The sequence below is a fragment of the Pseudosulfitobacter sp. DSM 107133 genome, from assembly GCF_022788695.1.
GTDB lineage: Bacteria > Pseudomonadota > Alphaproteobacteria > Rhodobacterales > Rhodobacteraceae > Pseudosulfitobacter.
On sequence record NZ_CP085156.1, the window covers coordinates 1 to 56,247 of the forward strand.

Consider the following 56,247-nt stretch of genomic DNA (forward strand, 5'->3'; position numbering starts at 1 on the left):
TTAATCCTCGGGCGCCATCTCGTCCCAGAACGCGACGATGGCGGTGTAGTTCAGCGCCGACATCCAGCCATGCCGCTCGAAATCATCCCGCGCCGCCGCACTTTCCAGTTGCGTCAGGAACAGCCGCTTGTCCGCATCGCGCTGCGTCGGCGTGCGCGCCGCCGCCAGATCGCGCACCCGCGCCAGCTTGGCGCCGCGTTCGCTGGTCACAGGACGCGGCGCATCTGCCGGTTTGTAATCATCGCGCAGGGCTGCCGTCAGATAGCCGACCGGATTCTGGACAGCGCCCTGCCCCACCACATAGGCCAGCTTCTGGCTGACATGTTCGGCCCCGTGTTCACTGACCCATTGCCGCGCCAACCGGTCACTGACCCCCAGATCGCGCAGCCGCCCGTACACCGGCGTGTTGCGCAGCCCCTCGCCGTCGTCCAGATCAAGGATCGCCAGTTGCGGGTTCTCGGCAATATGAAACCGGATCTCCACCACCTCGCGCCCGCGCTTGCGCACTTCGGGCGTCACCACGATGTTTGATGTCTTGTTTACCTCGGCCACGCTGGGTTTGATGACTTTGGCGTTCAGATGTTTGTAGCTTTGGTAATAGGGGCTGTCGTCCACCCCCATCAGACGGCGGAACAGGTCCAGCGACCACCAGCCGGTGCTTTTGGTGCGCACAAAACGATAGCAATTCTCGTACAGCGCCAGCGCGTGGCCACTGGTGAACCGCCGCTGGATGTTCAGATTGATCAGCGCAAAGACCTTGGGATCGTTCAGCTTGGCCGCCAGTGCGGGCGAATAGGCATATTCGCACACGCCCGCCTTCAGCTTGGCATAGCTCAACAGGCTGGACACGCCCCATTCCTGCTGGCCCTTGTCGTCCAGCATGTCCCATTCGGCCACAGTCTCTGCAAGGCCGCGCAGAGACTGTTTCAGCGTGTCCATATCGTTTGAATTATACCCGATCATCATGCACAGGGTGCGCGCATCAATCAGATGGGTCTGCTGGTCGGTCAGCGTGTCATAGGCGTTCAGCAACAGCACATTCGACAGCTTGCGCTGCAACAATGTCAATTTGCCCGACACATGGATCGCCGCCACATGTTTTTTCACCGCCCCGCGCCGCAAGGCACCGGTCAGCTGGTCGCGTGGAATATCTTCTGTTCTGCCTGTGCCTATGGCCAAAGGTTTGATTCCTTCTTGTGCCGCCTGCCCCACTATCGCGTGTTCCAGTACCCGTCGACAAGCATTTTCTGGATACCTTTGACAGACAGGCTTTCCACGGGCGCGCGTGATCTATAGGTACCCGTTTACAGGCTTGGCTGACTCTGCTGGCAGGACGATCTGGTGGAATGTGACCCTAAACAGCCCAATACCGTGGTCGGACACCCCAAAACCCGCGAATCGCACCCCTTTATCCTGTATCTGGGTCCCCCTGGGCCTGTTTCCGGGCGCCTTTGAACCTGTATTCAGGCACCCATGTTTGCGTAAATCTTTGACTTCCTGTCTGAAATTAGGCGCAAAGATTCTAAATATCTAAAAGATTCTACAACTATCTGTGTCGTTTTCTCTGATATGAACAAGGAGAAGGGGCCGGAACAAAGTTGCGATTCACTTCGTACTCCTGATGTGCGATGATATGGGCAACATCGCGCAAACTTGCATACATCCGAGGGTTCATGACAACTTCAGGCAAACCAACCCCACCCCCCTATTTCAACATTGATCCGGCCACCGCCGCATCGCATCTGTCCGACCCTATCGACACGTTGCGATTCGCAAAAGCCGCGACCTTTGCCGCCAAGGGCCGCGACGATCTGGCCAAGCGTGGCTATTCCCCCGACGGGCGCAAACGTCTGCGCAAGTTTTCGACATGGGAAGTCTGCCGCTATCTGCTCGACATCGCCCCCGCCCACCTGCGCCGCGTGCTCAAGGCACACGAGGATCTGCCGCAGGGCACGGGTGAGGGCAACTCCAAATGGTTCACATTGGAAGAGGTGCTGGCGCTGCGCGAACATTTCGCCACCGAAGGGTCCGCCGCCAAGCAATACAAATCCTTCCGCCCCAAGGGGCAACCGGCCAAGGTCATCGCCGTTGCCAACTTCAAGGGCGGCGTTGGCAAGACTTCGACAGCGGCGCATCTGGCGATGTCCGCCGCTCTCGACGGCTACCGCGTTCTGGTGATCGACCTCGACAGCCAGGGCTCCATGACCTCGATCATGGGCGGCAAGGTCGAGGACGAATGGCAAACCGCCTTTCCCCTGCTGGCGCGCGACTATGCCCGCCATGTGCAGGCCGAGAATGCCAACCGACGCCTTGCGGGCACCACCGAACTGCCGCTTGACGAAACCTTAACCGAAAGCCTTGAGGTTTCGCCGCGAAACCTGATCCAGCCAACGCACTGGCCCAACATTGATCTGATCGGCGCGCAGCTGAACCTGTACTGGGCCGAATTCCAGGTGCCGGTCTGGCGGATGCAGGCGCGGTCATGGCCGCTGTGGGACGCGCTGACCAACGCCCTGCAATCGGACCAGATACTAGAGGACTATGACATCATCCTGCTCGATACGCCCCCTGCCCTTGGCTACCTGACGATCAACGCCCTGTCGGCGGCTGACATCCTGCTGGTGCCTTTGGGCGCGTCCTTCCTGGAGTTCGATTCGACGGGCCGGTTTTTTGACATGCTCTATTCCACCTTTGCCAGCATCGAAGAGGGCGAAAACCGTCTGCGCCGTCAGGACGGGATGCCGGAAATGAAATTCGAATGGGACGCCGTGCGCGCCCTGATCACCCGTTTTGACGCCGCCCAGCAGACCGATCTGGCCAATGTGATTCAGGCCTATTTTGGCGACTTCATGACCACCTACCGGCAGGAACTGACCGCCATGGTCGGGCAGGCGGGCGAGCAGGTGAACGGCATTTACGAGGCGGATTACCGCGAGTTCAACCGCGATACCTATGTGCGGGGTCGCGAGACTTTTGACCGCACCTGGGCCGAGATCAAGGAGATCCTGTTGGGCACATGGTGGCGCGATATGCAGATGGAGGCACATGAGAATGGCAAAGCGTAGACGGCTGGAGGCACCCAGCACCGACGACCTGAGCAGGATCGAAGAAGAGTTTCGCCGCGAAACCTCACCCCGCAAAACCGGCGGCGCGCCCATCGCACAGGTCGCCGCAGAAAGCACCGAGGCGATGGTTGCAGGCGCACAGGCCCGCGATTCCTCTGACGCCAAAGCCATGCGCGAGGCGCGGGAAAAGGGGCTGGTGATCCTTGAAATTCCGCTGGACCAGATCCAGCCCGACGCGATGATCCGCGACCGCACGGTGCTGATCGCGGAAGAGATGACCGAGCTTCAGGACTCGATCGCGCTAAACGGTCTGCGCCTGCCGATCGAGGTATTTGCCCTGCCAGATGCCCGGCCCGACGGTCCGCGCTATGGTGTGCTGTCCGGCTATCGCCGCATGAAGGCGGTGCAGCATCTTTTTGACCTGACCGAGCAGGAAAAATACGCCACCATCCGCGCCATCCTGCGCGACCCTGACCAGATGGGCGGCGCCTTTGCCGCGATGATCGAAGAGAACGAAATTCGTGCCTCGCTCAGCCATTTTGAACGGGGGCGGATCGTGGTGATCGCGGTGCATCAGGGATCGTTCGTCAACGTCGAAGAGGCGGTAAACGTGCTGTTCCCCTCGGCGTCCAAGGCCAAACGCAGCAAGATCCGGTCTTTTGCGCTGATCTTTGAAGAGCTGGGGGACATGCTGAAATTTCCCGAGACGCTGAAAGAGAAGGAAGGTCTGCGGCTGGCGCAGGCCTTGCGTCAGGGCGGCGAGGCGCGGTTGCGCGAGGTGCTGGCTTCGGATGAACCCGACACGCCGGCCGAGGAAGCCGCGTTGTTGGCGCTGGCGCTGAGTGCCTTTGATGACGTGCCAAAGGACAGCCGAAAGGGCGGGCGGCCGGTGGCAAAGCTGCCGGTGCCGGGCTGGCAGGATGCGCGGACGCTGACCTTGTCCAGCGGCATCACCTTGCACCGCGCGTCGGATTCGCAGGGCTATCTGATCCGGTTTACGGGCAGGGGGCTAAGCTCTGATTTGATGGATTCGGTGATGGTCGAGTTGCAAAACCTGCTGGAGAAACCCTGAGGTTTCGCGGCGAAACCCAAAGCGCGCAGCCCGTCGCGGGCGTCGCGGATCGGAACGGGGCGGGGCAGGGCGGCCGGAATTCGGCCGGTCGGTCCCACAGTTCTTGGCCGTCGAGCAGGGACAGAGGGGCGCGGTGCCATCCGAAAGTTGCCCTTCGGGTCGCGGCGTTCAGAAAGCTTGAAATCAAGGGTGTTTCCCTGTTTGTCGATTGCCGGTTACAAATACGTTCCATCGCCTTTTACTTTTTCATAGGTTTCATCCATTCGCCATGAATGGACGGAGCGCGCTTTCCGGCGATGGGTTTTTCGGCTTTCGCACCCGCAAGATTATTGGACATGATTGGATTGCGCATATCGAGGCGGTTTTCATATCATATCTGGGGAAAAAGCGCCGCCATGACATTTTCCCGGCCGGATCACACCGGGGTCATCAACATGTTACCCCGGACATCACCTGAACGGTCCTGACCCACGCGCAGGTTTCGAGCGATGACCGGCCCGAACGTGATGACCCGTCGCTGTATTGCAGCTCTGACGGCGTACGAGGTCGTGGCGCTCCCATGACGAACTTGTCCCCTCTCGGGATCATGCTGCGCATAACCCTGCCGGGCAGGGCATAATGCTTCCTTCCATTCCTGAGAAAGGATCGCACCATCAAACCATGGGATCAAACACCTAGTTTGGACCCTGGCTGTCATGGCGGGTTTCTGGAATCTGTATCGTAGATTGTTTCGGCAATGCATAATTCTCTTGCCACGGGCGGATTGCTGTCATTTATCTGGTATCTGTTAATGAATGATGGTGGGAGCCACATGCAGGTTAGTGTTCGCGACAATAATGTTGATCAAGCCCTTCGGGTCTTGAAGAAAAAGCTTCAGGGCGAAGGCGTGTTCCGTGAAATGAAGCTGAAGCAGCATTTCGAGAAGCCGTCTGAGAAAAAAGCGCGACAGCAAGCTGAAGCGATCCGTCGGGCGCGCAAGTTGGCGCGTAAGAAATTGGAACGTGAAGGCATGTAAATCATGCTTCATTTTGGTGAATGACGAAACGCCCGCAGCCTTCTGGTTGCGGGCGTCTTGGTTTGGCTTTGTCAGGTTGTTATGTCGCGCCTTGACCAAGATCCGCGTCCCGATCAGGCCAAGCAATCTTGGCCGCATAGTTGTTCCAAAGGCTGAACGCGTCAGCCCGAAATTGGCGGTAGGATGCTGCGGAAAAGCGGTGGCGCTTTGGACGTAAGATTAATGGGTCCAGACCCTAATCGTGGACGGATAGAAAACGCTGCGCCTTGTGTAGAGATTTGAAACGACCCATGCATTGCCCGGCAGTGGTTTGCTTGCATACCATGAGAGGGATATTTTCTCTTCGTCGTGTGTGTCGATGCGACGCCTCTGATCGGTTGTTCAACCCTTTGTGGGAACGATGATCGACGCTTGGGCACGTCAATAACCTGACAAAGCCCCTTAGGCCCGCATCCGCGATGTTTTGCGGGTGGTGTGCAAGCGCCGCAGGAAGGCCAGAACAAAGATCGTTGTCAGGATCAGCACAATGGTCGGGGCCGGTGCGCTGTCGAGGAAAAAACTGGCATAGGTTCCCAGCAGCATCGACGCCGTACAGACCGCGACAGACACGGCCATCATCGGGCCAAAGCTGCGCACCGTCAGAAAGGCCACGGCCCCCGGTGTGATCAGCAGGGCAACGGCCAGGATCAGCCCCGTGGCGCTGAGCGTGGCGACGATGGTCAGCGACAGCACAGACAGCAGGCCATAGTGCAGCCAGCCGGTGCGCAACCCGCTGGCCTTGGCCTGTGCAGGGTCAAAGGCGTGCAGCAGCAGGTCTTTCCATTTCAGCAGCAAGAAGGCCGACACGCCGAGCGAGATTGATCCGGCGGTCCACATGTCTTGTGCGCCGACGCCCAGCATGTTGCCGAACAGGACATGGTCGAGGTGTTCATTGGTGGTGATCGAGGTGTACAGGATGATCCCGATGGCGAACATTCCCGAAAACACCACGCCCATGACGGTGTCCTGTTTCACGCGGCTGTTGTGCGACAGATAGCCGGTGAGCAGCGCGCAGGTCATGCCCGCGCCAAAGGCTCCCACGATCAATGGCAGGCCGGTCATCCACGCGAGCACAACGCCGGGCAGCACCGCATGGCTGACGGCATCGCCCATCAGCGCCCAACCCTTGAGCACCAGAAAGCAGGACAACAGCGCGGTCGGCGGCGCGACCAGAAGGCAGATCCAGAAGGCGTTCTGCATGAAAGGAAACTGGAACGGCAGCAGGGCGGCGTCGATCATGGCAGCGCTTTCTTGTCGGATTGGGACTGGGGCAGGGGCACAGGGCGCAGGGCCTGTGCTGCCTTGCGGCGGGCTGCAAGGGTGCCGTGTTTGGGGGCAAAGACAAAAGCAGTCAGGAATATCACTGTTTGCAGCACCACAATGACACCGCCGGTGGCACCATCAAGAAAGTAGCTGATATAGGCACCAAGGAAGCTGGTCACCGTCCCGATCAGCACCGAAACGACAATCAGGCGTGGAAACCTGTCACACAGCAGATAGGCGGTGGCCCCCGGTGTCACCACCAGTGCAATCACCAGAAATGCGCCCACCGTCATCATCGCCGCGACGATGGCCGCCGACAGCAGCATGAAGAAAACAGAACGCAAAAGGTCGGGGTGCAGACCGATCGAGCGCGCGTGGTTTTCGTCAAAGAACACAACCATCAGGTCTTTCCATTTGGCCAGCAGGACAACCAGCGACACCGTGCCGATAATGGCCAGTTGCAGCGTGTCGTCGGGGGTAATGGCCAGGATATTGCCCATGATGATGGTCTGGATGCTGACCGCCATCGGCGACAGCGACACCATGAACAGCCCAAGTCCGAAGAAAGAGGTAAAGATGATGCCGATGATCACGTCGATTTTCAGACCCGAACGGCCCGATAGAAACAACATCGCCCCCGCCGCCAGCCCGCCCGAGATGAACGCGCCAAGGGCAAAGGGCAGGCCCAGCATATAGGCGCCCGCCACGCCGGGCACGACCGAGTGACTGAGGGCATCCCCGATCAGCGACCAGCCCTTGAGCATCAGATAGCAGGACAAGAAGGCGCAAACGCCCCCGACCAGCGCCGAGACCCACATGGCGTTGAACATATAGCCGTAGCTGAAGGGTTCGAGCAGGGTGTCGATCATGCGTCTTCCTCGGCCGCTTTGCGTTCGCCGTAGTGGACAAAGGGGCGTTCGTCGTCGGTGATGATGCGGATTTCGCGCGGGTCGTCGTCGTCGTGCAGCTCTTGCCCGCCCAGTGTGAAATGGCGCAGCACGCCCCCGAAGGCTTTTTCAAGGTTCTCGCGGGTAAAGGTGGTTTCGGTCAGACCATAGGCCAGAACCGTGCCCTTGATCAGCACGGTGCGGTCGCAGAAATCAGGCACCGAGCCCAGATTGTGCGTCGAAACCAGCATGACGCGGCCCTCGTCGCGCAATTCGCGCAGCAGCTGGGTGATCTGGTCCTCGGTCTTGACATCAACGCCGGTGAACGGCTCGTCCAGCAGGATCACGCGGCCGTCCTGTGCCAATGCGCGGGCCAGAAACACGCGTTTGCGCTGGCCGCCGGACAATTCGCCAATCTGGCGGTGGCGAAATTCGGTCATGTTGACCCGTTCCAGCGCCTGCGCGACCCGCGCGTGATCCTCGCGGCTGGGGCGGCGCAGGAATCCCATGTGGCCATATCGGCCCATCATCACCACATCTTCGACAAGCACGGGAAAGGCCCAGTCGACCTCTTCGGATTGCGGCACATAGGCCACCAGATTTTCGCGCAGAGCATCCTTGACGGTGCGGCCCAACAGGCGGATTTCGCCGCGTGCGGCGGGGACAAACCCCATAATCGCCTTGAACAGGGTCGATTTGCCGGCCCCGTTCACCCCGACCAGCGCAGTGATGGTGCCGCGCGGAATTTCAAAGCTGGCGTCATGCAATGCCGTGTGGCCGTTGCGATAGGTCACCGTCACATTGCGCGCAGAGATGCCCGCGCCATCGGTTTCGTCCGGGGTTGTGCCGTCAGCAGATTTGTCGGCCAAGCGATGGTCCTCCGATAAGTTGCGCAATTTGCGCTGTTATGTATTCCCTGCCCGTGGTCGGGATGCAAACCGTGCCGGGCGGCCCGTCGACCACCCGGCTTGCTGAATCACCTGGCGCAGCGTCAGTTCATGTTTTGTGTCAGCCCGTCCGCGATGGTCTGTGCCGTGACTTTTAGCAGGTCGACATAGCTTGGCACGGCGCCATCGGCTTCGGTCAGGCTGTCGACATAAAGAACGCCGCCATAAGCGGCACCGGTTTCGCGGGCGACCTGTTCGGCGGGCGAAGTGTTAACCGTGCTTTCGCAGAACACCACAGGAATGTTGTTTTTCCTGACCCCGTCGATGACCGACCGCACCTGTTGCGGTGTGCCCACCTGATCGGCGTTGATCGGCCATAGGTACAGTTCCTTCATGCCAAAGTCGTGGGCAAGGTAGCTGAATGCGCCCTCGCAGGTGACCAGCCACCGCTGATCTTCGGGTACCTGCGCAATCTCGTCGCGCAGCGGCCCGATGGCATCGCGGATTTCGGTTTTATAGGCCTCTGCATTCGCCAGATAGGTTTCGGCATTCTCCGGGTCATATTCGGCAAAAGCATCTGCGATATTGTCGACGTAGATCAGCGCGTTATCCAAACCCATCCACGCGTGCGGGTTGGCCTTGCCCTCGTAGGATCCGGCGGTGATTGCAATGGGTTCGATGCCGTCGGTCAGCGTCACGGACGGGATGTCGCCAAGGTTTGACAGGAACTGTTCGAACCACCGTTCCAGATTCAGCCCGTTCCACAGGATCAGATCGGCATCGCTGGCGCGCACGATGTCCTGAGGGGTTGGCTGGTAGCCGTGGATTTCGGCGCCCGGTTTGGTGATCGACACGACGTCGGCGGTGTCGCCTGCAACGTGCTGGGCCATGTCGGCCAGAACGGTAAAGGTGGTCACGGCCTTGAACTTTTTGTCAGCGGCCTGTGCGCCGGTGCTCAGCGCGAACACGGATGTCGTCGCAAGTGCAATGGCAAGAGCGCGGGGAGCAAGTCGGATCATGTATTACCTCTGAGTCGGGTTGATGAAAATGCGAAGCACTCGCAACTTGTATTGCTATTGCGAAGCATTCGCAAGAGCGGATCGGGATTTGTTGTTTTACTGGCCCAAAGGCTGCACGCGGCGAAAATTGCAGCAAGGCGTGCGTCCTGTATTCGGGTCAAAATGTCCCGTGCAGGCGCGGCGGTTGAAAAAACAGCGGACAGCCTGTCCTGCGCAATAAATTTCCTGCGAACGGGGTCTGGCGCTGTGGAAAGTGACCTGACACTCTATGCGCGAGGACGGCTGGGTGTGCCCATCCGCAGGGGGAGGGGACCATACAGTATGGTCGATTTATGGAGCGGTCTGGCGCAAGCGTTCTGGCTGGTCGTGACGCTGGATGGCGAATTGGTCGAGATCGCCTTGCGGTCGCTGCGCGTGACGCTGAGTGCGCTGGTCGTGGCCTGTGTGATTGCCTTGCCGCTGGCGGCCTTTGTCGCTGTCAAACGGTTTCGCGCGCGGCGGTTCGTGATTGCCATCCTGAACGCGCTGATGGGGCTGCCGCCGGTGGTGGTGGGGCTGATCGTCTATGTGTTCCTGTCGCGGTCGGGACCGCTGGGGGTCATGGGGCTGCTGTTCACGCCCACGGCGATGATCATCGCTCAGACCATCATCATCGTGCCGCTGATCGCGTCGATTGCGCACCAGTCGATCCGCGACCTTTGGCAGGAATACCATGATCTTCTGATTTCGATGAACGTCACGCAGGGGCAAAAGATCCGCACGCTGCTGTGGGATTGCCGCCGCGCCTTGTTGACGGCGGCGCTGGCCGGATTTGGACGCGCGATTGGCGAGGTGGGTGCGATCATGATTGTGGGGGGCAACATCGACCACGCCACGCGGGTGCTGACCACGGCGATTGCGCTGGAAACCGGCAAGGGCGAATTCGCGCTGGCGCTGGCCCTGGGGTTTGTGCTGATCGGGCTGGCTGTGGCGGTCAATCTGGCGATCCACTGGCTGGGCCGGACCGAACGCGAGGGGGCATGGTGATGCAGCTGTTCCCGATGACGGCCAGGGGGATCGAAAGCCGCAGGCGCGGGCAGGTTCTGGTGGGGCCGATTGATCTGACACTGGACGGAACCGGCGCCTGTGTGGTGGTCGGGCCGAACGGTGCGGGCAAGACCACGCTGTTGCACCTGTTGCACGGCACTGCGCGGTTGTCGGCGGGGCGGATCGACTGGGCCTGTGACACCGAGGAAGCGCGCCACCATCAGGGGTTTGTGTTTCAGCGCCCGGTGATGTTGCGCCGCACGGTGATGCAGAACCTGATCTATCCGTTGCGCCTGCGCGGGATACCATTGGGCGAAGCGCGGGCCCGCGCGCGCGACTGGGCGGCACGGGTGGGGCTGGAGAAGTTTCTGGACCGCGCCGCGCCGGTGCTGTCGGGGGGCGAGCAGCAAAAGCTGGCGCTGGCGCGGGCGCTGATATCAGAGCCTAAAGTGCTGTTTCTTGACGAACCCTGTGCCGCGCTGGATGGCCGCGCCACCCGCGAGATCGAGGAAATTCTGACACATGCGAAATCCACCGGTACGCGGTTGATCCTGTCCACGCATGACATGGGACAGGCCCGGCGGCTGGCGGACGATGTGCTGTTCCTGCTGGGCGGGCGCATTCATGAAAGCGGCCCGGCAGAGACATTTTTCAACCGGCCCGAAACGCCACAGGCGCGGGCTTTTCTAAGAGGAGACATCGTGGAATGATGAAACGGATTGCATTGACGCTGGCGGCGCTGGCCATCGGCACCGCCGCACAGGCGACGGACGTGATGAAAATGGCGGTGACGACGTCGTTCAACAACTCGGGACTGGCCGAGGTGCTGCTGCCCGAGATCAAGAAGGATCTGGATCTGGATGTTCAGTTGCTGGTTGTCGGCACCGGTCAGGCAATCAAACTGGGCGAGGCGGGCGATGTCGATGCCATTCTGGTCCATTCGCGCAAGGCCGAAGAAGCGTTTGTCGATGCCGGGTTTGGTACACATCGCACCGAGATTATGTACAATGATTTCGTGTTCATCGGCCCGTCGGAAGACCCAGCAGGCATCAAGGATGCCGACGCTGCCGCCACCGCGTTGACAGCGATTGCCGAGGCCGAGGCGCCTTTCGTCAGCCGTGGCGATGACAGCGGGACGCACAAGAAAGAGCTGTCGCTGTGGAAAGCGGCGGGTCTGGACCCCACTGGCTTTGGTGACTGGTACAAGGCCGTCGGTGCCGGCATGGGGGCCGCGCTGAACACCGCGTCGGGCATTCCGGCCTACATCATGTCGGACCGCGCAAGCTGGCTGAACTTTGGCAACAAGGGCGATCTGGAACTGCTGTATGCGGGCGATCCGGTGCTGTTCAACCAATACGCCTATCTGCCCGTGAACCCTGAAAAGCACGCCCATGTCAAAACCGAACTGGTCGACAAGCTTGAGGCGTGGCTGGTGTCGGACCGCGCGGCGACGTTGATCAACGATTACAAGATCAACGGCGAAACGCTGTTCGTGTTCAACGCCAAGGCGGCGGAATAACCCCGCATCAGTGACACATCGCGCCCCTGTAACGGGGCGCGGTGGCGCTATTCCGGCAGGTCGCCGTGAATGGCGAACTGTTCCAGCCCGGCATCCTGCGGCTGGATCACGCGAAAGCTTTCGCGCACACCCGCGTCGGTCAGCTCGCGCGCCACGGTCAGCAGGGTGTTGGCGTCGTGGTCGGCGCACATGTCCATCATCTGCGCCAGCTCCTCGGCGGCGACGGGGCGGGCGGCGTCCACGTCCGGTGCGCCGTAATAGGTGACGAAATGCTGTGCCAGCATGTCGGTCAGCGTGGCAATCTCGGACGGCTCAACTTGCGTCACCGCGACGAATGTCACGCGGCCAAAGGTTTCCAGCCCCAGCCAGCCGTTGGCAAAGGCCTGTCGCGCCTTGCCGGTCAGGTCGCCGTCGGTCCAGTCGGAAAACTCGAACCCGCCCGACACGCACCATTCCCCGGTCCGCGCGGGGCTGGAAAACACGTTCATGTCGCTTTCGTCGAAATGGATCGCGCGCGCAAGTTTGCGCAGGTCGGGCTGGGTCACGGGCTGGGCTCCAATATGGCGGTCAGCGGGATCAAGTGGGTGGTGTCGGCGTCGCGCAAGAGCAGGCCAAAGTGTTCGTCGACGCCAAGATAGGTGCCGGTTTTGCCGTCTTGGGTTGTTTCTTCGCCGATGCCGTAGGCCAGCCCGCGCCATTCGCTGTGCAGGGGGGCGACGCCCTCGCTGTCCCAGCGGTTGATCCAGTGCAGGCTGTGGCGGGCCCATGCCTCGACCAGTGCGGGCGGGGACACTTCGGAGCAGCCTTCGGCATAAAGCGCGGTCTGATCCGGGCGCAGGCCGGTTTCGGCAAGGTCGGGGTCGTCCAGCGGATAGAGCGGCAGGGTGAACCCCACGACCAGCCAGTCGGGCACCGCGTCGGGGTCGGTGGTCGAGGCGATGCAGCGGAACCGCCCGCACGCCGCGTTGTTGATGCGAATGCCGCCGTCCCAATCCAGATGCACGGCAATCTCGGGCGGGGCCAGCGCGCCCAATGCGTTCTGAAAGCCGATGCCACACAGCGGCAGCATCGCCATGGCGTCGCGCAAGGGCACCTCGGGCGCAAAGACCAATGCGGCCTGCACCATGTGACCGGCCAGCGCATAGACCACCAGCCCCGCGTCACAGCCCATCGCGGCGCGCATGGCGGCGTGTTCGAACGCATCCGTGGCCACGGGTTCCCCCCACAGCAGCGGCGGAAAGGTCAGCATTTCGGTCATGCGTGGCCGCCGTCGATCAGTTGGCGGGCGATGGCCTGAAAGCTGGCCGCCTGCGCGCTGTCGGGCTGGCTGACGGTGATCGGCGCGCCGCCGTCCGAGGCAAGGCGGATTTGCAGGTCCAGCGGCACCTCGGCCAGCAGGGGCACGCCCATCTTGGCCGCTTCCGCCGCCACGCCGCCGTGGCCGAACACATGTTCCTCGTGGCCGCAGTTGGTGCAGATGTGCGTGGACATGTTTTCGATCATGCCGATGATCGGCACCTTGAGCTGGTTGAACATATCAATGCCCTTGCGGGCGTCCAGCAGGGCGACATCCTGCGGGGTCGAGACGATGATCGCCCCGTCCACCTGCGCCTTTTGCGCCAGCGTCATCTGCACGTCGCCGGTGCCGGGGGGCAGGTCGACGATCAGCACATCCAGCGCGCCCCATTGCACCTGGGTCATCATCTGTTGCAGCGCGCCCATCAGCATCGGGCCGCGCCAGACCACGGCCTGATCCTCGTTGGTCATCAGGCCGATGGACATCATCGTGACACCGTGGTTGCGCATCGGCAGGATCGTCTTGCCATCGGGCGAGGCGGGCCGGCCGGACACGCCCAGCATCCGCGGCTGGCTGGGGCCGTAAACATCGGCGTCCAGCAGGCCGACACGCCGCCCCTGTTGCGCCAAGGCGCAGGCCAGGTTGGCGGATACGGTGGATTTGCCCACCCCGCCCTTGCCCGAGGCGACGGCCAGGATACGGTCGATGCCGGGGATTTTCTGCGGGCCTTTGGGTTCGGCGGCGCGTTGCGGTTTCAGGTCGGGGGGCGGGGCCTTTTCGCTGTGGCCGGTCAGCACGATGGACACTTTGCCGATGCCATCGACCTGCGCCAGCGCGGCCTCGGCCTGTGCTTTGGCCTCGCTGTAGGCGTCGGCCAGTGCGGGCGGGATTTCCATGACGAAACGCACCGCGCCGGTGTCATCGACGTTCAGCGCGCGCATCACGCCGCTGGCGACGATGTCGGTGTCGGTTGCCGGATCATTGACGGTCTTGAGCGCGGTCAGAACCGCCTCTCTGGTGGCTGCCACGGTTTATTCCTGTTCTGCGTCTGGCGCGGTGATGGTGCCGGTGACCTCGTGGGTCATGCCCAGTTCGGGGATGGTGATGACGGCGCGCACCGGCACGGCCTGACCGGCGACGGCACCCTCGCGCATGGCCTTTTCGATGGCCTGCTGCGAGGTCACGCCGACCTGTTTGAGAAACTTGCGCATCGACATGTTGAAGTCATCGCTCATTGGGGTGGCTCCCTGTGTTCGGGCGGATCAGTGATCGCGCCGCTTGCTAAGGTAATCGTCGGTTGTGCGGGGGCGGGGGCGCTCGGCGCCCGCCAGCGGGTTGTTGGCGCTGTGATACTGCGCGTTGATGCGGCAATCATCACACATCTGGATCATGCGCAACTTGCCCTCGTCCGCGAACATGGAATGGTTGCGCAGTTTGTCGGTGATCCGGTCGATGGTGGATTTCACGCCAAAGAGCGTGCCGCATTCGACGCAAGGGAACGGCTCTTCCTCGTGCAGCACGCGCTGTTCCAGTGCCGCGCCGGTCAGGTTCAGCTGCGGGGCAAGGGTGATCGCATCCTCGGGGCAGATGTTGGCGCACAGGCCGCATTGCAGACAGGCGTCTTCCTGAAAGCGCAGTTGCGGCAGGTCGGGATTGTCGCCCAATGCGCCCGAGGGGCACAGTGACACGCAGGACAGGCACAGGGTGCAGGCGTCACTGTCGACCAAAACGGCACCATAAGGCGCACCGGCGGGCAATGGCAGCACGTCGGCGTTGGGGTGCAGGGCGCGCGCAGCCTGACGGGTGATCTGGCGGCGGGTGCCCATGGGGCGCACGGGACTGGCCACGGGGGCGGGGGGCGTGCCGTTATACAGCGTGTCGGACATGGCGTCAGGGTCGGGCGTGTCGATCAGCTGCACGCGGGCGTCGCCACCGATGGCGCGGGCCAGTGCGATTTGGGTTTCGATCGCGTCGCGGTCCGATTTCGGCCCCAACAGCAGGCTGACGTCCGCGAAACCGGCGGCCAGCGCCGCCAGCGCCTCGGCATGGCCAAAGGCGGCGAGGGCGGGCAGGGCCATGGGGATCACATCGGCCGGCAAGCCGCGCCCGTGGCGGGCCGACAGGCGGATCATTTCGGAACCAAAGGTGTCGTCGTGGACCAGCAGGCGGGGGGCGGTGCCGCCCGCATCCAGATAGGCGCGCGCCAGCGTCTGCACCCGCAGCATGGTGAAATCGACGGGCGGCGCGTCATAGCTGATGGCACCGGACGGGCAGGCGGCAGAGCACGCCCCGCAGCCTGCGCAGATCATCGGATCAACGCTCACGTAGTCGCCGTCGGGGGTGATTGCGCCGGTCGGGCACAGGTCCAGACAGTTGGTGCAGGCGGTTTGCCCCGCGCGGCTGTGGGCGCACAGCAGAGGTTCGGTGCGCACATACAAGGGTTGTTCAAACGTGCCGACCAGATGCGACGCGGCCAGCACGGCGGCGGCGACGGCAGGCGGGTGGGCCGGATCGGCGCGCAGGTAGCCTTCGCGTTTTTCGTGGACGGGGAACAGCGGCTGCTGCGCGCCACGGAGATCAAGGATCACGTCGCAGTGGCTGATCGCGCCGTCTTGCGGGGCGGTATAGGTCAGGCCGCCACGGCCACCGGGCACGACCTGGCGCAGGGCGTCAATCGTGACCTCGAAGTGCCCCAGCGCGCCCTTGGCCTTGCGCAGGGTGCCGCCGATCACATCGAAATCACGGGTGTCGGGCAGGGGCTGCGACGGGTCGGTCAGCAGGGTGACGGCAAGGTGGTCTTTCAACTGGTACGCCGCCTGCACCGCGGCCTCGCCATTGCCCAAAATCAGGCACAGCCCTTCGGATGTGACATCCAGCGACTTCTCCAGCGGGGCGTTCAGCAGCGCCTCGGATGCGAGGGCGGACATTTTGGGCAGTTTCGACGCGGGGTCATCGGACCAACCGGCCCGATCGCGCAGGTCCAGCAGGGGGGGCGGGGCCACCCCCAGTTCCTCGGCCAGTTCGGTAAAAACACGCGATTCCTGGGTGCAGCAGAAAATTGCATCACCTGCGGTCAATGCAGCCGCAGCAAGGTCGATCTGGCGGGTGCACAGGGCTGAACACGGGGGTGTGACCGCATGGCCAAGGGCGTTTGACAGCGCATCAGAGTCGATGCTTTGCGAACCCTCACAATCACATGTTATCAACGTCTTTGCCATGATTTTTCCCTTGCTGGACACGCCGTTTCGGACGGTTGGCGGATGGCGGTCAGGCCCCAAGCTAGACGGCTTTCGGCCCCACTCACAACCGCAATTCTGCGTGGTTGCACCGCAGGGTTGTACCCGCAGTGGATGCCGCAAAGCAGCATCCGCGTCAGGTGATTCGTTTTCAGGCGCAGCAAATTTTCCCTATGAAAACAGTCGGGTTAGACAATTCGTCCGTCCGGGCGATTTCGCTGGCCGGGGAGTGGCCAAGTTGTCTGCCGACTTGGGTTTTTTGGGCATCGGGGGCGATAGCGCTTTGCACCGGGGCGGCGGGCAAGTGAGGATAGGCTCAGGGAGGCCCGAGTTGATCTATAATCCGAAAATGTACCGGACGTTGCCCGTGGGCGTCGTGCTGCGGCGGACCCCCGGCGTGACCCGTTGGGCGCGCTGGAGCTGGAAGGCGACCGCGGTGCTGCCCGGTGCGTCGGACGCGCAATGGCGCGAGCTGCGCCGCGAGGGCGAGATCACCGAATACCACGCCGCCACCCTGCCGCTGGAGCTGCACGGGGCCGAGACCGAGGCCTATGTGCACGGGCTGGGCGCCGAGGTGCCGTGTGTCTATGTGGTGATGCGCCCGATTGCGGGGGCGACCGAGCGCCCGTTTGAAATGCTGCTGGTCACCGCGTCGCCCTACGAGGCGCAGGATTATTGCGACAGCGCCGAAGAGGTGGTCGAGAAGGTCGCCATGCCACAGGGGTTGGAGGCGTGGGTGCGCGACTTTGTCGAGCAGTTCCACCAGGACGAGGTGTTCGTGAAACGTCGCCGCGACAAGCAGCGTACAGATCAACAGCAGGACGGCATCGGTGATCCGCGCGTGCAGACCAGCGCCGATGTCTATGCGTCGCCCACGTTGAAACGCAGGCGGATGATATGAGCGGGTTCTGGGACCGCCGCCGCGCTGCCGTGGCCGCCGAGGCCGAAGGCGAGGCGCAAGCTGTTGCCGCCGCGGTGCAGGCGCAAGAGCAGGCCGAGCTGGAGGCGCGCGACGATGCGGAGCTGTTGGAAGAACTGGGCCTGCCGTCACCGGACAATCTGGTGGATGGCGCGCAGTTGCGGGAATTTCTGAAAGCGCAGTTGCCGCAACGGCTGAAAACACGGGCGCTGCGCGGGTTCTGGCGCAGCAATCCGGTTCTGGCCTGTCTGGACGGGCTGAACGATTACGACGACGATTACACGCTGGCGTCGACCGCCGGTCAGACGGTGAACACGCTGTATCAGGTCGGCAAGGGCATGGTGCAGCCGATCGCGGATATGCTTGAGGATGAAGCGCCGCAGGCTGAAGTGATCCTTGCGCAGACCACCGATGTGGACGTTCCCGAACCGCAGACCACGCAGATCGAAACCGCGCCGGCCTATGTTCACGAGGACAGCGAAGACGACGATGCACCGCTGACCGCCCCGACCCACCGCCGGATGCGTTTTCAATTAGCAGCGGCACCCGACGCAGAAAGCACAGGCGCATGAACCAGATGACCGGCACCCAGATCCCCGAAGAAGACCGCCTGCGCGCGGACCTGTACAACTTTATGGGTTTGATTCTGTCCGGCCCGCCGGATCGCATGTTGCTGGACCAGTGCGCGGGCCTGAACGGCGACGACACCGAGCTGGGGCAGGGGATTGCGACGCTGGCCAAACTGGCGCGGCTGACCAAGCCCGCGACGGTCGAGGCCGAGTTCAACCGCCTGTTCATCGGGCTGGGGCGGGGCGAGCTGTTGCCCTATGCCAGCTATTACCTGACCGGCTTCCTGAACGAAAAGCCGCTGGCGCTGTTGCGTCAGGACATGGCGGCACGGGGGCTGGCGCGGGCCGATACGGTGTTCGAGCCCGAGGACAACATCGCATCGCTGATGGAGATGATGGGCGCGATGATCGCGGGCCGCTTTGGCACGCCGGCCACGCTGGACCAGCAAAAGACGTTTTTCGGCAAACACATCGCCCCTTGGGCGGGACATTTCTTTTCCGATCTGGAGGGGGCCAAAACGTCGGTCTTCTACGCGCCCGTGGGCAAGATCGGCCGCGCCTTCATGGAGGTCGAATCCGAGGCCTTCCGGCTGAGCGGCACCTGACATTCACCCAAGCGGGCCACTGGTTCGCGCAACACTGATTTTACCAAGAGGAGGCAAAGATGACCAAGCAATCCGACGCACCAAAGGTCCGCAAGGACCGGCGTGCGTTCCTGAAATTTGCGGGCACCGCCGCACCGCTGGCTGCGGTTGCCGTGGCCACCGGCACGACCGAGGCGCAGGCCGCCCCCGTCGAGGCAGACCTGTCATCGGACAAGATGCAGGACACCGCACACACCCGCGCCTATTACGCCAGCGCGCGGTTCTAGGCTTCGGCCCGGACCCAAGACACCGCACGGCCCGTTCCCGGACCTGCAACACCGGCAATAAGCGACTGGTTGCGTGACGCCCGACTGCGAATTGCCATCCATTAGCCACCAGATGCGGGCCAAGACCCGCGTTCAGGGAGTGAAGATATGTTGAGGAAAAAGACCAACGGGGTTGCGCGACGCCCCCAGCGGACAAGTATCCTGTCTGACGTGGCCCGGTCCAAGATCGACCGCCGTGCGTTTCTGCGCGGTTCAGGGCTGGCCATTGGCGGCCTTGCTGCCATTGCTGCGACAGGCGGCACCGTCCAACAAGCCAATGCCGCAACGGCAGCGGCGACAGGCGCCATCGAAATCAAGAAATCCATTTGCACCCACTGTTCGGTGGGCTGCACGGTCATCGCCGAAGTGTCGGGCGGTGTCTGGGTCGGGCAGGAACCCGGCTGGGACAGCCCGTTCAACCTGGGCGCCCACTGCGCCAAAGGGGCGTCGGTGCGTGAACACGCCCACGGCGAACGCCGCCTGAAGTACCCGATGAAGAAAGTCGGCGGCGAATGGCAGCGCATCAGCTGGGAGCAGGCGATCAACGAGATCGGCGACAAGATGACGTCGATCCGTGACACGTCCGGTCCCGACAGCGTTTATTGGCTGGGCTCGGCCAAGCATTCGAACGAACAGGCCTACCTGTTCCGCAAGTTCGCGGCCTATTGGGGCACCAACAACGTCGATCACCAGGCGCGTATCTGCCACTCGACCACGGTTGCGGGTGTTGCGAACACATGGGGCTATGGCGCCATGACCAACAGCTATAACGACATCCACAATTCCAAGGCGATCTTCATCATCGGCGGCAACCCCGCCGAGGCGCACCCTGTTTCGCTTCAGCACCTGCTGAAAGCCAAGGAACAGAACAACGCGCCGCTGATCGTCTGCGATCCGCGCTTTACCCGTACGGCGGCCCATGCGGACGAATTCGTGCGCTTCCGGCCCGGGTCGGACGTGGCGCTGGTTTGGGGCATTCTGTACCATATCTTCGACAACGGTTGGGAGGATCAGGAATTCATCCGCACCCGTGTCTGGGGCATGGACGAAATCCGCAAAGAGGTGGCCAACTGGACACCGGACGAGGTCGAACGTGTGACAGGTGTGCCCGAAGCACAGTTGAAACGCGTGGCCCGCACGCTGGCCAACAACCGCCCCGGCACCGTGATCTGGTGCATGGGTGGCACGCAGCACACCAACGGCAACAACAACACCCGCGCCTATTGCATCCTTCAGCTTGCGCTGGGGAACATGGGCACCGCCGGCGGTGGCACCAACATCTTCCGCGGCCACGACAACGTGCAGGGGGCAACCGATCTGGGCGTTCTGGCGGATACGCTGCCGGGCTATTACGGTCTGTCTGCCGGATCGTGGGCCCACTGGGCGCGCGTCTGGGAGGAAGATCTGGATTGGCTCAAGGGCCGCTTTGGCACCATCAAGGGCGCCGATGGCAAGGACAAGCAGATGATGGGGCTGACGGGCATTCCCGTTTCGCGCTGGATCGACGGTGTTCTTGAGGCACGCGAAAACCTTGAACAGCCCGACAACACCAAGGCGATGGTGCTGTGGGGTCACGCGCCCAATTCGCAGACCCGTCAGAAGGAAATGAAAACGGCGATGGAAAAACTCGACCTGCTGGTCGTGGTCGATCCCTATCCCACCGTTTCCGCCGTGCTGCACGACCGCACCGACAACACCTATCTGTTGCCCGCGTCGACGCAGTTCGAAACCTCTGGCTCGGTCACCGCGTCGAACCGGTCGCTGCAATGGCGGGAAAAGGTCGTCGAGCCGCTGTTTGAATCGCTGCCCGATCACACGATCCTGTACAAGTTCGCCACCAAGTTCGGCTTTGCGGATCGCATGTTCCGCAACATCGAGGTGAACGGAGAGGAGCCGCTGGTCGAGGATATCACCCGCGAGTTCAACCGCGGCATGTGGACCATCGGCTATACGGGGCAAAGCCCGGAACGGCTGAAGATGCACATGGAAAACCAGCATACCTTTGACAAGACCACGCTGCGGGCCGTTGGCGGCCCGGCAGACGGGGATTTCTATGGCTTGCCCTGGCCCAGCTGGGGCACGCCTGAAATGAACCACCCCGGCACGGCAAACCTGTACGACATGTCGCTGCCGGTGGCCGAAGGTGGTCTGACATTCCGCGCACGTTTCGGTGTGGAACGTGACGGTGAAAACCTGCTGGCCGAGGGTGTCTATTCTGTCGGGTCCGAGATTCAGGACGGCTATCCTGAATTCACCATGCAGATGCTGATTGACCTTGGTTGGGATGGTGATCTGACGGCGGAAGAACGCAAGTCCATCGAAATGGTCGCTGGCTATCAGCGCCCCGAGAACGCCGGGGAAGGCACCGAAGAAGTGGGGGAAACCTCGCAGCAGGGTGACATGCCCTCGGACTATGTCGAGGCAGTTGGCGGCGTGAACTGGAAGACCGATCTTTCGGGTGGCATCCAGCGCGTTGCGATTGCCCATGGCTGTGCGCCCTTTGGCAACGCCAAGGCACGTTGTGTGGTCTGGACCTTCCCCGATCCGGTCCCGCTGCACCGCGAACCGCTGTACACCAACCGTCGCGATCTGGTCGAAGACTATCCGACCTACGAGGACAAATCGTTCTGGCGGGTTCCGACGCTGTACGCGTCGATCCAGAAGAACGACTTTTCCAAGGAGTTTCCGATCATCCTGACCTCGGGCCGTCTGGTCGAATACGAGGGCGGCGGGGACGAAACGCGGTCGAACCCTTGGCTGGCCGAGCTTCAGCAGACCATGTTCATCGAGATCAACACGCGCGATGCCAACAATCTGGGTGTGCGTGACGGGGCCGATGTCTGGGTCGAAGGGCCGGAAGGCGGGCGGATCAAGGTGCAGGCCATGGTCACCGAACGGGTCGGCGAAGGCGTTGCCTTTATGCCGTTCCACTTTGGCGGCCACATGGAAGGCGTCAGCCTGCGGGACAAATACCCCGTGGGTGCCGATCCGATCGTTCTGGGGGAAAGCACCAACACCGTGCAGACCTATGGCTACGATTCCGTCACACAGATGCAAGAGACCAAAGCGACTCTTTGCAAAATCATGCCCGCGTAAGGAGACAAGAGAATGGCTAGATCAAAATTTCTCTGCGATGCCGAACGCTGCATCGAATGCAACGCCTGTGTTACGGCCTGTAAGAACGAGCACGAGGTGCCCTGGGGCATCAACCGCCGTCGGGTGGTGACCATTCAGGACGGCAAGCCGGGCGAACGCTCGATCTCGGTGGCCTGTATGCACTGTTCGGACGCGCCCTGTATGGCCGTTTGTCCCGTGGACTGCTTTTACCAGACCGACGAAGGTGTGGTTCTGCACTCCAAGGATCTGTGCATCGGCTGTGGTTACTGTTTCTACGCGTGCCCCTTTGGCGCGCCGCAGTATCCGCAGGCGGGCAACTTTGGCTCGCGCGGCAAGATGGACAAGTGCACCTTCTGTGCCGGTGGCCCCGAGGAAAACAACTCGGCCGCCGAGTTCCAGAAGTACGGGCGCAACCGGATTGCGGAAGGCAAACTGCCGATCTGTGCCGAGATGTGTTCGACCAAGGCCCTGTTGGCCGGTGACGGCGACATGGTGTCGGACATCTACCGCGAACGTGTGGTGGCCCGTGGTTTCGGGTCCGGCGCCTGGGGTTGGGGCACTGCCTACGACCAGAAGGGTCAATAACCCGGCGGCACGGGCTATGTGTCTGTGCCGATGACAGGTCTGGCGGCCCCCGTTGTGGCGGGCCGCCGCTTCACCGTTTTTCATGCGGGGGATTTCCCATGCTGCGCCATCTGATGGCATTCATTATTCTTGCGATGCTGGCTGTGCCCGGTGTCGCCACTGCACAAGACGTGCGCCCGCCGGAAAACGCGGTGACCAACGACGTGCCGCGTGCTGCGACAGGCGGGGCGCAAACGCTGGACGACGTGCTGCGCCGCCAGCAGGGGCAGACGATCGACGACAGTTTCAGGCGCGACAACATCGGCGGCGATGCAGGTTCCGCGCCGGGCCTTGGCCCGTTGGGCGGCATATCGGACGCCGAACAATGGCGTGCGCTGCGCTATAACGAGGCTGATGTGACCGTGACCACCATGGACGAACGTGGCAAGGTTCTGGTGCAGGACGGCGGCATGTGGTGGCTCAACATCCGGCGCGGGCCGTTGCCCACCTATGGCGGCTGGTTGCTGCTGGGCACGCTGGCGGTTCTGGCGATCTTCTTTTTGCTGCGCGGGCGCGTGCGGGTCGAGGGTGGTCTGGCCGGGCGCACCGTGACGCGGTTCAAGGCCATCGAGCGCTTTGCCCACTGGATGCTCGCGGGGTCGTTCATTCTGCTGGCGCTGACCGGATTGCTGACCCTGTTCGGCCGCAAGGTTCTGGTGCCCTATCTGGGCCACGAATTCAATTCGGTGCTGCTGATCGGGTCAAAATTCATTCATAACAACGTGTCATGGGCGTTCATGATCGCGCTGGTGATGGTGTTTGCCATGTGGGTCTGGCACAACCTGCCCGACCGCACCGACCTGACATGGTTTCGCTATGGCGGCGGCATCATCGGCAAGAAACACCCGCCCGCCAAGAAATTCAATGCCGGTCAAAAGCTGATCTTCTGGTCGGTGATCGTGCTGGGGGCGTCGGTGTCGGCTTCGGGGTTGTCGCTGCTGTTTCCCTTTGATCTGCCGCTGTTCGGCCATACGTTCGCGGTGCTGAACGACAGCGGATTGTCGCAGGCTGCGGGTTTGGGCAGTTTGCCCGTCGATCTGGCCCCGCAGGAAGAGATGCAATATGCGCAGCTGTGGCATGCTATTATCGGCTTTGTCATGATGGCGATCATCTTAGGCCACATCTATATCGGGACGCTGGGCATGGAAGGCGCCTATGATGCGATGGGCAGCGGCGAAGTTGACGTGAACTGGGCCGAGCAGCACCATTCGATCTGGCTGGAAAAGGTCAAAGAGACCGAACGCCGGAATCCTGCGGAATGACCGCCCCAAAGACGCACGCAAAAGGAAACAGGCCATGAAAGTGATGTTTGCAGCCTTTGCCGGGATCATCGTGATCGGCCTTGCGGCCTATTTCGGCCTGCACGAGATGGGCTTTTCCGCGCAACAGGTCTATTCTGGTGAAAACGTCAGGCTGGACTGACGCAGGGGATGCCGATGGCGGGTGACGAATACGGCGGCACGCTGGAAGGCGCGTCGGTGCTGGTGATCGACGACGAACCCGGTATGCGCAATTTTCTGGTCAAGATGCTGGAACCGCGGGTCAAGCGGGTGGCGCAGGCTGCCTCGCCTGCCGAGGCGACGCAAATGCTGGACAAGGCGCATTTCGATGTGGTGGTGCTGGACAACATCATGCCCGGAAAGACGGGTCTGGAATGGGTCGAGGAGCAGCGCCGCAAGGGGTTCTACGCCGATACCATCCTGATCACCGCCTATGCCGATCTGGAAACCGCCATTGCCGCACTGCGGGCAGGGGTCAGTGACTTTATCCTGAAACCCTTTCGCACCAACCAGATTTTGGGGGCTGTGTCGCGCACATTGGACCGCAAGAACCTGCGCCGCGACAACACGTTGCTGCGGCGTGAATTGCACGCGGGATCGACGGTGCGGATGCTGGGCAAGTCGCCCGCGCTGAACGCGGTGCGCGATCTGCTGAAACGTCTGGCGCCACTGCCCACGCCGGTGCTGTTCACGGGGGGCAGCGGCACGGGCAAGGAACTGGCGGCGCGTCAGTTGCACCAGATGTCGGCGCGCGCCGACAAGGCATTTGTCGCGGTGAACTGTGCTGCCATCGCACCCGACCGGATTGTGCCCGAGCTGTTCGGCTCGGTCGAGGGCGACGCCACGCTGAAACCCGGTTTGCTGCTGCTGGCGGACGGTGGGACGTTGTTTCTGGACGAGGTGGCACAGATGCCCGAGCCCTTGCAGGCGGCGTTTCTGCGCGTGCTGGAAGACCAGCGCATTCGCCCGCAAGGGGCCGAACGCGAGATTCCGCTGGACCTGCGGTTTCTGTTCGCCACCAATGCCGATCTGGAGAAGGCCGTGGCCGAGGGGCGGTTCCGCGCCGACCTGTATCACCGCATCAACGTGATGAAGATCGAGATGCCCCCGCTAAAGGACCGCTCGGAAGATATTGTCGATCTGGCCGCACTGTTCATGGAGCAGTTTTCGACCGCTTTGGGCATGCCTGCGCTGCGGCTGGATGCCGACACCCTGCTGAAACTGCGCCGCTACGACTGGCCCGGCAACGTGCGCGAATTGCGCAACCTGATCGAACGCTCGGTGATCCTGGGGTTCTTTCCCGACGAATTTTCGGGGCAAGGATCGGTCGCGGGCGCCCGCGCTATCGAAGATCTGGAACTGGTGGTGCAACGGCACATGCTGCATATGCTGGACCTGTGTAACGGCAACCGCGCCGAAGCCGCGCGCCGGTTGGGCGTGTCGCGCAAGACCATCGACCGCAAACTGCAAGCCTGGGGCGAGGTGGCGCCAGACTGACGCGGTTCCGGGTGGGGAAGTATATTACATAAGACAGATTATACGCCGACGGGTTGTAGGTGGGTGGATTCACAAACGAAGTGCAAATTCTTTACTAAAACAGAGAGTTGCACGGAGGATGAAGAATGGGAACCCACTACTGTCACCTGAAGCTGGACGAACGTCGCAAGCTTGCAAAGTGGCTTGAAGGCAAAATGCCGATTTCAGAGATCGCGGATCGACTGGGTCGCGACCCGTCCACGATCTACCGAGACATTAAGCGTAATCGGTACACGGACGACGAACTTCCTGAGCTAAACGGGTATCACGCGCTCGTCGCTCAGGACAAATATGAGCAGCGCCGCGCGATCCATCGCAAGATGATCATTCACCCTGATCTTCGCGTGCAGTTCTTTGACTTGCTCCTCGTCGATCTCTTGGGGCTTCTTTCTGCCACGCTCGAACACGCCGGACGCGCCTTCCAGAAGCGCCCGTTTCCAGCTGTGGATCATCGTTGGGTGAACGTCAAACTGGCTCGCCAGCTCAGCAACAGTCCGCTCGGTAGTGTCGCAAAATTTCGGCCATGCCGGAGGTAGTTCTGCTAGAGGACACACCTATCCTGCGAGTGCCGCGAACTGCGCGAAGCCAGACTGCTCTGACTGGTCAGACTGGCCTTTCCGGATCATGTGTGCTACTTCGATCCCCGCAAGAGTAGCATTCCAAGCCGCTTCGCCCGCTCCAGCAACATCTTCACTGATGATGGCTGCCAGCTTGTCCGGCCGCAGGGTGTGCGCTCACGCATGTTCTCCAAGCGGGCGCAGATGGCCTGAAGCGTAATGTCGGGATCGGCGCCCTTGATACCGCAGGCACAACAGAACCCACATATTCGACGTTCAAAGCCTGTCACACAGGCCTGAGCGCGTCTCAGAACGCCTGGAATTCGGCCATTGGGAGTGCGACTTGATGATGTTCCGCAAGGAGCATGGGAAGGTATGATCCGAAAGGGGCAGCTCCATGCCTACGGCCCAACCGCATTTCGCAGTTTGCAGCGCTCTCAGCATAGTTATGTCCGGGCGATGCCCGCACTCAAATTTCAACAAGATTTGCGACAGCAACTATAAGGCTTATGTATCTGAAAGCAGATTCCCGTTCATGTATTTTAGTCCGGTATCGCAGGCAACGGTGACGACCGTCTTGCCTGGCCCCAACTCCTTCGCCAGGGCAATTGCAGCCGCAACATTGATGCCGGTGGAGGTACCGACCAGCAGTCCTTCCTCACGCGCTAACCGACGACACATGGCACGGGCATCTTCTTCGGGAACGCTGCGGGCTTCGTCATAGAGGTTTTGGTCGAGGAAGGGCGGTACGAACCCCACGCCGATGCCCTCAATGTGATGGGTGCCAGCCTTGCCTTCCGTTATTACAGGGGAGGAGGCCGGTTCCAGAACGGCAATTCTGACCGTCTCGGAGCGCGCCTTCAAGACCCGTGCCACACCCATCGTCATTCCTGCCACCCCAACCGCGCCGCAAAAGGCGTCGATACCATCCGGGAACTGTGCGACCAACTCGTGACCGATGTCCTCATAACCGATCAAGGCATCGCGGTTGTTGAATTGGGGTAGTGTCGCAAAGTTTCTGGATTTTGTTGCGGTGCATTGCGCCGCAGTCTAGCAGCCTCGTTTTCCGAACACGGCAACAGGATGATAGATTTGATAAGCTTCAAAGGCGCGCAGTATCCGAAATCCGTGATCCTTTACGCCGTGTATTTCTACGTCCGCTTTCCCGTTTCGTATCGCGATCTTGAAGAGATCATGGCCGAACGCGGCGTCGAATTGGATCATGCGACTCTCCACCGGTGGGTCGAGAAATACGCTGGCGCAATTGCTGAAGAAGCGCATCGCCGGAAAGCCGCCACTAGCCGCTCTTGGCGAATGGATGAGACATACGTCAAAGTAAAGGGCGAGTGGACATACTTATATCGCGCGATCGACAAGGAAGGCAAAACCCTTGATTTCATGCTATCGGAGCGCCGCGACGAGGCCGCAGCTACTGCGTTTTTCGTAAAAGCCATCGGCAGCAATGGCTGGCCGGACAAAGTCGTTATCGACAAAAGTGGACCAAACACAGCTGGCCTGTTCAACATGAACTGCCTGCTCGTGATGTGCGGCTGGAGTTGGTTGATCACTGTTCGGCGAACAAAATATCTCAACAATATCATTGAGCAGGATCACCGTTTCATCAAGAAACTAACCAAACCGATGCAGACTTTCAAATCGCTGAACTCAGCTTCGGCTACTCTTGCGGGGATCGAAGTAGCACACATGATCCGGAAAGGTCAGTTTGACCAGTCGGGGCAGTCTGGCTTCGCGCAGTTTGCAGCACTCGCTGGATAAGTGCGCCCAGCTAAACAGCTTTCTCAAACTGGCGGAAACTTTGCGACACTACCCGCACACTTTGCCCATCACCTGCGTCCGAGGTGAAAGGAAATAGCTCGGGCGCAGGATTCGACGGCCGCAATGACTTTTTCGTCCGGCGAAACTACCGTGTCAAAGGCGTGGGTGGCATTGATCGCCCCGACGATCCCGCCTGACAGATCGCGGATCGGTGCCGCGACCGAGGCGATGCCGCGCTCGAAAATGCCCATGTGCACCACCACCGCGCGCGTGCAATCGCCGCGCCATTGTTCGAGCAGCGCCGCCATGTTGCGCGGGGTGCCAAGCGGCGCGTGTTCGTAATGCTCGTCGCGGTAGAGCGCAATCAGGGATTCCTCGTCCAGATCGGTGAGCAAAACCCGACCCATGGTCGTCGCCGCCGCGGGCAGTCGGCTGCCCACGTGCACGATGCTGCCCATGCCCATCCGGCTTGCCACCCGCAGCATGTAAAGCACGCTGCGCCCGTCGCGCACGCCCAGATGGGTTGACCAGTCGGTCTGGTCCCGCAGCTTCTCGATCTCGGGCAGGGCAATCTGCACCAACTCGCGCGAGGCCATGTACCCATGCCCCAACCGCAGCACCGCAGGCCCCAGCGCATAGGTCTGGCGGCGCACGTCATGCAAAAGAAACCCCAGATGCGACAGGGTATAGACCGTGCGGAACGCCGCCGACCGGCTGAGATCAAGCCGCCGCGCAATTTCGCTCAGGGTCAGTTCCTGATGCTCGGTGGTAAAGATGTCGAGCACCGCGAATCCCCGGATCAGCCCGGGAACCAGGTAACGGTCCTCATCTGATTCTGTTTCACCCATAAAACGCAGCGTATCAGGTGAAACATGCGGGCGCTACCTACCTTTGCATCACAGCATGAACGACACGACGCAGGAGGACCCGACATGAACATGCGCGCAACCGCATCGCCGCTGGCAGCAGAACTCAAGGCCCATACCGGCCGCTTCACCGACAAGGAATTCGACTGGAACGCCTTTCCTTCGAATGCCGGTTTCGACGAACTGGCGCGAGCGCAGATGCGCTATATCGGGTCCGGCGGCTCCCCCAAGGTCGGCGATACCTCGACCCTCAAGTCCGACAATTTCACCGTCTCGCTGATCTATAAAGAGCCCGGCAAATATGCCGCCTGCCACAGCCACGAGATCGAGGAGAGCTTCCTCATCATCGACGGCGCGCTGATCGTCGGCTGGGAAAAAGATGGCGAGGTCTGCGAGGTCAACCTCGGCCCCAAGGACATGATTCTCAACGCCCGCGAAATCGGCCATGGCTTCCGCGTCGACGGGGTGGAGCCGGTGCTGATGTCGATCTCGGTCGACGTGGGCAAGCCGCTGCCGCCGGTCTATCACTATCACCCCAAGGAACATGCGCCGGAACTGGCGCGGGCCTTTGGCGCCAAGCCGGGCGAAACCATCAAGTTCGACCCGGCAGGCGACCACCCGCTGCAAAAGCTGATGGCGCAATACGTGATTCGCCACGTGGACCAGCCGACCATCTGGGAAGACGCGGGCTTTTCCCGCAAGGTCTATGTCGGCGAGGGCGGTCTGAGCCATGACACCTGCTGCAAGGAGATGTGGGGCGTGCCGTCGCGTGTCGGCCTCAAGGGCTTTACCCGCGACGTCGAAGACGCCTTCCTGGTGCTTGAAGGCAGCCTGACCGTCGGTTGGGAAGACAATGGCGAAACCGTCGAGGTGGAACTGGGGCCGCGTGACCTGGTCAAGACACCCGCGGGCCGCACACACTGGATCCGCAACGACGGCGCAGGTGCCGCCACCGTCTGGCACGTGATTGGTTCTGCCAAAGAGGATGGCGTGGTCTACGAAGCCGCGTAAGCGCCTGAATCCCAATTGTTAACTGGTATGGCGGATTGCCCCGCCATACCTGAACGCGCCGCTTGCGCGTCACCAGATGGCTGCGCGCAACCCTTGCGTCGTCTTCTGATTGTCATAACGATACCAGTGACTTGACCTGTTTACCGCGGCCGAAAATGCGATCGCGAGCCCCCGAAAAAAATTTTTGAAAAGACTTGACACACCGGGGGTTATTGCAGCTACCATCAAAAGTGAACATATGGTTCAAATATGAACACTAACTAGACAAGACATCAAGCAACCGAGAGGAGCCACGTCATGGATGCTTTCAAGGACAGACTTGCACAGCGGGCCGCGGACACCAGTCGCCCCGCGCTTGCGCATCAATGCCGGGGGCGGGAGCTGGAGCCGCAGGAAGCGGCCTTTGCGACAACCCTGATGGAGGTCTATGCCGAGGCCGGCCATGACTGGGATGCCGTCGCCGCCGCCCTGACAGACCGCGGGTTCAAGGCGCCGGATTCCGGCCGCACCGACTGGACAGCTGACCTGGTTCACGAAGAACTGGCGACGATCAACGCCTCGCTCGACGCGGCCTATGCGGAGCATGGTTATGGCGCTTGAGTTCCGAGGCGTGACCAAGAAGTTCACCACCAACGCAGGCGACCGCCTGACTGCGGTGAATGACGTGAGCTTCAAGGTGAACGAAGGCGAATTCGTCTCGGTCGTCGGGCCTTCGGGCTGCGGCAAGTCGACGATCCTGTCGATGACCGCCGGGCTTTACCAACCCACCGAAGGCGAGGTCCTGGTCTCGGACGAGGCGGTCACCGGCCCCAATTCGCATGTCGGTTTCATGCTGCAGAAAGACCTGCTGCTGCCCTGGCGCTCGATCATCTCCAATATCGAGTTCGGGCTGGAAGCGCGCGGCGTGGCCAAGACCGAACGGCGCGAACGCGCCATGAAGGAACTGGCGCATTGCCAGCTTTCCGGCTTCGACAGCCACTATCCCTATCAGTTGTCCGGTGGGATGCGGCAGCGCGCGGCGCTGGCCCGAACGCTGGCCATCGACCCCGAGATCATCCTGCTGGACGAGCCCTTCTCGGCGCTGGACGCCCAGACCAAGCTGCTGCTGCAGAATTCCTTCGCGGGCACCATTGCCGAGTCGGGCAAGACAACGCTGCTGATCACCCACGATCTGGTGGAAGCGGTGCTGATGTCGGATCGCATCCTGGTGCTCTCGGAACGTCCCGGCACCATCGTGGCCGAGATCAAGGTCGACCTGCCAAAGCGTGACCGTCCGATCGAACGCCGCGTCTTGCCGGAGGTGTCGGAATATGCCGCACAGCTCTTCAAGCACCTGAAACTCGAAGAAAAGGCCGCCTGAGGCCGCCGCTCGGAACAGGGAGTCCCGAACCATGAAACATTCCATCCTATCCACTTTTGCCGCCGTCGCTCTGGCCGTTTCCGCCAGTGCCGCCTTTGCCACCGACAAGGTCACATACCTGTTTCCGGCGCCCGATTTCCTTCCGGCCTTTGCGCCGTTCCAGCTTGCCAAGGGCAAGGGATATTTCGAGGATGCCGGGCTCGACGTCACCTTCCAGGTGGGCAAGGGCGGCGCCGACGTGGCGACCCAGGTCGCGCTTGGCAATGCTGATCTGGGCGGCGGCATCGGCGACACGCCGATCATCGTGCGCGCCAACGGGCTGAAAATCCGTGGCGTGGCGCTTTTGGGCGGGCGCGGGCTGACGCAGCTCGCCTGGCGCGCGGACACGGGCATTTCCGGCCCCGAGGACCTGAAAGGCAAGTCGGTCGGCGTGCTGTCGTTCCAGGACACCACCTATTACAACCTGCTGGGCGTGCTTGCCTCGGTCGGGCTGACCAAGAACGACGTCGATATCCAGGCCGTGGGCCCCGGCGGCATCATCCAGCTGAGCATCGCAGGCAAACTCGACGCCATGTCGGGTGTGCCGGAATGGATCGCCGCCATCGAGGCCGCGGGCGTTGCCATGGACCAGATGCCGGTCGACACCGTCTTCCCGGCCATGGCGCAGGCGATCATCGCCTCGGATGACACCATCGCCGCGCGCCCCGAGGTGGTGAGAGGTTTTGTCCAGGCGGTGCTGCGCGGCGTGCGCGATATCTCCGAAGACCCGGCGGCTGCTGCTGCCGACTACGTCAAGCTGGTGCCGCAACACGCTGAAAACCAGGCGGGCGTCGAGGCGATCCTGCGGGCCTATGCCGAGCTGATCTATCCCGAAGGCGAAAACCAGCCGCTGGGCACCTTCAACCCCGACCGAATCAAGGCGGTTCAGGACTTCTACCTCGACGCCGGCCTCGTCCGCACCGCCGTGCCGGTCGAGGAGCTTTACACCAACGAGTTCGCCAAATGACCGACGCCACTCAGGCCGTGGCCGGGAAGACATCCCCGGCCGCCAAAGCCTCCGCTTCAAAGGGACCCCGCCTCATGCGCCTTGCCAATCCCCTCTATGCCAGCCTCGGGCTTCTGGTCCTCGTGCTTCTGGCCTGGGAAATCCTGCCCACCGCGCTGGATGTTCCCAAGTTCATCATCCCCACGCTGAGCGACTGCCTGTCCGAACTGGCGCGCATGTGGCAATTCGAAGGGCTGCTGGGTCACTTCCTGTCCACCGCGCTTTATACCGTGCTTGGGTTCATCATCGGGTCGGCCCTCGGCGCCGTTCTGGGCTACCTGCTGGGCATGTCGGAGTTCTGGGAAAAGGTGCTCTCGCCCTACATTCTCGCGCTGCAGATCGCGCCGAAGGTGGCCTTCGCTCCGCTGTTCATCATGTGGTTCGGCTACAATTCGATACCCAAGCTTCTGGTCACCGTGCTGATCGTGTTCTTCCCGGTGCTGGTCAATGTGCTGCAGGCGATGCGCACTGTCGACCGCGACCTGGTGAACCTCGCCCGGGCCTATAACCTCAGCCGCCTCGGCGTGTTCTGGAAGGTCGAGATGCCGTCGACCCTGCCCAACCTGATGGCCGGGCTGCGCATCGCCTCGACCCTTGCCGTGATTGGCGTGACCGTGGGTGAGCTTGTCGGCGGCAATACCGGGCTCGGCTTCCTGATCTCCTACGGTGGCGGCCAGGCCAATGCGGCCATGGTGTTCAACGCCATCCTGCTGCTCACCGTGATCGGCTACGCCCTCTATGTCGCGCTCGTCCGGATCGAGACCCGCGTTCTGCATTACCTGCCCCGTGCCGACCACTGACGCCAGGGCTATGACAACCGGCTGCCCGCACGGCGGCACCCCAGACTAGGGAGAAGAAAATGACTGTCATCGACAAGAAAGCGCTGATCGAAAAGCGCGTGAACGAAGGCCTGAAGGGCCAGTGGTATCCGGTCGCCAAGTCGGTCGAGATCAAGGACTCGCGCCCCTTCGGCACCAAGCTCCTCGGCCAGAAGCTCGTGCTCTGGCGCGACGGCGCCGGCAATATCCGCTGCCTTGAGGATTTCTGCCCCCACCGCGGCGCGCCGCTGTCTTATGGCGAGGTGCATGATGGCCATGTCGCCTGCCGCTATCACGGCGTGGTGGTCGATGGCGAGGGCGTGGTCCAGCGGGTGCCCGCGATGCCGGAATGCGCCCTTGAGGGTCGCAAGGCACTGCAATCCTACACCGTGCAGGAAAGCAACGACGCGGTCTTTGTCTATGTGCCTTCCGTCGACCGTCCCGAGGCGCCGGAACTGGTGCTGCCCAAGGAGATGACCTCCGACGAATGGACCGGGTTCCTCTGCACTTCGGTCTGGGAATCGAACTACCGCTATGCACTCGACAACCTCGCCGACCCGATGCACGGCTGCTACCTGCACGCCGACAGCTTTACCCTGGCCTTCGGGTCGAAACAGGACCTGATGCAGCTCAACAAGACCGACGAGGGTTTCCGCATCGAGCGTGTTGGCCAGACCGGCGAGAACTTCGACTGGACCGAGTTCGAAATCCATCCCGGCTCGATGTTCTGTTTCCTCGACATCCCCTATCCGCCCGCGGCGGGCCCCGGCGGCATCTTCCGCATCATCGGCTTCACCACCCCAGTGGATGAAAACACCTGCCGCGTGTTCTTCTGGCGGATGCGCAAGGTCGAAGGCACGGCGCGTGAAAGCTGGCGTTTCCTCTATCGCGCCATCCTCGAAACCAACCACTGGAACGTGCTGGAGCAGGACCGGGTGATGCTGGAGGGCATGCCGGACGACGCCCGCAAGCGCGAGATGCTGTACCAGCATGACCTGGGCGTGAGCCGCATTCGCCAGATCCTGACGCGTGCCGCCAAGGCGCAGATCGAGGCCGAGCTGAAATCCGAAACGGTGGCGGCGGAATGAGCCTCGAGGACCGTCATATCCTTGTCACCGGCGCGGCGCGCGGTCTGGGCGCTGAAATCGCCCGGTCGCTCGCTGCCAAGGGGGCACGCCTGATCCTCGGCGATATCGCCGAGGAGGAAGGCCGCGCCACGGCAGAAGCGCTGGACGCGGCTTTCGTCAAGGTCGACCTGGGCGATCCGGCGTCGATCCAGGCCTGCGGCGCGGCGGTGGCGGAACTGACGGATGGCAAGTTGCACGGGCTGATCAACAACGGCGCCATTGCCACCGGGATCGGCGGCATTCCTTACGACGATATCGAGCTCGAAAGCTGGGACCTGGTGCAGCGCGTCAACGTGCGCGGCACCTGGCTGATGGTCCGCGCCTGCGCGCCTTTGCTCAAGGCATCCGGCTCTGGACGCATCGTCAACATGGCATCCGACACCGCGCTTTGGGGCGCGCCCCGGCTGCTGTCCTATGTCGCCAGCAAGGGCGCGGTGATCGCCATGACCCGCTCGCTGGCGCGCGAACTGGGACCGGACCGGATCGGGGTGACGGCGGTGGCGCCGGGTATCCTGACCACGGAAAGCACCGACTATGTGCCCGAGGCGCGCCACCGGCAGTATTCCGAGGGCCGCGCCGTGCCCGGCCCGCAAGCGCCGCAGGACATCACCGATGTCGTGGCCTTCCTCGTCGAAGAAGGCGCGCTGACGCTCACCGGGCAGCTTCTGCCCGTCAACAACGGGTTCGTTTTCGCATGAGCTGGGTTTCGCATATCTCCGAGGGCATCGCCTGGCTCGAACGTCCCGCCAGGGGCGAGACGCTGGTGCTGTTGCACGGCATCGGCTCCAACGCCGGATCGTTCGCGCCGCTGCTGCCGCATCTGCCCGAGACCACCCGGGTGATCGCCTGGAACGCGCCGGGCTATGGTGGCTCCGATCCGCTGGCGCAGGACTGGCCACAGGCGCAGGATTACGCCACCGCGCTGCGGGGTCTGCTCGACCGGCTCCACATCGGCACCTGCGCGCTGCTTGGACATTCGCTGGGCGCGCTCGTGGCGGCCGCCTTTGCTGCCGGGCATGCCGACAGGGTGACGCATCTGACCCTCGCCGCGCCCGCCATCGGCCATGGCGTCACCCCCGGCGAAGTGCTGAGCGCCGCGGCGCAGATCAGGATCGATGATCTGGAGCGTCAGGGCGCCAAGGCCTTTGCCGCCGCCCGCGCGCCGCGTCTGGTTTTTCGCCCCGAGGACAACCCCGAGTCGCTGGCGCTGGTTCAGACCGCCATGGGCCAGGTCACGATGCCCGGCTATGGCCAGGCCGCACGGATGCTGGCCTCTGGCCGTCTTCTGGACGATGCCGAACGGCTTTGGTTGCCGACCGACGTGATTGTCGGCGCCGAGGATCGCGTGACCCCGCCCGAGGGCGCCCGGCGCGTCCATGGCGTGCTGCATGCCAATGCGCGGGGCCGCTACACCGAACTGCCCGATCTCGGGCATGCGCTTTATCAACAGGACCCGGCCCGCTTTGCGCGTGCGCTGGACCTGACGGCCGCTGCCGCGGCGTGACGGAACAGGGAGAGGACGAGATGACCGATATCATACGCACCGAACGGCTTCGCGGCATCATGATGCGCGGCCCGGGCCTGACCCGGACATTGCCCTTCTACGAAGACATGTGGGGCCTGAAACTGGCTCATGCCGAGGACGGCACAGCGCTCTTGCGCGGCACCGGGGAGGAGGCGTTTCTCTACGGGCTGAAGGATGGGTCGGTGTTTGGCATCGAGTACATCCATTTCGCCATGCCCGACCGCGCCAGCATGGATGCGCTTCACGCGCAGTGCCTGGCCAAGGGCGCGCCGGTTCTGGGCACGCCCGCGGAGTTCGACGACTGGTCCGGCGGCTATGGCTTCGAGGTGCTGGATCCGGACAATCGCCGCCTGCGCTTTCGCTGTGACGCCCGTACGCTGGACGAAGAGCCGGAATGGGCCAAGCCGCGCAAAGTGAGCCACGTGGTTCTGAACGCGCCCGAAATGGAGGCGACGCAGGCGTTCTACGAAACCGTTCTGGGCTTCCGCGTGTCGGATTATTCCGCCGACCAGATGGTCTTTCTGCGCTGCAACACCGATCACCACGCGATAGCGCTGGTGCGCGGTGACTATGCCAGTGTCAACCACGTGGCGTTCGAAATGCCGACGCTGAACGAATTCATGCGCGGCATCGGCCGGATGAAACAGAAGGGCCATGTGCCGACCTGGGGGCCGGGGCGGCACGGGCCGGGCGACAACCCGTTTGCCTATTTCGTCTCGCCCTCGGGCTTCGTGATCGAGTTCACCTCGGAGGTGCAGCAGATCGACGAAGCGACCCACGAGGCGCAGGTCTGGCCGCGCGACGACCCCGAGAAGATGGATCAATGGATGACCGCAGGCCCGCCGACCCCGGCGCAGCGCGCGGTAATGCAGGGGCGGCCCGATCCGGGCTTTCCCGAACTTCGGACCAAGGCTGAAGGAGCCGCGTGATGCGATACGATTACGACAAATGCGTGGCGGTGGTGACCGGGGGGTCCTCGGGCATCGGGCTGGCCACCGTCCGCCTGCTCTTGGAAAGCGGTGCGCGGGTGGCCTTCTGCGCCCGCAACGAGGCGCGGCTGAACGACGTGGTGGCGGTTCTGAAGCGCGACTTCGGCGACGACAACGTGCTGACGGCGGCGTTTTCGGTGCTCGACAAGGACGCGGTCACCGGCTTTGCCGACCTGGTGCGCGACACCTGGGGGCGTTGCGACCTGCTGGTCAACAACGCGGGCCAGGGCCGGATCTCGACCTTCGAGGACACCACCGACGACGACTGGCGCGCCGAATACGAACTGAAGCTGTTTTCCCAGGTGCTGCCGATCCGTGCCTTCTTGCCGATGCTGCGCGAGGCCGAAGGCGCGATTGTCGCCGTCAACTCGCTGCTCGCCTACCAGCCCGAGCCGCACATGGTCTGCACCTCTTCGGCCCGTGCCGGGGTGCAGAACCTGCTGAAATCGCTCTCGGTCGAACTGGCGCCCGAGGTGCGGGTCAACTCTGTGCTCATGGGTCTGATCGGCTCGGGCCAATGGACCCGCCGCTTTGCCGAGCGCGAAGACCAATCCGTCAGCCGCGCCGAATGGTACGGCGCGCTGGCCGAGAAGAAAGGCATCCCGCTGCGCCGTCTGGGCGAGGCCGAGGAAGCCGCCAATGCCATCGCCTTTCTGGGTTCCAGAGCGGCCAGCTACATCACCGGTGCCCAGCTCGAAGTTTCGGGCGGCCTGTCCCGGCATATTTGAGGAATGCGGACCATGAAACACGATACCATCAGCAAGACCGAAACCGTCGGCGATTTCATCGCGCATTATCTGGCCGAGGTCGGGGTGACCACGATGTTCGGCGTGATCTCGATCCATAACATGCCCATTCTCGACGCCGTGGCGCGACAGGGCCGCATCCGTTTCGTCCCCGCCCGCGGCGAGGCCGGGGCGATGAACATGGCGGATGCCTATGCGCGGGTCTCCGGCGGACTTGGCGTCTGCATCACCTCGACCGGCACGGCGGCGGGCAATGCCGCCGGGGCTCAGGCCGAGGCGCTGACCGCGGGTAGCCGGGTGCTGCATATCACCACGCAGGTCGATCTCGGCTATGCCGACCGTGACCGCGCGGCGATCCATGACGTGCCGCGCCAGCCGGAAATGCTGCGCGGCGTGTCGAAGTCGGTGCACCGGATGTGGGATGCCAATGGCGCGGTCGGTGCTCTGACAGCGGCGGTATCGGATGCGCTCTCGGCGCCTTCGGGGCCGGTGAGCCTTGAAATCCCGGTGGATGTGCAACGCTCGCCCGCCGTGGTCATGGCGACGGTGCATGCGCCCGTGCCGACCCGGCCGGTTGCGCCGCAATCGGCGGTGGAAGAGATGGCGCGGCTGATCGCACAGGCCAAGCGCCCGCTGGTCTGGCTGGGCGGCGGCGCGCGGGGTGCGGTGGCCGAGGCAACCGAACTGATGCGTCGTGGCGTGGGGGTCGTGACCTCGACCAACGGGCGCGGCGTGGTCTCCGAGGAAGACTCCGCCAACCTCGGCGCCTTCAACATGGGCCCCGACGCGATGGAGCTTTACGGCTCTTGCGACCTGATGCTGGTGGTGGGCTCGCGCCTGCGCGGCAACGAGACCCGCAACAACAAGATGCCGCTGCCGCGTCCCCTGTTGCAGATCGATGCCGACGCGGGGCAGGGCGGGCGCAACTACCCGGTGGATGTCTTCGCCCATGGCGATGCGGCGGATACCCTGCGGCGGATCCTCGACCTGCTGCCCGAAAAGCTCGACACGGACGAAAGCCTGCGCTTTGACATCGCACGCCTGCGGGCCCAGGCCGAAGGCCGTCTGCGCGATACCCTTGGGCCCTACACGGTGGTGGCCGAGGCGATCAGCGAAGCGGTCAGCAAGGGCGGCAACGCCTGGGTGCGCGACGTGACGATCTCGAATTCGACCTATGGCAACCGCTACGTGCGGCTCTCCGATCCGCGACAGGGCGTGCATGCGCTCGGCGGCGGCATCGGCCAGGGCGTGGCGATGGGCGTCGGCGCGGCGCTGGCCTCCGAGGGGCCCAAGGCGATCACCCTTCTGGGCGATGGCGGCACCATGCTGGGGCTGGCCGAGATGATCACCGCGGTCGATGAAAACGCGCCGCTGGTCTACGTGCTGATGAACGATCAGGCCTATGGCGTGATCGAGAACATCCAGGATGCGCAATACGACAGCCGCCGACATTACTCCAAGGTCGCGGTGCCGGAGTTCGGGGCCTTCTGCGGCTCTATCAGGATGCCGCATGTCAAGGTCAGCGCGGTCGACGATTTCGAGGCTGCCCTGCAGGTGGCGCTTGCGGCCGAGGGTCCGCGCCTGATCGAGGTGGACATGTGCGCCATCGGCCCCTTTGCCGAAGCCTTCGCCGGTCCGCCCGCCGGGGCCGCAGGCAAGAAGGAGTAAGCCATGCATCTCGGCCTGGTTGGATACGGCAATATCGGCAAATCGCTGCTCGATCTTCTGGGCGCGGAGGACCTCGCCCGGGTGACTGTGCTGGCGCGCCCGGGCAAGGCGGTGGCGCATCCGCGCGCCGAGGTGGCAGAGACCACCGAGGCCCTGATCGCCGCCCGCCCCGACCTGTTGGTCGAATGCGCCGGTCATGCGGCGGTGCGCGAAACGGTATTGCCTGCGCTGAAAGCCGGGATCGACGTCGTGCTGGTCTCTATCGGTGCGCTCAGCGATGCCGCGCTGGAGACCGCCCTGCACCGGGCGGCGCAAGACGGTGGCGCCATGCTGATCCTGCCTGCGGGCGCGATTGGCGGGATCGACCTTCTGGCCGCCATGGCGCCCGCCGGCGGGCTGGAGGTGCGCTACACCGGCACCAAGCCGCCCCAGGCCTGGCGGGGCACACCGGCGGAAGACCGGATCGACCTCGACGGCCTGACCGAAGCGACGGTGTTCTTTTCCGGCACCGCCCGCGACGTCGCACAGGCCTTTCCCAAGAATGCCAATGTCGCGGCAACGCTGGCGCTGGCAGGCGCGGGTATGGATGCGACGCAGGTGGAGCTGGTGGCGGACCCGACAGCGGCGGGCAACCGGCACGCCTATGCCGTGACCTCCCCGCTGGGCGATTACGAGATCCGGATCGACAACCGGGCCTCGAACGGCAACGCCAAGACCAGCGCGGCAACGATCTATTCGGTGCTGCGCGAGATAAGAAACCGCAAAGGACCGGTGGTGATCTGAGATGAAAATGGAACGCGATATCCTGCCCTCCGGGGCGCTCTTCATCGGTGGCGACTGGCGCGAGGGCCGCGGGGCCGAGATCGCCTCGGTCTTTCCCGCCGATGGCACGTTGAACCGCACTCTCAAGGGGGCCTCTGCCGCGGATGGCGAAGAGGCGATTGCCCGCGCCAGGGCCGCGCAGCCCGCCTGGGGTGCCTTGAAACCGCATGAACGGGCGCGGGTGCTGCATGCGATTGCCGACGGGATCGAGGCCAACACGGGCCGCATCTCGCAGATCCAGTCCTGCGACACCGGCAAGACCCTCGCCGAAACCGCCGCACTGGCCGGGTCCGCCGCGGGAACCTTCCGCTATTTCGCCGCCGTGGCCGAGACCATGGACGACGACCTGACCGCGCAACGCGGCGGCGCGCTGACGCTCTCGGTGCATGAACCGATGGGCGTGGTGGGCGCGATCACGCCGTGGAATTCCCCTATCGCCTCGGATGCGCAGAAGCTGGCCCCGGCGCTGGCCGCGGGCAACGCCGTCATCCTCAAACCCGCCTCCTGGTCACCACTCACGGCACTGGAACTGGCGCGGATCGTCGATGAGGCGGGGCTGCCCAAGGGCCTGCTTTCGGTGCTGCCCGGTTCGGGACGCGAGATCGGCAACCTGCTGGTCGAGCATCCCGACATCGCCAAGATCAGCTTTACCGGCGGCACCGTCACCGGGCGCAACCTGGCGGAAAAGGCCGGGCGCAAGCTGATGCCGGTGAGCCTTGAGCTGGGCGGCAAGTCGCCCACCATCGTCTTCGACGATGCCGATATCGAGGTGGCTTTGGCGGGCATCCTCTTCGGGGTGTTTTCCTCCACCGGGCAAAGCTGCATCGCCGGGTCGCGGCTGTTCGTGCAGCGCGGCATCTATGACGATTTCGTTTCCCGGTTGGTCGCGGCGACCAAGCGGTTGCGGGTCGGCCATTCCTTTGAGCCCGGCACCCAGGTCGGGCCGCTGATCCACGAGGACCACCGCCAGGAGGTCGCGGGCCATGTCGCCCGCGCGCTGGAGGACGGTGGCAGGCTGCTGTGCGGCGGGGCGGCGCCCGATGGGGCCGCGTTTGCCAATGGCAGCTTCTACCTGCCGACGATCATCGAAGGGTTGGACAATACCTCGCGCCTGTGCCGTGAAGAGGTCTTTGGCCCGGTGCTGGCCGTGCTGCCCTTTGACGACGAGGCAGACGTGATCGCCCAGGGCAACGACAACGACTATGGCCTCGCCTGCGGCATCTGGACCCGCGATTTCCCGCGGGCCTGGCGGCTGGCGCGGGCGATCCGGGCGGGCACCGTCTGGATCAACACCTACAAGCAATTCTCGATCTCGACCCCGTTCGGCGGCGATGGCGCCAGCGGGATCGGGCGCGAAAAGGGCCGTCAGGGGCTGCGCGCCTATATGCGTCAGAAGGCGATCTATGCCGATCTGACCGGCGAACCGCATCCATGGGCGGCAGATGTGGTGAGGGCAGAATGACCGGACAGATTGCAATCATCGGCGCCGGGCCTTCGGGCTGTTTCCTGGCGCAGGCCTTGCTCAAGGCGCAACCCGACCTGCGGGTTGACCTGATCGACCGGCTGCCGGTGCCTTACGGGCTGGTGCGCTATGGCGTGGCGGCGGACCACCAGGGCACCAAGGCCGTCACGCGCCAGTTCGCCCGGCTGTTCGAGCGGCAGGGCGCGCGGTTTTTCGGAAACGTCGGTGTCGGCACGGCAGTAACGCTGGACGATCTGCGCGGCGCCTATGACGCGGTGGTGCTGGCCGCGGGCCTTTCGGCGGACCGGGCGCTTGGTATCCCCGGTGGCGATCTGCCCGGCGTGCATGGCGCGGGCAAGCTGACACGGGCGCTGTACGAACATCCCGAGGCCGAGGCGCTGCCGGAGCTGGGGCCGAACCCGCTGATCGTCGGCAATGGCAACGTGGCGATTGACCTGCTGCGGCTGCTGGCCAAGTCGCCCGAGGAGTTCGACGGATCGGACCTGGGCGCCGGCCCGAGCGACTGGCTGGCGGGCAGCGGTATCGAGGAAATCACTATCACCGGACGCTCGCCCGCGGCGGCGGCGAAATTCGACACGGTGATGATCAAGGAACTGGGCAAGCTGACAGGTGTCACCATCCGCGTCATCGGCGCGGGCGACAGCGACGACCCCGAGGCGCAGAAGAAACTGGCTGCCCTGACCGCGCTGGAAGGCGGCGACGGGCCGCGGCGCATCACCTTCCGCTTCGGGCTGACGCCGCTGGCGGTCGAAGGCGAGGGACAGGCCGCAGCGGTGCGGTTTGACAGCGCCGAGGGCGAAGAGGTGCTGGCCTGCACCTCCGTTCTGACCGCCATCGGCTTTGACACGCCGGGCGATCTGCCCCGCGATGCGCTTTTGCAGGACGAACAAGACGGCGGGCTGGCCGCGGGGCTCTACGCCACCGGCTGGTTCCGGCGCGGCCCGCGCGGCACCATCCCGGACAACCGGGCCGATGCCAAGGCGCTGGCCGACCGTATCCTGGGCGAGCTGACCCCCGATCCGGCGAAACCAGGCGCCGCGATCCTGCAAGGTCTCGACGCGATTACCGATTACGACGGCTGGTGCCGCATCGACAGTGCCGAGACCGCAAATCCACCGCCCGGACGTTGCCGGGCCAAGATCACCACCCGCGAGGCCATGCTGACCCTCGCCCGACAGGAGGACATGCAATGAACATCCAGGTGCTTTACGGAACCGAAACCGGCAATGCCGAAATGCTGGCCGAAGACATCGCCGCCGAACTGGAAGCGGAGCACGAGGTCACAGCGACCAACCTGTCGGATTTCGACCCTGCGGACTTCGATCGCGGCACGCTCTACCTGCTGGTCTGCTCGACCTATGGCGACGGCGAACTGCCCGCCTCGGCCCAGCCCTTTGCCGAGAAGATGGAAGCCGAACAGCCCGACCTGACCGGCGTGCATTTCGGCATCTTCGGCATGGGCGACAGCGAGTATGAAGAGACCTTCAACGGCGGTCCCGCGACCCTGGCCGAACTGATGATCGCGCGCGGGGCGACGCAACTGGGCGAGCGGATCGCGCATGATGCCTCGGGCGCGGACATGGCCGAGGACCTGGCCTTTCCCTGGGCCGAAGAGATCGTCGGCATGGCCAGCGACGCACTGGGACAGGCGGCATGACCACGGCGGCAGAGATCCGAGAGCGCCTGACCCGACCCTGGCAGCATGGCGCGCACGCGAATTTTCGCGGCGTGACCTGTGACGAGGCGCTGGACCTGTCGGGCCTGGCGCTGGATGGTGTTGATTTCACCGGGGCACAGTTCCGCGGCGGGATCGACGCCCGGGGCGCGCGGTTCGACGGGCTGGCGTGGTTTCGCGACGTGGGCATCGACGGCCCGGCGCGATTTGACGGCGCGGTCTTCATGAACGACGCGCGGTTCGAAGGGGCGCAGTTCAATGGCCCCGCGCAGTTCCACGAGGCCGAATTCCGCGGCATCGGGCGCTTCGACGGCGCGCGCTTTGCCGATGGTGCGGATTTCGCCGGCACGACCTGTTACGGCAATTTCTCGCTGCAATCGGTCGAGAGCCGCGGCGCGGTCAGTTTCGAAGGCAGCGAGTGGCTGGGCGGGCTCTGGTGTGACAATGCCCGTCTGCCCGACACGGTCGATCTGTCCGGGACCCAGGTGCATGGACGGCTCTGGCTGCGCCGGGCGCGCAAAGGCAATGCGGCGCTGCAATCGACGGATTTTGGCATGTCTTTCGGCTATACCTACATCTGATCGGCAGCCCAGCCGCGATAGCCCAGGGCTTCCGAGATCTCCTGCGCTGCGTCTTTCAGCGTGCGCTCGATCAATGCCGCCTGCTCGGTGCCCTCGGTGAAGATACTGGCGTAGCCGGTGACGTTGATCGCTGCCACGGCCTCGCCCCGGTGATCATAGACCGGGGCGGCGGCGGATCCGATCTCGGGCTCGAAGTTGGCCATGCTCCAGGACACCCCCCGCGCGCGGTCGTCGGCTAGCTGGTCCATCAGCGCATCGAGCGTGGTGCGAGTCTTGGCGGTATAGGCTTCCAGTGGATAGTCGGCATAGAGCGCCTGCAACTCCTGGCGTTTCAGTTCGGCCAGGAGAATCCGGCCGATGGTGGTGGCATGGGCGGGCAGCCGGGTGCCTTCGCGCACCGTGCTGGCCAGATGCGACACCGGGGTTTCGCGCGCCAGATAGACGATCTCATGGCCTTCGCGCACCCCGAGATGCGCCGACAGTTTCAGTTTTTCGACCAGCTTCGACAGCACCGGTCGTGCCGAGGGCACGATGCCGCGGTCATTCAACGCTTCTGCGGCGAGCGAGATCAGCCCGGTGCCCAGCCGGTAGCCGCCCTCGTCGGGCAGCGCCTCGATGATGCGTTCGGCCTCCAGCGTCGCAAGGATGCGGATCAAGGTGGTGCGGTTGACGCCGGTGGCCTTGGCCGCGCCGCTGATCTTGCGGCAGCGGTTGCCAGCCGCAATATAGCGCAGGACCGCCAGAGCGCGCACCACGGGCTGCACGGAATACTCCGGCCGCTTGGCCCCCTCGGTGACGGTTTTGTTCATCATGGCTCCGCTTTGTTCAATTGTGAACTACATACTCAACTCATCCGGGCGTGACAACAGTTGCCGGTCCAGTACCACGAGCCGAGGTTGCATCGCGGTTCTTGTTCTGCGTCAAGGCACTATCCGCATGAGTTCTACTGGCAAAACGTCAAATTATGTAGATTCCGCACATCTTTACCTTCGGCGCATCCGGCCAGATCAGTGAGCCAACAGATGATTCACTCCAGCCTTACCCGGCGGTCCTTTCCGGGCACATCGGCCGCCAGCATCGCCTGCCTGTCGGCCGGTGGTCCGGCGATGGCGCAGGGCAACACCTTCCGCTTCATCACGCTGTTCAGTTCTCAGTGGCAATCAACGTCTATATCCCTGCAAAGGATCGTTGCGCGTATGAACTGAATAGTTCTACCAAACAATTTGATCGCAGTCGCCCTGACCGCGCCAAGGCAATGCGGTGAGGTGCAAGTTTCCCAGTGAGAGGCATCCGAACAATGGGCCGTTGATCATACGCAGTACGATGCGGAATATCGGTCGCTAGAAGCCCAACGCCCAGACCATTTGCGACCATCGAACGCAGCATCTCGACAGATCCAGTTTCGTGAGCAATTTGTGGGCTGATTCCATGCATTTGAGCTAACGTGAGAAAATAGCTGCGACTGTGTGGCAAGCTCATTAAGATCAGTGGTTCTTGCAGCAATTCTGCCATGCTGATGGCCTTTCGGCCTGCTAACGGATGGCCGCCGGGTAGAAGGCCATAGGGTCGGATATCTGCAAGCGGCGTAATCTTGAGGCTTGAGGGGAGGCCCAAATCATAGATTAGGGCGACGTCAATTTGACCGGTCTCAAGCCATCCGGAGAGGGTTTCCAGATTTGCCTCATGCAGGCGCACTTGGTTGCCTGGGGATTCATCCTGAAATCCGCGCACCAGCCTTGGCGCATAACGGGGGCCAAGGGTTGAGAAAACTCCGAGATTCAAGATGGCATTTTCTGCATTGTTGGCATTCAATGTACGCTGAGCGTCTGTACGTAAGATTCTGAACTCACCAAGCTTTTGTCGCCCATAATGCGTTAGAACGACCCCTTGGCCAGCGGTGCGCGCGAAGAGAGGACGGCCGAAGTGTTCCTCAACTTTCGCAATCGCCAAGGATACAGAGGGCTGCGAAACGTTCAATATGCGCGCGGCGGCGGCTGTGCTGCCCCCATCCGCTGTGGCAATCACGTAGTCAATTTGCCGTAGGCTTATAGGTATAGGTTTCATCTATCGCCATATGAGGATTCGATATTTCTGTATATACCTACCCTCGTAGTAAACTCCAGCCATTCAAGCCAGAGGTTCTACATGCAACAGACATCAGCCACGATAAATGCGAAGCCACTTGACGGGGTGCGCGTGCTCGACTTCACGCGCGTGCTAGCTGGCCCTTATTGCACCGCGCTTATGGCCGATTTGGGCGCCGATGTCATCAAAGTGGAAGCCGCCCTCGGCGATGACTACCGCCATATCGGACCGTTCAAGCACGGCGAGAGCCTTCTGTTTCAATCGATAAACCGTGGCAAACGCTCGATTGTTCTTAACCTAAAGTCTGCGGCGGATATTGCCAAAATCAAACAGCTGCTGGCAGATACGGATGTTCTTGTTGAGAACTTTCGCCCGGGCGTGATGGAAAAATTGGGCCTTGGGGTTAAGGCCCTGTCCACCGCATTTCCAAAGCTGGTCTATGTGTCGGTTTCCGGCTTTGGGCAGACAGGGAGTAACACGGCAAAACCGGCTTATGACATCATCATTCAAGCCATGAGCGGCCTGATGGATGTGACGGGAGAGCAAACCGGCACACCAACGATGATTGGCGAAGCTTTGGGCGATGTGGCAGGCGGGCTTTTTGCGGCATGGGGTACTATGGTGGCCCTGTTTGACCGCAGCCGGACAGGAAAAGGGCGGCACGTGGATGTTGCGCTTTTTGATGCGCTGACATCGATGATGCCGCTGTTGGCCTGCCGCACCTTGATGGGCGGTGAAGCCCCCAAGCGAACCGGCAACCGGCACGCGCTGTCGGCGCCGTTCGGCACCTATCCGGCAGGGGATGGGCATTTTGCTGTGGCGGTTCTGAACGATCGTTTGTTTGCAACTTTCTGTGAGGTTATCGAACTGCCAGAGCTGGCCAATGATCCGCGCTTTCTCACGGATCCGCTGCGCCGCGAAAACGAACCCGCCCTTGCCGAACAGATCGCGCTCTGGGCTGGCACACGCAACGTGGCCGAAGTTGTTGCCAGCCTGTCCGTCCGCGGGATACCTGCATCTGAGATCCAGTCGGTTGCACAGGCCTGGGCCTCGTCGCAAGCCGTGGAGCGCGGCCTTGCGTCGGAGGTGGAGCACCCAGTTTTGGGGCGTCTGAACGTGCCAGAGCAACCAGTACATTTCGGTGGTGCCGTCCGTGGGGGCCGCTCTGCGGCACCGGGGTTGAACGCAAATGAAGCAGAAATTCTAGCGACACTGGCCAAAGGAGACAACAAATGACCTATCCCATGCTTGAGGACGAACGTGCCGTGATCAACCAGATTGAGCGGTTCTCGCAAGAGGTTTTGGCCTCCAAGGCCGCGCAGATTGACGAAGAAGCGATCTTTGCGACCTATCATTTGCCCGCCATGGCCGAGATGGGCCTGATGGGGATGAACCTGCCCGAAGACGCAGGTGGCCTGGGCCTTTCCGGCCCGGCGCTTTATGCAGCGGTTGAGGCCGTCGCGGGGGCTTGTGGCTCGACTGCATCGATGCTGACAGCGCATTTTCTGGCAACGGATTCGGTCTTGTTGGGCGGGGATGCTGCCCTCAAGGCCCGTCTGTTGCCTGATGCAGCCGCGGGCAGCGCCTTGGGTGCATTCGCTTTGACTGAGCCTCAAGCCGGCTCCAACCCCGCGGATATGACAACCTACGCTGTGCGGGAAGGCTTAGGATACCGGATCAAGGGGAGCAAATGTTTCATTTCCAATGCCGGTGCGGCTGACTTCATTGTGGTTTATGCGAAGACAGATAGAACAGTCGGCGCGCCAGGTGTCAGCGCCTTTATCGTGGAGCCAAAGGCCATCACAGGTGTCGATATCGCCCCGAACGAGCGGACAATGGGGCTGAAAGGCGGGCATGTGTTTGGTATTACTTTCGACTGCTGGGTGCCGGAGGCGAACCGGCTTGGCGATGAAGGAACAGGGTTTCGCACTGCTATGAAGGTGCTGGACAACGGTCGCATTGAAGTTGCCGCGCAGGCCACCGGCATAGCCGCTGCGGCGTTGAATGCAGCAATCTCTTATGCCAAGGAGCGCAAAGTCGGCGGCCATCCAATTGGTGATTTTCAAGGCTTGCAATTTATGCTGGCCGATTGCGCCACAGAACTGGCTGCGGCGCGGGCGCTCTCAATGCAGGCGGCCGCCAAACGTGGCACTTCTAGCCGATATTCGACCGAGTCTGCCTTTGCCAAACTATACGCAACCGAAGCCGCGTGGCGCATCGCGGACAGAGCTCTACAAATCCATGGCGGATATGGGTATACACGCGACTTCCCATTGGAACGCTACCTGCGAGACCTGCGCATTTTCCGGATATACGAAGGATCTTCAGAGATCCAACGCACCATAATCGCGCGTGGGCTGCTATCTTAACGAAACACGATGGCATTGCCAAGTTGTTTGTGTTTGTCGAAGCGGGTAGAGGCCGGGGCATGCGATCCCATCGTCCATGCCGCGCCTGAAGGGCTTTCGTTTTCCGCGTGAGGTGATTTCCTATGCGGTTTGGGCTTACCATCGCTTTGCCCTGAGCAGCGCGGATGTGGAAGATCTCTTGGCGGAGCGAGGCGTCATCGTCAGCCGCGAGACCATCCGTCTTTGGGTCAACCGGTTTGGTGCGTATTTTGCCGCGTGTATCCGCCGCGATCGACCGCGCCCGAACGACAACTGGCACATGGACGAAGTGGTGATCCCGATCAATCGCGTGAAGCACTGGCTGTGGCGCGCGGTCGACGCCAAAGGTGACACGCTCGACATTCTGGTCCAGGCACGCCGCAATGCACGCCTCAAATTTCTCTGCTGCCACTTTGCCACGCTGACGGAGGATCGAAATTAAGAAACTCGAAGGCCAACGTGCAACGTAAAAACGCATCTGTTCATCCAGAATATGTCAACCGCATCCAGTGTCCTGGTACCTTGAGCGGCTAAGTTCCACGAGTTGGCTCATAAAGGGCTCGAGGCACTCATGGGTTTTCTCAGCCTTGGGAAGAAAGAACGCAATTTCGAAACCAACATCCAAGTTGCACGGAACAAGCGCCACATCCCGTCGGATCTCTGACGTGACACTCGCCGGATCGGCGAACGTGAACCCCATCCCGTTTCGGACAAACCAATAAGCGACATCTGAGGTCGAGACCTCATGAGTTACCTCCAGGCCATGTCCGTCACGCAACAGCGCCGCATCGACTGCGGTTCGAATGGCCGAATGCCTGTTCAAGGCGATGTACTGCTCAGTGCGCAGGTCGGCAATCGTGAGATTTTCGCGGTCAGCGAGCGGATTTTTTCTGGGAACCATCACCTGAAGAACGGCACGCGCCAATCGGCGGGTTTCGAGCCCTTCCACCGGAATTGGCAAAGATGAAACCCCCACATCATAACCGCCGTACAGCAAGCGCCGACCGAATTCGCGGCGGGGACAGACATCGACGTTGAATCGTCGCGTTTGTTCCTCTTGGTGGACCCGCGCCAGGACAGGAAGTACGAGCCCGTCGACGATCCTGGGCAGACACAGGACCCTAAGTGGGGCAATCTCTTTTCTACGACTTTGCGCCAACACAGCTGGCAGATTGTCGATGGATTGCAGAATGCGCACCGCCTCAGGCATCAGCGCCTCGGCTTCCGGAGTCGGGTGCAGTCTCTTGCGCTCCCGGGTGAAAAGCGGCTCGCCAAGCTCTTCTTCAAGCAACCTGATCAACCGGCTTGCCGCAGGCTGACTGATGTTGAGTTTTTCCGACGCGCGCGACAGCGTCAGCCTGTCCATAATCTCCACGAACAAGCGCAAAGCCCGGATATTCATATCTTCCCATCCAATCATCCATTTTTTGGATTAGTACATCAGTTAATTCTAATTTTTTTATCATATGGTCTCGGTATATGGTCGAAAGCAACATCAACTTTCCGTTCAAAGGACCGAGCCATGAATAGACGCCACTTTCTAGCCGCCTCTGCTGCTTCCACCATTTCCCTGATTTCCGCCTCGCCTGCCTTGGCGGAGTGGACGCCGCGCCGGCCGATCAACGCCATCGTGCCCTATGATGCGGGCGGCGGCACTGATACAATTGCACGCGCGCTTGCAGCCTCGATGAGCGAGGCCTTGCCGGTTCCCGTGGTTGTTGTGAACCGTCCCGGCGCATCGGGGATTGTTGGTGCAACATCGGTTGCAAACGCCACGGCTGATGGCAGCACCATCATGATCACCTCTGGCGGTTCATTCGTGCTGAACTCGGTCATGAAAGAGCTCGAAATTGATCCCTTTGAGGATTTCGTGACCATCGCGCAGATTGGGGATTTGACGACCGCTTTGATGGTTCCCGTCAACAGCCCGTTCCAGACGGTTGAGGACCTGATCCAAGCCGGGCAGGCAGCACCGGGCAGCCTTCGTTGGTCCCACACGGGTCGCGGCAGTTTCCACCATGTGGCGGGGCAGGGTTTTCTGAATGCGATGGGGCTAACAGCGGTTGACGTGGCCTTCAAGGGCGGCTCGGCAACGCGTGCCGCCGTTATTGGCGGGCAAGTCGATTTTGGCATGATCGGAATCCAGCAATTGGCAGGTTTCACCCAAGAGCTTCGTCCGCTGGCTCTGGTTTCGAACGAGCGGGACATGTTCTCGCCTGACGTTCCCACCTTTGCCGAACTTGGGCTCGATGTCCCCGTGATCAGTTCACCGATTGCGGTCTTCGCCCCCAAAGATACGCCTGATGATGTGGTGTCTGCACTTCAGGAAACTGTCGCGGCCGCGGCTGCGACAGTTTCCTTCAAAGAGCTGATGGAGAATGGCAACAACGCGCCAAGTTACCTTACCGGCGCCGACACCCGTGCAAAGCTCATGCAGATGCAGGAAGACGCGCGCGCGATCGTTGCGTCGTTGAACTGAGGCAAGTCTATTAAAAGGGGCGATCATGCCACTCAATTTGCATCAAACGGGTCCAGCGATCGCCCTTCTCGCCACGGGCGCGGTTGCTGTGACCGCCAGTTTCTGGATTCCGCTCGATTACGACGGGTCCATGAGTGTGCGGGTTTTCCCCTTGATCAGCGCCGGGGTCCTCATTCTGCTTGGCGGGCTGATGCTTCGGCCCGTCAAAGCGGATGAGAAAACCGAGGCCAGTCAGTTAAGCATTCCGGCCGGTCCGCTGATGCTTCTGGCCTTGGTCGTTCTCTATCTGTGGCTCATTGGCAAGCTGGGGTATCTGATCTCGACCGGCCTTGTCACTCCTGTCGCACTCTGGCTATTCGGGATACGCAATCCGACTGGACTGGCGGTTGGCGCGCTGACAGCGCCTGTCATCTTCCATCTGATCTTTTTCGAAGCGCTCGGGGTGTTCCCACCTTACGGCGCATGGTTCGACCTGCTCGACCTGATCGGAGGCTGAACCGTGGATATCTTAATCGGCCTCGCCAATGTCCTGACAGATCCGATCATCCTGGCGTGGGTATTTGCCGCAGCGATTGTGGGTATGATCGTGGGCGCAATACCCGGCCTCACGGCCTCGGCGGCTATCGCGATGCTGGTGCCGCTCACATTCTATATGGAGCCTCTTTCAGCGCTCGCCTTCCTTTATGTCATCGGCAAGTCGGGGCGTTATGGCGGGTCCATTGCCGCAATCCTGTTCAATACGCCCGGCACAGCCGCATCAGCGGCAACCCAGCTTGACGGATATCCTTTGGCGCAAAAGGGGCAGGCGTCCAAGGCAATGAAGGTCGCGACGATTTCGTCGGTCATCGGCGATTTCTTCGGTGAAATCGTTCTGATCGTCGGCGTTGCCTGGATCGCTGCCGTAGCCTTGCATCTTGGCCCGCCAGAGCTTTTTGCCATCTACCTCACCGCATTTGTGGTGATCGGCTCGGTGATCGGCAAATCAGTCCTTAAGGGATTGGCCAGCGCGGCCTTGGGCGTTGTGATCAAAATGGTGGGGCTGGACCCTGTCACCGGCGCCGAAAGATTTACCTTCGGGATAACAGAACTGATGGACGGGGTATCGCTTGTCCCGTTGATGATCGGGATTTTTGTTCTGGCCGAGGTTTTTGAACAGGTGGCCAAGCGGAGCGACCCGGTTCAGATGGTCGATGAACCAGACGATCAGACCGCCCGAGACCGCAACCGACTGACCTGGGTCGAATTCCGGCCTTGCCTGCCGCATATCTTACGGTCGTCGGTCATAGGAACCGTTATCGGTATATTGCCGGGACTTGGCTCTACGATCGCTGCATTTGTGGCCTATGGCGAAGGCAAACGTCGGGCGAAGAATCCCGAGGCATGGGGCAAAGGCGCGCTTGAAGGCGTGGCCGCACCAGAGGCCGCCAACAATGCCGTTTCGGGCCCTTCAATGGCACCGCTTTTGACACTTGGGATACCCGGCTCGACCATCGGTGCCATTCTTGTTGGCGTCTTCCTGATCCATGGCATCCAGATCGGCCCCACGCTTTTCGTGACATCACGCGAGCTGATTTATTCGCTTTTCGCCTGCGGGCTGATCGGCATCGTCATGTACGGGTTGATCGGATATTATGGTGCGGCTTTTGTCGGGCGCTTTATCGCCCGGGTCCCGACCGATATTCTCTATCCGATCATCATGCTGACGTCTGTCATGTCAGCCTATGTGTCACGGGGCAGCCTGTTCGACGTCGGCGTCATGATCCTTTTCGGCATCGTTGGCTGGGGCATGAAGCGGTTCGACTTCAACCCGGCCGCCTTTGTGATCAGCTTCGTTCTGGCAGGCGGCGCCGAAGAGGCATTCCGCCAGTCTCTCCGGCTATCTGACGCCGGTATTCTGATATTCGTCACCCGCCCCATTGCGTTGGCTTTCCTGCTGATTGGCATCTTTGTGCTTGTTTCCCGCGTTCGGAGCCTCCGGGCCCGACCGGTGGATGCGGCCCTGGACGACGCCTGATAAACTCCGGAGATTAAATTGCCTTTCAATAGCTACAGACCCGATCTTATGGGGCACGCTTGCCTCGACCAGTCAGGCCCCATTGTCTGCGGGTCGTGGAACAGTTTGACCCTGACCTACACCGCAGGCCATTTCGGTATAGATGACCTCGGCGGGATCAAGATCTCGATCCGCTCGGCTTCCGATCAGACTCCGCCGCAATTCGACGATCCTGCGGCAGCGGGTTACACCACGATCACCGCCTCGAACGGGGCGCGATTGAAATACTGGTATCGCAAGAACAGCAATATCCGGCCATGGGGCAACACGCTCTACATTCAGTGTCTGAATTACCTGTCCGAAGGCGACACGATCACGGTTCGAATGGGTGATATGTCTCAAGGCTCACCCGGGATGCGGATGCAGACCTTTGTAGAGCACGCTTATGAGTTCCGGGTTCATGTCGATGCTTTTTCAACCTACGATTACACGGTTTTGCCGGATGACCGGCAGCCAAAGATCCGGCTGATCCCCGGCCCGTCTGCGGTGCATCAGGCCGTGCTGCCGTCCCTGCGGGCCGTGGGAGACAGCTTTGCGCTCGGGTTCAAGGCCGAAGACCGCTGGGGAAACCCGACACCAGAGGATACGGGCACCTATACACTCCATCCCACGCGCCCCGTCGAAGGCCTGCCCGAAACGGTATCGATGAAGGACAGCAATGGCGGCGCCCTGCTGATCGAGGGCCTGTCCGTCGAAAGCCCTGGCGATCTGAGCGTCGAGATTAGGGATAACGAGGGCAAGACCGTTGCGACCACGAACACCCTCCGCATCGCCGAGGCCCCCGATTTTCGGCACTTCTGGTCCGATATGCATGGTCAAAGCGGCGAGACGATCGGAACGAACACCGCAAGGCAATATTTCGAATTTGGCCGCGACAAGGCTTTCCTGGATATCTGCGGCCACCAGGGTAACGATTTCCAGATCACCGATACCTTTTGGCAGGACTTGAACGAACTCACAGCGGAGCTCAACGATCCGGGCCGCTATGTGACTGTGCCGGGCTACGAATGGTCCGGCAACACGTCCGTTGGTGGCGACCACAACGTCTGGTACCGGACCGAAGGTCGGCCAATCTATCGGGCGCAGCGGTCATTGGTGATGGAGGATTCCACCGATGAGAATACCTGCATTGATGCTGCTGAACTGTTCGATCGCCTCAATGACGAAGATGCGCTTGTCGTCGCCCATGTGGGCGGGCGCTATGCGGATGTGTCATACGCGCATGACGCCAATCTGGAACCGTCAGTGGAAGTGCATTCCGCATGGGGCACCTTCGACTGGATTTTCGAAGATGCATACAAAGCCGGATACCGCGTGGGCATCGTATCTGCTTCCGACGGGCACAAGGGTCGCATCGGCGCCAGCTATCCCGGTTCGGGTAAGTTCGGATCGCTCGGGGGACTGACTTGCCACTTGATGCCCTCTCTCGATCGCAACGACCTGTTTGAAGCCTTCCGCCACCGCCGTCATTACGCCACCACGGGGTGTCGACCCTTCATTGATGTTCGGATCGCCGGATTACAGAACGGTACGCGAAGACATTATTCAGGTGAGTGGGCCGCGACCGACACGGCACTGATCGGTGATATTGTCACTTGTGAAAACACCGAGATCGCGCTCGACATCGACATCTCGGCCCATGCCGGTATCGAGCGCATTGAGATCAAGGATGGTCTTTCTGTCCTGACCCATATCCAAACCGAAGCTGAGGCCCGTCGATCTGGAAACCGGATCCGTGTCCAGTGTGAGGGCGCCGAATATCGCGGCCGTAGCCGCCGGGTGGACTGGGATGTCGTGCTCACCCTCGACAGTACCCCGCGCTCTACCCGAGCCGTGAATTTCTGGAATGCCGACTGCAATGTTGAGGTGGAAGGCAACACTGTGTCTTGGGGATATGTCACGACCGGCGGCGCTCACGCCGTCGACATCTGGATGGAGGATGGGTTCTCTGGAACGCTCAACTTCAACAGCAATGTCACGGGTTTCGCGATTGACCTTGCCGAACTCGGGACAAAGGACATCGTCCACGATTGTGGCGGCCTCGGCAAAGCCGTTCGCCTGTCGCGGCTTCCCGACGAGATGCTGCCATCCAAACTGCAAACCCAGTTGAGTGTTCCGCTTTCATCAGACGAGGAGAGATGCCTGTTCGCGCGAATCGTGTTTGAGGACGGCCACATAGCTTGGACCAGCCCGATCTATATCACGCGAACCAGCCAATAGCTTGTCAGGCGATCGCGTAAGATACGTGGTTGTGTCGCAAACTTTCCGGTTCCGTGAGGTTCTGTGATCTGTCAGCGTTGTCAGATAGTTGGCGAGGGGGCATTGCCAAGTTGTTGGCGTGCGCAGTTGAGGGTAGCAGGCGGAAATGAAAATACCAGCCTCACTCCAGCGCCTCAAAGGCTTCCGTTATCCGCGTGCCGTGATCGCATATGCCGTTTGGGCCTACTATCGGTTTGCTCTGAGCACCGCAGATGTCGAGGATCTTCTCGCCGAACGCGGCGTGATTATCAGCCGGGAAGCGATCCGGCTCTGGGTCAATCGGTTTGGACGTCATTTTGCAGATTGCGTTCGGCGGAACCGGAATGTGCCAAAGGACAAGTGGCACCTGGATGAAGTCGTAATCGCAATCCGAGGTGAAAAATTCTGGCTCTGGCGGGCGGTGGATGCGGATGGCGATGTACTGGACATCCTGGTCCAGCGGCGCCGCAATGCAAAGCCGCGAAGCGATTTTTCCGACGGCTGATTATTAACTTCGGTGGGCCACGCGTCGTGATCACCGATAAGTTGCGCAGCTATATCAAACCGATCAAAGCTCTAGGCGCTGACCATCGGGCGCACAAAGGATTGAACAACCGGATCGAGGGTTCACATCGCCCGACCCGAAAACGAGAAAAAATCCCTCTCACGATTTGCAAGCAAACCACTGCCGGACAATGCATGGGCCGCTTCAAGTCACATCGCCAAGCCCAGAGGTTTCTATCTGCACATGACCAGATCAACAATTTCTTCCGCCCCCGCCGATATCGCATGAGCGCCCAAAACCACCGCCAATCCCGCGCAACAGCCTTTGACATCGGGGCCAATTTCAGCGGCCAGATGACGGCATGAACCTTAGCCAATTCTCCGATCACAACCCTGATTAGCTAACTTGGCAATACCGCACAGAGAACTGTGGGGCAAAAAGCCATTTTTCAAGAACCATTCGGTTCGCGTTCCGATCACTCAGGCAGATCGCCATTGCCAAACAAGTTCGGAAAAAGACGTTCCCGGTAGTCCAATGGAAACGCCAGCCGAACTGGCGTCTTCGGCGAGGCCGAGGTCAGGTATCCGGCGGCGGTCAGTTTGCTCAGCGTGTTGCGAGCCGTACGCTCGGAGGTCTTGAGCACAATCTGCGCATCGCCTCGTTCCAGTGCGCCATGCCGAAGAACCGCCGAAATCAGTTCCGGCGCTCGTTTGTCATCGATGGTATCTGCAACAAGACGACGATACCGTTGGTCCAGTCCGCCGAGGTCGAACAATCTTGCTGAGAAGGTGATCTGGTCGAGCGTCACCTTTAGGAACCATTCACTGAACGTCTTCAGTGCCGCTTCTGACAGGTTCCCCCGTCCGTCGCGGTCTCCGCGGCGTGGACTGTCTGCCAGATCCATCATCCGTTTGTACTCGCCCCGATCGGTCAGCCCGCGGGCTAGTCCACGCGATACGGACCAAAGCCCTTGGCCACCAATCCCTGCGGTGAGGGCCATGGCATGAGACATCAGTCTGCTGACGCGCCCGTTGCCATCCGGGAAAGGGTGGATATAGTTCAGCCGATGATGTGCAGAGGCGATCGCGATGATCCGTCCGCTCGAAGACCGCGCCGCAATCTGAAACCGTTTGTCGAAATGGTCCATGAATGCCGCGACGCGCGACGATGA

53 protein-coding genes and 9 pseudogenes (1 of these 62 only partly in view) are annotated in these 56,247 nt (G+C 61.9%); 42 read left to right on the forward strand and 20 right to left on the reverse strand.

All coding sequences use genetic code 11. The features are described from left to right. Positions 1-1,179 (reverse strand): replication initiation protein, encoded by a 1,179-nt coding sequence (locus DSM107133_RS20085; protein WP_240310682.1) that lies wholly within the window; start codon positions 1,177-1,179, stop codon positions 1-3. Between the two features lie 494 nt (positions 1,180-1,673). Here DSM107133_RS20085 and DSM107133_RS20090 point away from each other — a divergent pair, with 494 nt between their 5' ends. Both DSM107133_RS20090 and DSM107133_RS20095 read left to right on the forward strand, forming a co-directional pair. Beyond that, a complete protein-coding gene (locus DSM107133_RS20090) occupies positions 1,674-3,065 on the forward strand; it encodes an AAA family ATPase (RefSeq protein WP_114295339.1) in 1,392 nt (463 codons plus the stop codon). Next, positions 3,052-4,137 carry a ParB N-terminal domain-containing protein gene (locus DSM107133_RS20095; protein WP_114295338.1) on the forward strand — a complete coding sequence of 362 codons (1,086 nt, stop codon included), beginning with the start codon at positions 3,052-3,054 and terminating at the stop codon, positions 4,135-4,137. Before DSM107133_RS20090 ends, DSM107133_RS20095 begins: the two co-directional genes overlap by 14 nt. A 218-nt stretch (positions 4,138-4,355) precedes the next feature. Here DSM107133_RS20095 and DSM107133_RS20100 read toward each other — a convergent pair. Next, positions 4,356-4,433 (reverse strand): annotated as a pseudogene (locus tag DSM107133_RS20100) (IS6 family transposase); the annotation flags it as partial. Positions 4,434-4,948: 515 nt separating this feature from the next. Between DSM107133_RS20100 and rpsU the strand changes: the two are divergent. Further along, on the forward strand, positions 4,949-5,152 hold the full coding sequence (rpsU, locus tag DSM107133_RS20105) for a 30S ribosomal protein S21 (RefSeq protein ID WP_114276987.1): 204 nt from the start codon (positions 4,949-4,951) through the stop codon (positions 5,150-5,152). 79 nt (positions 5,153-5,231) lie between these two features. On the opposite strand, the pseudogene DSM107133_RS20110 reads toward rpsU, so the two are convergent. The 5 genes and pseudogenes from DSM107133_RS20110 to DSM107133_RS20130 form a co-directional block, all read right to left on the reverse strand. Beyond that, a pseudogene (locus tag DSM107133_RS20110) lies at positions 5,232-5,561 on the reverse strand (hypothetical protein); the annotation flags it as partial. A 32-nt stretch (positions 5,562-5,593) separates the two neighbouring features. Next, complete coding sequence (locus tag DSM107133_RS20115; RefSeq protein ID WP_114295336.1) at positions 5,594-6,430, reverse strand: metal ABC transporter permease; 837 nt, start codon at positions 6,428-6,430, stop codon at positions 5,594-5,596. Continuing rightward, positions 6,427-7,323, reverse strand: coding sequence for a metal ABC transporter permease (locus DSM107133_RS20120; RefSeq protein ID WP_114295335.1), 897 nt, complete (start codon positions 7,321-7,323; stop codon positions 6,427-6,429). Before DSM107133_RS20120 ends, DSM107133_RS20115 begins: the two co-directional genes overlap by 4 nt. Beyond that, the gene (locus tag DSM107133_RS20125) at positions 7,320-8,156 is read right to left on the reverse strand and encodes a manganese/iron ABC transporter ATP-binding protein (protein WP_205387918.1); all 837 of its coding nucleotides are present in this window, start codon (positions 8,154-8,156) and stop codon (positions 7,320-7,322) included. The genes DSM107133_RS20120 and DSM107133_RS20125 overlap by 4 nt, the downstream gene beginning before the upstream one ends. A gap of 176 nt (positions 8,157-8,332) precedes the next feature. Beyond that, the gene (locus DSM107133_RS20130; RefSeq protein ID WP_114295333.1) at positions 8,333-9,247 is read right to left on the reverse strand and encodes a metal ABC transporter substrate-binding protein; all 915 of its coding nucleotides are present in this window, start codon (positions 9,245-9,247) and stop codon (positions 8,333-8,335) included. A gap of 321 nt (positions 9,248-9,568) precedes the next feature. On the opposite strand from DSM107133_RS20130, the gene DSM107133_RS20135 reads away from it, so the two are divergent. From DSM107133_RS20135 to DSM107133_RS20145, 3 genes are read left to right on the forward strand one after another with little or no spacing between them, the layout of a single operon-like run. Further along, a complete protein-coding gene (locus tag DSM107133_RS20135) occupies positions 9,569-10,273 on the forward strand; it encodes an ABC transporter permease (RefSeq protein WP_114295332.1) in 705 nt (234 codons plus the stop codon). Then, positions 10,273-10,983: an ATP-binding cassette domain-containing protein gene (locus DSM107133_RS20140; RefSeq protein WP_114295584.1), complete on the forward strand. Its 711-nt coding sequence runs from the start codon at positions 10,273-10,275 to the stop codon at positions 10,981-10,983. Before DSM107133_RS20135 ends, DSM107133_RS20140 begins: the two co-directional genes overlap by 1 nt. Next, a complete protein-coding gene (locus DSM107133_RS20145; protein ID WP_114295583.1) occupies positions 10,983-11,792 on the forward strand; it encodes a substrate-binding domain-containing protein in 810 nt (269 codons plus the stop codon). The genes DSM107133_RS20140 and DSM107133_RS20145 overlap by 1 nt, the downstream gene beginning before the upstream one ends. A gap of 47 nt (positions 11,793-11,839) precedes the next feature. Here DSM107133_RS20145 and DSM107133_RS20150 read toward each other — a convergent pair whose 3' ends face one another. From DSM107133_RS20150 to DSM107133_RS20170, 5 genes are read right to left on the reverse strand one after another with little or no spacing between them, the layout of a single operon-like run. Beyond that, positions 11,840-12,337 (reverse strand): DUF6505 family protein, encoded by a 498-nt coding sequence (locus DSM107133_RS20150; RefSeq protein WP_275890972.1) that lies wholly within the window; start codon positions 12,335-12,337, stop codon positions 11,840-11,842. Next, positions 12,334-13,050, reverse strand: coding sequence for a biotin/lipoate--protein ligase family protein (locus tag DSM107133_RS20155; protein WP_114295331.1), 717 nt, complete (start codon positions 13,048-13,050; stop codon positions 12,334-12,336). Before DSM107133_RS20155 ends, DSM107133_RS20150 begins: the two co-directional genes overlap by 4 nt. Further along, positions 13,047-14,117 (reverse strand): Mrp/NBP35 family ATP-binding protein, encoded by a 1,071-nt coding sequence (locus DSM107133_RS20160; protein ID WP_114295330.1) that lies wholly within the window; start codon positions 14,115-14,117, stop codon positions 13,047-13,049. The genes DSM107133_RS20155 and DSM107133_RS20160 overlap by 4 nt, the downstream gene beginning before the upstream one ends. Positions 14,118-14,120: 3 nt before the next feature. Continuing rightward, positions 14,121-14,324 (reverse strand): DUF6494 family protein, encoded by a 204-nt coding sequence (locus DSM107133_RS20165; protein ID WP_114295329.1) that lies wholly within the window; start codon positions 14,322-14,324, stop codon positions 14,121-14,123. Positions 14,325-14,351: 27 nt separating this feature from the next. After that, positions 14,352-16,307, reverse strand: coding sequence for a 4Fe-4S binding protein (locus DSM107133_RS20170; protein WP_114295328.1), 1,956 nt, complete (start codon positions 16,305-16,307; stop codon positions 14,352-14,354). A gap of 379 nt (positions 16,308-16,686) precedes the next feature. Between DSM107133_RS20170 and DSM107133_RS20175 the strand changes: the two genes are divergently transcribed. The 10 genes and pseudogenes from DSM107133_RS20175 to DSM107133_RS20215 form a co-directional block, all read left to right on the forward strand. Continuing rightward, complete coding sequence (locus DSM107133_RS20175; RefSeq protein ID WP_114295581.1) at positions 16,687-17,226, forward strand: DUF3305 domain-containing protein; 540 nt, start codon at positions 16,687-16,689, stop codon at positions 17,224-17,226. Beyond that, positions 17,223-17,816 carry a DUF3306 domain-containing protein gene (locus DSM107133_RS20180; RefSeq protein WP_114295327.1) on the forward strand — a complete coding sequence of 198 codons (594 nt, stop codon included), beginning with the start codon at positions 17,223-17,225 and terminating at the stop codon, positions 17,814-17,816. Before DSM107133_RS20175 ends, DSM107133_RS20180 begins: the two co-directional genes overlap by 4 nt. Further along, positions 17,813-18,418 carry a molecular chaperone TorD family protein gene (locus DSM107133_RS20185; RefSeq protein WP_028956833.1) on the forward strand — a complete coding sequence of 202 codons (606 nt, stop codon included), beginning with the start codon at positions 17,813-17,815 and terminating at the stop codon, positions 18,416-18,418. Before DSM107133_RS20180 ends, DSM107133_RS20185 begins: the two co-directional genes overlap by 4 nt. Before the next feature lie 59 nt (positions 18,419-18,477). After that, the gene (locus DSM107133_RS20190; protein WP_114295326.1) at positions 18,478-18,684 is read left to right on the forward strand and encodes a twin-arginine translocation pathway signal protein; all 207 of its coding nucleotides are present in this window, start codon (positions 18,478-18,480) and stop codon (positions 18,682-18,684) included. Between the two features lie 147 nt (positions 18,685-18,831). Then, entirely contained in the window at positions 18,832-21,819 is a 2,988-nt protein-coding gene (locus tag DSM107133_RS20195) for a formate dehydrogenase subunit alpha (protein WP_114295325.1), read from the forward strand. Between the two features lie 12 nt (positions 21,820-21,831). Further along, entirely contained in the window at positions 21,832-22,425 is a 594-nt protein-coding gene (gene fdh3B / locus DSM107133_RS20200; protein WP_114295324.1) for a formate dehydrogenase FDH3 subunit beta, read from the forward strand. A 98-nt stretch (positions 22,426-22,523) separates the two neighbouring features. After that, positions 22,524-23,726, forward strand: a complete 1,203-nt coding sequence (locus tag DSM107133_RS20205; RefSeq protein WP_114295323.1) for a formate dehydrogenase subunit gamma — start codon at positions 22,524-22,526, stop codon at positions 23,724-23,726. Positions 23,727-23,760: 34 nt separating this feature from the next. Beyond that, positions 23,761-23,886 (forward strand): hypothetical protein, encoded by a 126-nt coding sequence (locus tag DSM107133_RS25010; RefSeq protein WP_275890971.1) that lies wholly within the window; start codon positions 23,761-23,763, stop codon positions 23,884-23,886. Between the two features lie 14 nt (positions 23,887-23,900). After that, entirely contained in the window at positions 23,901-25,241 is a 1,341-nt protein-coding gene (locus tag DSM107133_RS20210) for a sigma-54 dependent transcriptional regulator (protein WP_114295579.1), read from the forward strand. A 125-nt stretch (positions 25,242-25,366) separates the two neighbouring features. After that, positions 25,367-25,621: pseudogene (locus DSM107133_RS20215) on the forward strand (helix-turn-helix domain-containing protein); the annotation flags it as partial. Positions 25,622-25,834: 213 nt separating this feature from the next. On the opposite strand, the pseudogene DSM107133_RS20220 reads toward DSM107133_RS20215, so the two are convergent. Both DSM107133_RS20220 and DSM107133_RS20225 read right to left on the reverse strand, forming a co-directional pair. Continuing rightward, positions 25,835-25,945: pseudogene (locus DSM107133_RS20220) on the reverse strand (IS6 family transposase); the annotation flags it as partial. Continuing rightward, positions 25,912-26,079 (reverse strand): annotated as a pseudogene (locus DSM107133_RS20225) (recombinase family protein); the annotation flags it as partial. The pseudogenes DSM107133_RS20225 and DSM107133_RS20220, both read right to left, overlap by 34 nt. A 2-nt stretch (positions 26,080-26,081) precedes the next feature. Here DSM107133_RS20225 and DSM107133_RS20230 point away from each other — a divergent pair. Next, positions 26,082-26,210, forward strand: a pseudogene (locus DSM107133_RS20230) (IS30 family transposase); the annotation flags it as partial. Positions 26,211-26,344: 134 nt separating this feature from the next. Here the strand turns inward: DSM107133_RS20230 and DSM107133_RS20235 are convergent. Further along, positions 26,345-26,869, reverse strand: a pseudogene (locus tag DSM107133_RS20235) (pyridoxal-phosphate dependent enzyme); the annotation flags it as partial. Between the two features lie 51 nt (positions 26,870-26,920). Here DSM107133_RS20235 and DSM107133_RS20240 point away from each other — a divergent pair. Further along, positions 26,921-27,613 (forward strand): IS6 family transposase, encoded by a 693-nt coding sequence (locus DSM107133_RS20240; RefSeq protein WP_114295280.1) that lies wholly within the window; start codon positions 26,921-26,923, stop codon positions 27,611-27,613. A 68-nt stretch (positions 27,614-27,681) separates the two neighbouring features. On the opposite strand, the gene DSM107133_RS20245 is transcribed toward DSM107133_RS20240, so the two are convergent. Beyond that, positions 27,682-28,461, reverse strand: a complete 780-nt coding sequence (locus tag DSM107133_RS20245; protein WP_114295279.1) for an IclR family transcriptional regulator — start codon at positions 28,459-28,461, stop codon at positions 27,682-27,684. Positions 28,462-28,545: 84 nt separating this feature from the next. On the opposite strand from DSM107133_RS20245, the gene DSM107133_RS20250 reads away from it, so the two are divergent. The 16 genes from DSM107133_RS20250 to DSM107133_RS20325 all read left to right on the forward strand — a co-directional run bounded on the left by DSM107133_RS20250 (position 28,546) and on the right by DSM107133_RS20325 (position 43,329). Beyond that, the gene (locus DSM107133_RS20250; RefSeq protein ID WP_114295278.1) at positions 28,546-29,490 is read left to right on the forward strand and encodes a cupin domain-containing protein; all 945 of its coding nucleotides are present in this window, start codon (positions 28,546-28,548) and stop codon (positions 29,488-29,490) included. A gap of 297 nt (positions 29,491-29,787) precedes the next feature. After that, complete coding sequence (locus DSM107133_RS20255; protein WP_114295277.1) at positions 29,788-30,090, forward strand: recombinase-like helix-turn-helix domain-containing protein; 303 nt, start codon at positions 29,788-29,790, stop codon at positions 30,088-30,090. Beyond that, positions 30,080-30,850 (forward strand): ABC transporter ATP-binding protein, encoded by a 771-nt coding sequence (locus DSM107133_RS20260; protein WP_114295276.1) that lies wholly within the window; start codon positions 30,080-30,082, stop codon positions 30,848-30,850. The genes DSM107133_RS20255 and DSM107133_RS20260 overlap by 11 nt, the downstream gene beginning before the upstream one ends. A gap of 31 nt (positions 30,851-30,881) precedes the next feature. Beyond that, on the forward strand, positions 30,882-31,856 hold the full coding sequence (locus tag DSM107133_RS20265) for an ABC transporter substrate-binding protein (protein ID WP_114295275.1): 975 nt from the start codon (positions 30,882-30,884) through the stop codon (positions 31,854-31,856). A 74-nt stretch (positions 31,857-31,930) separates the two neighbouring features. Continuing rightward, positions 31,931-32,695 (forward strand): ABC transporter permease, encoded by a 765-nt coding sequence (locus DSM107133_RS20270; protein ID WP_243253624.1) that lies wholly within the window; start codon positions 31,931-31,933, stop codon positions 32,693-32,695. Between the two features lie 59 nt (positions 32,696-32,754). After that, positions 32,755-33,801: an aromatic ring-hydroxylating dioxygenase subunit alpha gene (locus tag DSM107133_RS20275; protein ID WP_114295273.1), complete on the forward strand. Its 1,047-nt coding sequence runs from the start codon at positions 32,755-32,757 to the stop codon at positions 33,799-33,801. Beyond that, complete coding sequence (locus DSM107133_RS20280) at positions 33,798-34,538, forward strand: SDR family oxidoreductase (RefSeq protein WP_114295272.1); 741 nt, start codon at positions 33,798-33,800, stop codon at positions 34,536-34,538. Before DSM107133_RS20275 ends, DSM107133_RS20280 begins: the two co-directional genes overlap by 4 nt. Continuing rightward, the gene (locus tag DSM107133_RS20285; protein WP_114295271.1) at positions 34,535-35,344 is read left to right on the forward strand and encodes an alpha/beta hydrolase; all 810 of its coding nucleotides are present in this window, start codon (positions 34,535-34,537) and stop codon (positions 35,342-35,344) included. The genes DSM107133_RS20280 and DSM107133_RS20285 overlap by 4 nt, the downstream gene beginning before the upstream one ends. A 20-nt stretch (positions 35,345-35,364) precedes the next feature. Further along, positions 35,365-36,294 (forward strand): VOC family protein, encoded by a 930-nt coding sequence (locus DSM107133_RS20290; RefSeq protein WP_114295270.1) that lies wholly within the window; start codon positions 35,365-35,367, stop codon positions 36,292-36,294. Continuing rightward, entirely contained in the window at positions 36,294-37,082 is a 789-nt protein-coding gene (locus DSM107133_RS20295; RefSeq protein ID WP_114295269.1) for an SDR family oxidoreductase, read from the forward strand. Before DSM107133_RS20290 ends, DSM107133_RS20295 begins: the two co-directional genes overlap by 1 nt. 12 nt (positions 37,083-37,094) lie before the next feature. Beyond that, a complete protein-coding gene (locus DSM107133_RS20300; protein ID WP_114295268.1) occupies positions 37,095-38,768 on the forward strand; it encodes a thiamine pyrophosphate-binding protein in 1,674 nt (557 codons plus the stop codon). A 3-nt stretch (positions 38,769-38,771) separates the two neighbouring features. Continuing rightward, entirely contained in the window at positions 38,772-39,551 is a 780-nt protein-coding gene (locus DSM107133_RS20305) for an aspartate dehydrogenase (RefSeq protein WP_114295267.1), read from the forward strand. Positions 39,552-39,558: 7 nt separating this feature from the next. Next, the gene (locus tag DSM107133_RS20310; RefSeq protein WP_114295572.1) at positions 39,559-41,052 is read left to right on the forward strand and encodes an aldehyde dehydrogenase; all 1,494 of its coding nucleotides are present in this window, start codon (positions 39,559-39,561) and stop codon (positions 41,050-41,052) included. Further along, a complete protein-coding gene (locus DSM107133_RS20315) occupies positions 41,049-42,266 on the forward strand; it encodes an FAD-dependent oxidoreductase (RefSeq protein WP_205387906.1) in 1,218 nt (405 codons plus the stop codon). The genes DSM107133_RS20310 and DSM107133_RS20315 overlap by 4 nt, the downstream gene beginning before the upstream one ends. Next, entirely contained in the window at positions 42,263-42,730 is a 468-nt protein-coding gene (locus tag DSM107133_RS20320) for a flavodoxin domain-containing protein (protein WP_114295265.1), read from the forward strand. Before DSM107133_RS20315 ends, DSM107133_RS20320 begins: the two co-directional genes overlap by 4 nt. Beyond that, a complete protein-coding gene (locus DSM107133_RS20325; protein WP_114295264.1) occupies positions 42,727-43,329 on the forward strand; it encodes a pentapeptide repeat-containing protein in 603 nt (200 codons plus the stop codon). Before DSM107133_RS20320 ends, DSM107133_RS20325 begins: the two co-directional genes overlap by 4 nt. On the opposite strand, the gene DSM107133_RS20330 is transcribed toward DSM107133_RS20325, so the two are convergent. Then, positions 43,320-44,141: an IclR family transcriptional regulator gene (locus DSM107133_RS20330; RefSeq protein ID WP_205387905.1), complete on the reverse strand. Its 822-nt coding sequence runs from the start codon at positions 44,139-44,141 to the stop codon at positions 43,320-43,322. The two genes, DSM107133_RS20325 and DSM107133_RS20330, sit on opposite strands and share 10 nt — an antisense overlap. A 355-nt stretch (positions 44,142-44,496) precedes the next feature. Then, positions 44,497-45,393 carry a LysR family transcriptional regulator gene (locus DSM107133_RS20335; RefSeq protein ID WP_114295263.1) on the reverse strand — a complete coding sequence of 299 codons (897 nt, stop codon included), beginning with the start codon at positions 45,391-45,393 and terminating at the stop codon, positions 44,497-44,499. 81 nt (positions 45,394-45,474) lie between these two features. Between DSM107133_RS20335 and DSM107133_RS20340 the strand changes: the two genes are divergently transcribed. The 3 genes and pseudogenes from DSM107133_RS20340 to DSM107133_RS20350 form a co-directional block, all read left to right on the forward strand. Next, on the forward strand, positions 45,475-46,650 hold the full coding sequence (locus DSM107133_RS20340; protein ID WP_114295262.1) for a CoA transferase: 1,176 nt from the start codon (positions 45,475-45,477) through the stop codon (positions 46,648-46,650). Continuing rightward, entirely contained in the window at positions 46,647-47,783 is a 1,137-nt protein-coding gene (locus DSM107133_RS20345) for an acyl-CoA dehydrogenase family protein (protein WP_114295261.1), read from the forward strand. The genes DSM107133_RS20340 and DSM107133_RS20345 overlap by 4 nt, the downstream gene beginning before the upstream one ends. A gap of 76 nt (positions 47,784-47,859) precedes the next feature. Beyond that, a pseudogene (locus DSM107133_RS20350) lies at positions 47,860-48,192 on the forward strand (IS6 family transposase); the annotation flags it as partial. A gap of 105 nt (positions 48,193-48,297) precedes the next feature. Here DSM107133_RS20350 and DSM107133_RS20355 read toward each other — a convergent pair. Beyond that, positions 48,298-49,221 carry a LysR family transcriptional regulator gene (locus DSM107133_RS20355; RefSeq protein ID WP_114295260.1) on the reverse strand — a complete coding sequence of 308 codons (924 nt, stop codon included), beginning with the start codon at positions 49,219-49,221 and terminating at the stop codon, positions 48,298-48,300. 102 nt (positions 49,222-49,323) lie between these two features. On the opposite strand from DSM107133_RS20355, the gene DSM107133_RS20360 reads away from it, so the two are divergent. The 5 genes and pseudogenes from DSM107133_RS20360 to DSM107133_RS20380 all read left to right on the forward strand — a co-directional run bounded on the left by DSM107133_RS20360 (position 49,324) and on the right by DSM107133_RS20380 (position 55,441). After that, positions 49,324-50,280 carry a tripartite tricarboxylate transporter substrate binding protein gene (locus DSM107133_RS20360; RefSeq protein ID WP_114295259.1) on the forward strand — a complete coding sequence of 319 codons (957 nt, stop codon included), beginning with the start codon at positions 49,324-49,326 and terminating at the stop codon, positions 50,278-50,280. Between the two features lie 25 nt (positions 50,281-50,305). Continuing rightward, entirely contained in the window at positions 50,306-50,776 is a 471-nt protein-coding gene (locus DSM107133_RS20365) for a tripartite tricarboxylate transporter TctB family protein (protein WP_114295258.1), read from the forward strand. 3 nt (positions 50,777-50,779) lie between these two features. Next, positions 50,780-52,294, forward strand: coding sequence for a tripartite tricarboxylate transporter permease (locus DSM107133_RS20370; RefSeq protein WP_114295257.1), 1,515 nt, complete (start codon positions 50,780-50,782; stop codon positions 52,292-52,294). Between the two features lie 105 nt (positions 52,295-52,399). Next, positions 52,400-54,553: a DUF3604 domain-containing protein gene (locus DSM107133_RS20375; protein WP_162792154.1), complete on the forward strand. Its 2,154-nt coding sequence runs from the start codon at positions 52,400-52,402 to the stop codon at positions 54,551-54,553. Positions 54,554-54,698: 145 nt separating this feature from the next. After that, positions 54,699-55,441, forward strand: a pseudogene (locus DSM107133_RS20380) (IS6 family transposase). A gap of 110 nt (positions 55,442-55,551) precedes the next feature. Here DSM107133_RS20380 and DSM107133_RS20385 read toward each other — a convergent pair. Beyond that, positions 55,552-56,247: the 3' portion of a Fic family protein gene (locus DSM107133_RS20385; protein ID WP_243253615.1), read on the reverse strand. Its footprint extends 507 nt past the window's final position; the window shows 696 of its 1,203 coding nt (coding positions 508-1,203); its start codon lies beyond the right edge, outside the window; the stop codon is at positions 55,552-55,554.

Coding starts and splice junctions, on each gene's coding strand:
- DSM107133_RS20090 (WP_114295339.1), top strand. CDS start 1,674: ATGACAACTTCAGGCAAACCAACCCCACCCCCCTATTTCAACATTGAT.
- DSM107133_RS20095 (WP_114295338.1), top strand. CDS start 3,052: ATGGCAAAGCGTAGACGGCTGGAGGCACCCAGCACCGACGACCTGAGC.
- rpsU (WP_114276987.1), top strand. CDS start 4,949: ATGCAGGTTAGTGTTCGCGACAATAATGTTGATCAAGCCCTTCGGGTC.
- DSM107133_RS20115 (WP_114295336.1), bottom strand. CDS start 6,430: ATGATCGACGCCGCCCTGCTGCCGTTCCAGTTTCCTTTCATGCAGAAC.
- DSM107133_RS20120 (WP_114295335.1), bottom strand. CDS start 7,323: ATGATCGACACCCTGCTCGAACCCTTCAGCTACGGCTATATGTTCAAC.
- DSM107133_RS20130 (WP_114295333.1), bottom strand. CDS start 9,247: ATGATCCGACTTGCTCCCCGCGCTCTTGCCATTGCACTTGCGACGACA.
- DSM107133_RS20135 (WP_114295332.1), top strand. CDS start 9,569: ATGGTCGATTTATGGAGCGGTCTGGCGCAAGCGTTCTGGCTGGTCGTG.
- DSM107133_RS20140 (WP_114295584.1), top strand. CDS start 10,273: ATGCAGCTGTTCCCGATGACGGCCAGGGGGATCGAAAGCCGCAGGCGC.
- DSM107133_RS20145 (WP_114295583.1), top strand. CDS start 10,983: ATGAAACGGATTGCATTGACGCTGGCGGCGCTGGCCATCGGCACCGCC.
- DSM107133_RS20155 (WP_114295331.1), bottom strand. CDS start 13,050: ATGACCGAAATGCTGACCTTTCCGCCGCTGCTGTGGGGGGAACCCGTG.
- DSM107133_RS20165 (WP_114295329.1), bottom strand. CDS start 14,324: ATGAGCGATGACTTCAACATGTCGATGCGCAAGTTTCTCAAACAGGTC.
- DSM107133_RS20170 (WP_114295328.1), bottom strand. CDS start 16,307: ATGGCAAAGACGTTGATAACATGTGATTGTGAGGGTTCGCAAAGCATC.
- DSM107133_RS20180 (WP_114295327.1), top strand. CDS start 17,223: ATGAGCGGGTTCTGGGACCGCCGCCGCGCTGCCGTGGCCGCCGAGGCC.
- DSM107133_RS20185 (WP_028956833.1), top strand. CDS start 17,813: ATGAACCAGATGACCGGCACCCAGATCCCCGAAGAAGACCGCCTGCGC.
- DSM107133_RS20190 (WP_114295326.1), top strand. CDS start 18,478: ATGACCAAGCAATCCGACGCACCAAAGGTCCGCAAGGACCGGCGTGCG.
- DSM107133_RS20195 (WP_114295325.1), top strand. CDS start 18,832: ATGTTGAGGAAAAAGACCAACGGGGTTGCGCGACGCCCCCAGCGGACA.
- fdh3B (WP_114295324.1), top strand. CDS start 21,832: ATGGCTAGATCAAAATTTCTCTGCGATGCCGAACGCTGCATCGAATGC.
- DSM107133_RS20205 (WP_114295323.1), top strand. CDS start 22,524: ATGCTGCGCCATCTGATGGCATTCATTATTCTTGCGATGCTGGCTGTG.
- DSM107133_RS25010 (WP_275890971.1), top strand. CDS start 23,761: ATGAAAGTGATGTTTGCAGCCTTTGCCGGGATCATCGTGATCGGCCTT.
- DSM107133_RS20210 (WP_114295579.1), top strand. CDS start 23,901: ATGGCGGGTGACGAATACGGCGGCACGCTGGAAGGCGCGTCGGTGCTG.
- DSM107133_RS20240 (WP_114295280.1), top strand. CDS start 26,921: ATGATAGATTTGATAAGCTTCAAAGGCGCGCAGTATCCGAAATCCGTG.
- DSM107133_RS20245 (WP_114295279.1), bottom strand. CDS start 28,461: ATGGGTGAAACAGAATCAGATGAGGACCGTTACCTGGTTCCCGGGCTG.
- DSM107133_RS20250 (WP_114295278.1), top strand. CDS start 28,546: ATGAACATGCGCGCAACCGCATCGCCGCTGGCAGCAGAACTCAAGGCC.
- DSM107133_RS20255 (WP_114295277.1), top strand. CDS start 29,788: ATGGATGCTTTCAAGGACAGACTTGCACAGCGGGCCGCGGACACCAGT.
- DSM107133_RS20260 (WP_114295276.1), top strand. CDS start 30,080: ATGGCGCTTGAGTTCCGAGGCGTGACCAAGAAGTTCACCACCAACGCA.
- DSM107133_RS20265 (WP_114295275.1), top strand. CDS start 30,882: ATGAAACATTCCATCCTATCCACTTTTGCCGCCGTCGCTCTGGCCGTT.
- DSM107133_RS20270 (WP_243253624.1), top strand. CDS start 31,931: ATGCGCCTTGCCAATCCCCTCTATGCCAGCCTCGGGCTTCTGGTCCTC.
- DSM107133_RS20275 (WP_114295273.1), top strand. CDS start 32,755: ATGACTGTCATCGACAAGAAAGCGCTGATCGAAAAGCGCGTGAACGAA.
- DSM107133_RS20280 (WP_114295272.1), top strand. CDS start 33,798: ATGAGCCTCGAGGACCGTCATATCCTTGTCACCGGCGCGGCGCGCGGT.
- DSM107133_RS20285 (WP_114295271.1), top strand. CDS start 34,535: ATGAGCTGGGTTTCGCATATCTCCGAGGGCATCGCCTGGCTCGAACGT.
- DSM107133_RS20290 (WP_114295270.1), top strand. CDS start 35,365: ATGACCGATATCATACGCACCGAACGGCTTCGCGGCATCATGATGCGC.
- DSM107133_RS20295 (WP_114295269.1), top strand. CDS start 36,294: ATGCGATACGATTACGACAAATGCGTGGCGGTGGTGACCGGGGGGTCC.
- DSM107133_RS20300 (WP_114295268.1), top strand. CDS start 37,095: ATGAAACACGATACCATCAGCAAGACCGAAACCGTCGGCGATTTCATC.
- DSM107133_RS20305 (WP_114295267.1), top strand. CDS start 38,772: ATGCATCTCGGCCTGGTTGGATACGGCAATATCGGCAAATCGCTGCTC.
- DSM107133_RS20310 (WP_114295572.1), top strand. CDS start 39,559: ATGGAACGCGATATCCTGCCCTCCGGGGCGCTCTTCATCGGTGGCGAC.
- DSM107133_RS20315 (WP_205387906.1), top strand. CDS start 41,049: ATGACCGGACAGATTGCAATCATCGGCGCCGGGCCTTCGGGCTGTTTC.
- DSM107133_RS20320 (WP_114295265.1), top strand. CDS start 42,263: ATGAACATCCAGGTGCTTTACGGAACCGAAACCGGCAATGCCGAAATG.
- DSM107133_RS20325 (WP_114295264.1), top strand. CDS start 42,727: ATGACCACGGCGGCAGAGATCCGAGAGCGCCTGACCCGACCCTGGCAG.
- DSM107133_RS20330 (WP_205387905.1), bottom strand. CDS start 44,141: ATGATGAACAAAACCGTCACCGAGGGGGCCAAGCGGCCGGAGTATTCC.
- DSM107133_RS20335 (WP_114295263.1), bottom strand. CDS start 45,393: ATGAAACCTATACCTATAAGCCTACGGCAAATTGACTACGTGATTGCC.
- DSM107133_RS20340 (WP_114295262.1), top strand. CDS start 45,475: ATGCAACAGACATCAGCCACGATAAATGCGAAGCCACTTGACGGGGTG.
- DSM107133_RS20345 (WP_114295261.1), top strand. CDS start 46,647: ATGACCTATCCCATGCTTGAGGACGAACGTGCCGTGATCAACCAGATT.
- DSM107133_RS20355 (WP_114295260.1), bottom strand. CDS start 49,221: ATGATTGGATGGGAAGATATGAATATCCGGGCTTTGCGCTTGTTCGTG.
- DSM107133_RS20360 (WP_114295259.1), top strand. CDS start 49,324: ATGAATAGACGCCACTTTCTAGCCGCCTCTGCTGCTTCCACCATTTCC.
- DSM107133_RS20365 (WP_114295258.1), top strand. CDS start 50,306: ATGCCACTCAATTTGCATCAAACGGGTCCAGCGATCGCCCTTCTCGCC.